The 51,675-nt window shown below is 35.4% G+C and carries 47 protein-coding genes (1 of these 47 running past the window's edge); 39 read left to right on the top strand and 8 right to left on the bottom strand.

What is annotated here, in order from left to right:
• Positions 1–191, top strand: a 191-nt coding sequence (locus F5ESL0260_RS09535) for a hypothetical protein (protein WP_233557717.1), incomplete at its 5' end; no start/stop codon positions are given.
• A 476-nt stretch (positions 192–667) separates the two neighbouring features.
• Here the strand turns inward: F5ESL0260_RS09535 and rpmB are convergent.
• Positions 668–853: a 50S ribosomal protein L28 gene (gene rpmB, locus F5ESL0260_RS05615; RefSeq protein WP_034981532.1), complete on the bottom strand. Its 186-nt coding sequence runs from the start codon at positions 851–853 to the stop codon at positions 668–670.
• A 163-nt stretch (positions 854–1,016) separates the two neighbouring features.
• On the opposite strand from rpmB, the gene F5ESL0260_RS05610 reads away from it, so the two are divergent.
• The 15 genes from F5ESL0260_RS05610 to F5ESL0260_RS05540 all read left to right on the top strand — a co-directional run bounded on the left by F5ESL0260_RS05610 (position 1,017) and on the right by F5ESL0260_RS05540 (position 21,675).
• Positions 1,017–1,379, top strand: coding sequence for an Asp23/Gls24 family envelope stress response protein (locus F5ESL0260_RS05610; protein ID WP_109586431.1), 363 nt, complete (start codon positions 1,017–1,019; stop codon positions 1,377–1,379).
• A 21-nt stretch (positions 1,380–1,400) separates the two neighbouring features.
• On the top strand, positions 1,401–3,059 hold the full coding sequence (locus tag F5ESL0260_RS05605) for a DAK2 domain-containing protein (protein WP_122026190.1): 1,659 nt from the start codon (positions 1,401–1,403) through the stop codon (positions 3,057–3,059).
• Between the two features lie 2 nt (positions 3,060–3,061).
• Positions 3,062–5,098: an ATP-dependent DNA helicase RecG gene (gene recG / locus F5ESL0260_RS05600; protein ID WP_122026189.1), complete on the top strand. Its 2,037-nt coding sequence runs from the start codon at positions 3,062–3,064 to the stop codon at positions 5,096–5,098.
• 17 nt (positions 5,099–5,115) lie between these two features.
• Entirely contained in the window at positions 5,116–6,117 is a 1,002-nt protein-coding gene (gene plsX / locus F5ESL0260_RS05595; protein WP_122026188.1) for a phosphate acyltransferase PlsX, read from the top strand.
• 17 nt (positions 6,118–6,134) lie between these two features.
• Positions 6,135–6,377 carry an acyl carrier protein gene (acpP, locus tag F5ESL0260_RS05590; protein ID WP_046325049.1) on the top strand — a complete coding sequence of 81 codons (243 nt, stop codon included), beginning with the start codon at positions 6,135–6,137 and terminating at the stop codon, positions 6,375–6,377.
• Between the two features lie 120 nt (positions 6,378–6,497).
• Positions 6,498–7,508: an ABC transporter ATP-binding protein gene (locus F5ESL0260_RS05585; RefSeq protein ID WP_122026187.1), complete on the top strand. Its 1,011-nt coding sequence runs from the start codon at positions 6,498–6,500 to the stop codon at positions 7,506–7,508.
• Between the two features lie 3 nt (positions 7,509–7,511).
• A complete protein-coding gene (locus tag F5ESL0260_RS05580) occupies positions 7,512–8,489 on the top strand; it encodes an ATP-binding cassette domain-containing protein (RefSeq protein WP_122026186.1) in 978 nt (325 codons plus the stop codon).
• Between the two features lie 2 nt (positions 8,490–8,491).
• On the top strand, positions 8,492–9,451 hold the full coding sequence (gene opp4B / locus F5ESL0260_RS05575) for an oligopeptide ABC transporter permease (protein WP_110446220.1): 960 nt from the start codon (positions 8,492–8,494) through the stop codon (positions 9,449–9,451).
• Between the two features lie 14 nt (positions 9,452–9,465).
• Positions 9,466–10,386 carry an ABC transporter permease gene (locus F5ESL0260_RS05570; protein WP_110446219.1) on the top strand — a complete coding sequence of 307 codons (921 nt, stop codon included), beginning with the start codon at positions 9,466–9,468 and terminating at the stop codon, positions 10,384–10,386.
• Positions 10,387–10,730: 344 nt separating this feature from the next.
• Complete coding sequence (locus F5ESL0260_RS05565) at positions 10,731–12,506, top strand: oligopeptide ABC transporter substrate-binding protein (RefSeq protein WP_122026185.1); 1,776 nt, start codon at positions 10,731–10,733, stop codon at positions 12,504–12,506.
• A gap of 335 nt (positions 12,507–12,841) precedes the next feature.
• A complete protein-coding gene (locus tag F5ESL0260_RS05560) occupies positions 12,842–14,614 on the top strand; it encodes an oligopeptide ABC transporter substrate-binding protein (RefSeq protein WP_122026184.1) in 1,773 nt (590 codons plus the stop codon).
• A 107-nt stretch (positions 14,615–14,721) separates the two neighbouring features.
• Entirely contained in the window at positions 14,722–15,408 is a 687-nt protein-coding gene (gene rnc, locus F5ESL0260_RS05555; RefSeq protein ID WP_046325042.1) for a ribonuclease III, read from the top strand.
• Between the two features lie 12 nt (positions 15,409–15,420).
• Complete coding sequence (gene smc / locus F5ESL0260_RS05550; protein ID WP_122026183.1) at positions 15,421–18,984, top strand: chromosome segregation protein SMC; 3,564 nt, start codon at positions 15,421–15,423, stop codon at positions 18,982–18,984.
• 2 nt (positions 18,985–18,986) lie between these two features.
• On the top strand, positions 18,987–20,219 hold the full coding sequence (gene ftsY / locus F5ESL0260_RS05545; protein ID WP_122026182.1) for a signal recognition particle-docking protein FtsY: 1,233 nt from the start codon (positions 18,987–18,989) through the stop codon (positions 20,217–20,219).
• A 31-nt stretch (positions 20,220–20,250) separates the two neighbouring features.
• Positions 20,251–21,675, top strand: coding sequence for a C69 family dipeptidase (locus F5ESL0260_RS05540; RefSeq protein WP_122026181.1), 1,425 nt, complete (start codon positions 20,251–20,253; stop codon positions 21,673–21,675).
• Between the two features lie 72 nt (positions 21,676–21,747).
• Here F5ESL0260_RS05540 and F5ESL0260_RS05535 read toward each other — a convergent pair whose 3' ends face one another.
• Complete coding sequence (locus F5ESL0260_RS05535) at positions 21,748–23,181, bottom strand: APC family permease (RefSeq protein ID WP_199700507.1); 1,434 nt, start codon at positions 23,179–23,181, stop codon at positions 21,748–21,750.
• A 364-nt stretch (positions 23,182–23,545) separates the two neighbouring features.
• On the opposite strand from F5ESL0260_RS05535, the gene ylxM reads away from it, so the two are divergent.
• The 7 genes from ylxM to F5ESL0260_RS05500 all read left to right on the top strand — a co-directional run bounded on the left by ylxM (position 23,546) and on the right by F5ESL0260_RS05500 (position 28,310).
• Positions 23,546–23,887, top strand: coding sequence for a YlxM family DNA-binding protein (ylxM, locus tag F5ESL0260_RS05530; RefSeq protein WP_122026180.1), 342 nt, complete (start codon positions 23,546–23,548; stop codon positions 23,885–23,887).
• A 4-nt stretch (positions 23,888–23,891) separates the two neighbouring features.
• The gene (gene ffh, locus F5ESL0260_RS05525; protein ID WP_122026179.1) at positions 23,892–25,319 is read left to right on the top strand and encodes a signal recognition particle protein; all 1,428 of its coding nucleotides are present in this window, start codon (positions 23,892–23,894) and stop codon (positions 25,317–25,319) included.
• An 85-nt stretch (positions 25,320–25,404) separates the two neighbouring features.
• Positions 25,405–25,677 (top strand): 30S ribosomal protein S16, encoded by a 273-nt coding sequence (rpsP, locus tag F5ESL0260_RS05520; RefSeq protein ID WP_038523039.1) that lies wholly within the window; start codon positions 25,405–25,407, stop codon positions 25,675–25,677.
• Positions 25,678–25,749: 72 nt separating this feature from the next.
• Positions 25,750–26,265 (top strand): ribosome maturation factor RimM, encoded by a 516-nt coding sequence (gene rimM / locus F5ESL0260_RS05515; protein WP_122026178.1) that lies wholly within the window; start codon positions 25,750–25,752, stop codon positions 26,263–26,265.
• Positions 26,255–26,980, top strand: coding sequence for a tRNA (guanosine(37)-N1)-methyltransferase TrmD (trmD, locus tag F5ESL0260_RS05510; protein WP_122026177.1), 726 nt, complete (start codon positions 26,255–26,257; stop codon positions 26,978–26,980). The genes rimM and trmD overlap by 11 nt, the downstream gene beginning before the upstream one ends.
• 117 nt (positions 26,981–27,097) lie before the next feature.
• Complete coding sequence (rplS, locus tag F5ESL0260_RS05505; protein ID WP_034981588.1) at positions 27,098–27,445, top strand: 50S ribosomal protein L19; 348 nt, start codon at positions 27,098–27,100, stop codon at positions 27,443–27,445.
• 97 nt (positions 27,446–27,542) lie between these two features.
• The gene (locus F5ESL0260_RS05500; protein WP_122026195.1) at positions 27,543–28,310 is read left to right on the top strand and encodes a nucleoside phosphorylase; all 768 of its coding nucleotides are present in this window, start codon (positions 27,543–27,545) and stop codon (positions 28,308–28,310) included.
• Between the two features lie 225 nt (positions 28,311–28,535).
• On the opposite strand, the gene F5ESL0260_RS05495 is transcribed toward F5ESL0260_RS05500, so the two are convergent.
• On the bottom strand, positions 28,536–28,835 hold the full coding sequence (locus F5ESL0260_RS05495; RefSeq protein WP_122026176.1) for a hypothetical protein: 300 nt from the start codon (positions 28,833–28,835) through the stop codon (positions 28,536–28,538).
• Between the two features lie 59 nt (positions 28,836–28,894).
• Here F5ESL0260_RS05495 and F5ESL0260_RS05490 point away from each other — a divergent pair, with 59 nt between their 5' ends.
• A complete protein-coding gene (locus F5ESL0260_RS05490; RefSeq protein ID WP_110446207.1) occupies positions 28,895–29,269 on the top strand; it encodes a MerR family transcriptional regulator in 375 nt (124 codons plus the stop codon).
• A gap of 37 nt (positions 29,270–29,306) precedes the next feature.
• Here F5ESL0260_RS05490 and lexA read toward each other — a convergent pair whose 3' ends face one another.
• Positions 29,307–29,930: a transcriptional repressor LexA gene (gene lexA, locus F5ESL0260_RS05485; protein ID WP_110446206.1), complete on the bottom strand. Its 624-nt coding sequence runs from the start codon at positions 29,928–29,930 to the stop codon at positions 29,307–29,309.
• A 143-nt stretch (positions 29,931–30,073) separates the two neighbouring features.
• Between lexA and F5ESL0260_RS05480 the strand changes: the two genes are divergently transcribed.
• The 5 genes from F5ESL0260_RS05480 to F5ESL0260_RS05460 all read left to right on the top strand — a co-directional run bounded on the left by F5ESL0260_RS05480 (position 30,074) and on the right by F5ESL0260_RS05460 (position 35,895).
• A complete protein-coding gene (locus F5ESL0260_RS05480) occupies positions 30,074–30,322 on the top strand; it encodes a DUF896 domain-containing protein (protein WP_046325031.1) in 249 nt (82 codons plus the stop codon).
• A 69-nt stretch (positions 30,323–30,391) separates the two neighbouring features.
• Positions 30,392–30,607: a YneF family protein gene (locus F5ESL0260_RS05475; RefSeq protein ID WP_046325029.1), complete on the top strand. Its 216-nt coding sequence runs from the start codon at positions 30,392–30,394 to the stop codon at positions 30,605–30,607.
• A gap of 72 nt (positions 30,608–30,679) precedes the next feature.
• Positions 30,680–32,434 carry an ABC transporter ATP-binding protein gene (locus F5ESL0260_RS05470; RefSeq protein ID WP_122026175.1) on the top strand — a complete coding sequence of 585 codons (1,755 nt, stop codon included), beginning with the start codon at positions 30,680–30,682 and terminating at the stop codon, positions 32,432–32,434.
• A gap of 1 nt (position 32,435) precedes the next feature.
• A complete protein-coding gene (locus tag F5ESL0260_RS05465; protein WP_122026174.1) occupies positions 32,436–34,226 on the top strand; it encodes an ABC transporter ATP-binding protein in 1,791 nt (596 codons plus the stop codon).
• Positions 34,227–34,494: 268 nt separating this feature from the next.
• On the top strand, positions 34,495–35,895 hold the full coding sequence (locus F5ESL0260_RS05460; protein ID WP_122026173.1) for an FAD-binding oxidoreductase: 1,401 nt from the start codon (positions 34,495–34,497) through the stop codon (positions 35,893–35,895).
• Positions 35,896–35,970: 75 nt separating this feature from the next.
• On the opposite strand, the gene F5ESL0260_RS05455 is transcribed toward F5ESL0260_RS05460, so the two are convergent.
• Together F5ESL0260_RS05455 and F5ESL0260_RS05450 are read right to left on the bottom strand one after the other, a co-directional pair.
• The gene (locus tag F5ESL0260_RS05455; protein ID WP_122026172.1) at positions 35,971–37,146 is read right to left on the bottom strand and encodes a cyclopropane-fatty-acyl-phospholipid synthase family protein; all 1,176 of its coding nucleotides are present in this window, start codon (positions 37,144–37,146) and stop codon (positions 35,971–35,973) included.
• 82 nt (positions 37,147–37,228) lie between these two features.
• On the bottom strand, positions 37,229–37,843 hold the full coding sequence (locus tag F5ESL0260_RS05450) for a 1-acyl-sn-glycerol-3-phosphate acyltransferase (protein WP_122026171.1): 615 nt from the start codon (positions 37,841–37,843) through the stop codon (positions 37,229–37,231).
• A gap of 58 nt (positions 37,844–37,901) precedes the next feature.
• On the opposite strand from F5ESL0260_RS05450, the gene F5ESL0260_RS05445 reads away from it, so the two are divergent.
• The 8 genes from F5ESL0260_RS05445 to F5ESL0260_RS05410 all read left to right on the top strand — a co-directional run bounded on the left by F5ESL0260_RS05445 (position 37,902) and on the right by F5ESL0260_RS05410 (position 45,375).
• Positions 37,902–38,933 (top strand): GIY-YIG nuclease family protein, encoded by a 1,032-nt coding sequence (locus F5ESL0260_RS05445; RefSeq protein ID WP_122026170.1) that lies wholly within the window; start codon positions 37,902–37,904, stop codon positions 38,931–38,933.
• 155 nt (positions 38,934–39,088) lie between these two features.
• Positions 39,089–39,892: a 30S ribosomal protein S2 gene (rpsB, locus tag F5ESL0260_RS05440; RefSeq protein ID WP_122026169.1), complete on the top strand. Its 804-nt coding sequence runs from the start codon at positions 39,089–39,091 to the stop codon at positions 39,890–39,892.
• 40 nt (positions 39,893–39,932) lie between these two features.
• Positions 39,933–40,808, top strand: coding sequence for a translation elongation factor Ts (tsf, locus tag F5ESL0260_RS05435; RefSeq protein ID WP_122026168.1), 876 nt, complete (start codon positions 39,933–39,935; stop codon positions 40,806–40,808).
• Between the two features lie 303 nt (positions 40,809–41,111).
• Positions 41,112–41,294 carry a hypothetical protein gene (locus F5ESL0260_RS05430; protein ID WP_122026167.1) on the top strand — a complete coding sequence of 61 codons (183 nt, stop codon included), beginning with the start codon at positions 41,112–41,114 and terminating at the stop codon, positions 41,292–41,294.
• 183 nt (positions 41,295–41,477) lie between these two features.
• Complete coding sequence (locus tag F5ESL0260_RS05425) at positions 41,478–43,502, top strand: FAD-dependent oxidoreductase (protein WP_122026166.1); 2,025 nt, start codon at positions 41,478–41,480, stop codon at positions 43,500–43,502.
• A gap of 90 nt (positions 43,503–43,592) precedes the next feature.
• Positions 43,593–44,438, top strand: coding sequence for a MerR family transcriptional regulator (locus tag F5ESL0260_RS05420; protein ID WP_122026165.1), 846 nt, complete (start codon positions 43,593–43,595; stop codon positions 44,436–44,438).
• Positions 44,439–44,462: 24 nt separating this feature from the next.
• Positions 44,463–44,645 carry a hypothetical protein gene (locus tag F5ESL0260_RS05415; protein WP_122026164.1) on the top strand — a complete coding sequence of 61 codons (183 nt, stop codon included), beginning with the start codon at positions 44,463–44,465 and terminating at the stop codon, positions 44,643–44,645.
• A 103-nt stretch (positions 44,646–44,748) separates the two neighbouring features.
• Entirely contained in the window at positions 44,749–45,375 is a 627-nt protein-coding gene (locus F5ESL0260_RS05410) for a hypothetical protein (RefSeq protein ID WP_122026163.1), read from the top strand.
• A gap of 46 nt (positions 45,376–45,421) precedes the next feature.
• Here the strand turns inward: F5ESL0260_RS05410 and F5ESL0260_RS05405 are convergent, their stop codons facing one another.
• Together F5ESL0260_RS05405 and F5ESL0260_RS05400 are read right to left on the bottom strand one after the other, a co-directional pair.
• Positions 45,422–46,543 carry an acyltransferase family protein gene (locus F5ESL0260_RS05405; RefSeq protein ID WP_122026162.1) on the bottom strand — a complete coding sequence of 374 codons (1,122 nt, stop codon included), beginning with the start codon at positions 46,541–46,543 and terminating at the stop codon, positions 45,422–45,424.
• 157 nt (positions 46,544–46,700) lie between these two features.
• Complete coding sequence (locus F5ESL0260_RS05400; RefSeq protein WP_122026161.1) at positions 46,701–47,795, bottom strand: AraC family transcriptional regulator; 1,095 nt, start codon at positions 47,793–47,795, stop codon at positions 46,701–46,703.
• A gap of 113 nt (positions 47,796–47,908) precedes the next feature.
• Between F5ESL0260_RS05400 and F5ESL0260_RS05395 the strand changes: the two genes are divergently transcribed.
• Both F5ESL0260_RS05395 and F5ESL0260_RS05390 read left to right on the top strand, forming a co-directional pair.
• A complete protein-coding gene (locus F5ESL0260_RS05395; protein ID WP_122026160.1) occupies positions 47,909–50,695 on the top strand; it encodes a family 78 glycoside hydrolase catalytic domain in 2,787 nt (928 codons plus the stop codon).
• A protein-coding gene (locus tag F5ESL0260_RS05390; protein ID WP_110446189.1) for an MFS transporter crosses the window boundary here: on the top strand, positions 50,688–51,675 show its 5' portion. Its footprint extends 200 nt past the window's final position; 988 of the gene's 1,188 nt are visible here — the first part of the coding sequence; its start codon is at positions 50,688–50,690; its stop codon lies beyond the right edge, outside the window. Before F5ESL0260_RS05395 ends, F5ESL0260_RS05390 begins: the two co-directional genes overlap by 8 nt.

Below are 51,675 nucleotides of genomic sequence, written 5' to 3'. Positions count from 1 at the left end.
CTAAAGAGGTTTGGTGGGATAAGTATTTACTGCAAATTTCCATTTTCAAAGTAGTTGAATATTTAGTCATGAAAAAAGTGCTCCTAATAGTCAGATTAATGTCTAACTATTATGGAGCACTTCAATTCCGGGGGTTAACTTCATTCACTGCTGTTTTTTTATATCTCTTGGAACAAGTTGTTATAAGTTAATAAATATTTTTGGTATATCTCCTCAATTATCTTGCTGCTATGATTTCCACTAATAGTGGCAAGCTCCAAAACAAATTATATAATTAAAAAAATTGAAAGATTGGTATGATTTGTATCCTTTTTGATGAGTAAAAAAAGATTTACATTGGTGGAGATACTGCCTTTGTTATGTTTGATAAAACTTAAAATTACCAAATTTTATATAAGTAAATTGTTGCAATGAGAAGTGTATCGGCAACATCATCTTTTATTAATAGCAGAATATATAAAAAATTGAAATGAAAGATTTGCCAATGAGGTTAGCTAAAAACAATACCTTCAAGTAAAACTACAGACTATAACTTGTCTTTTTTTGACTTGAAAATTAATTGAAAGAGCAATAAGAATATCTCTATTTAAACATAAACTTTTAAACAGATTTTGGGAAATAAAAAAGCAGAAGAAAACTTCTGCTTTAAAAACTTTTTTATTTTACGCTAGGCACGGGTAACTTTACCAGATTTTAATGTCTTAGTTGAAACCCATACACGCTTTGGCTTGCCATCGACAAGAATACGAACTTTTTGAAGGTTTGGCTTCCACGCACGACGTGATGAATTCAGTGCGTGTGAACGTGTATTACCAAAAGTGGTCTTTTTGCCAGTGATATAATCTTTTGCCATTTGCTAAACCTCCTTTATTGTGTTTTCATACTAAATTAAGATAGCATAAGTTTAAGAACATTGCAACTGCAAAAGTATTTTTTAAGAAGGGATTTTTGCATTTAAACTTGATTACTATGATAAAATAGATTCATAATATGAGAACAATGATTCGGAGGTAAACATGGCTGTAAAAATCAAAACAAAAAACGGTTTGATTGATGTTTCAAATGGAGTGATTGCAACTGTTGTTGGTAGCGCAGCTACATCTAACTACGGTGTTGTTGGCATGGCTTCAAAAAATGCTATCCGTGATGGTTTCGATGGAATATTGAATCGAGCAAATTATAAGCGCGGTGTTGTTGTTAAGTCTGAGGATAATAAGATTACGGTTGATGTTTATATAATAGTCGGCTATGGTTTAAAAATATCTGAAGTAAGTCGCAACGTACAAGATAGTGTTAAATTCAATTTGAAAAATCAACTTGGAATTGAAACTAAAGCTGTTAATGTCATCGTTCAAAGTGTTAAAGTGCTTGATGAATAACTCAAGCGGAGGGTAGAAATATTGGTTTTAAAGGAAATAGACAGTAAAAAATTTAGAGATATGGTTCGCGTCGCTACGCACAGACTTGGTCGCAACGCAGAGTTTATTAACTCTTTGAACGTTTTCCCTGTTCCTGATGGAGACACTGGAACAAATATGAATTTAACTATTGAAAGTGGTGCAAAGGCTGTTGCTCAAAATAATAGTGACAGCGTGGGAGACTTGACAGAAAGCCTCGCAAAAGGAATGCTAATGGGAGCTCGAGGTAATAGTGGAGTTATTTCTTCTCAGCTATTTAGAGGGGTCTATAAAGCCACTCAGGGCATGAAAACACTTAATGCACAAGAATTAGCCAACGCTTTTTCAAATGGAGTTGCCACTGCATATAAAGGTGTCATGAAACCCGTTGAAGGAACAATTTTGACTGTTGCCCGAATTGGTGCACAGGAAGGTGCTAATAAAGCCAATGAAACCGATGATGTTGCAGAAGTTATGAAAGCGATTGTTGAAGGCGCCAAAAGAGCGTTAAAATCAACTCCTGACTTACTACCGGTTTTGAAACAAGTTGGAGTAGTCGACTCAGGAGGACAAGGACTTTTATTTATTTATGAAGGATTTCTTGAAGGACTTCTAGGCGAAGAATTTGCTGATCGTTACCAGCCTGACGAAGGAGAAATGGATGAAATGATTAATGCAATGCATCATCAATCTGTCCAATCTCAGCTTTCTACTAAAGATATTGCTAATGGTTACTGTACTGAAATTATGGTTGATTTAACTGCTGACGTTCCGGCAAAGAAAACCTTTAATTTAGATGAATTTAGAGAGCATTTGTCTAAACTTGGTGATTCTCTTTTAGCTGTTTCAGATGAAGAAGTAGCAAAGGTTCATATTCATACAGAGCAACCTGGAGCTGTTTTTGCATATGGCAGTCAGTTTGGTCAGTTAGGAAAAATAAAGATTGATAATATGCGAATTCAACATGAAACTATTGTCAATAACAATGAAGAGAATCAGGAAAGCGTTGATTTTGCTGTTATTGCCGTAGCTTCAGGTAATGGTATTCGTAAGCTGTTTGAAAGTGAAGGGGTTAACCGGATAATTTCTGGTGGACAAACTATGAACCCTTCAACGCAAGATATTATTGATTCAATCAAAAAATCTGGTGCCAAAAAAGCAATTGTAATGCCAAATAACGGTAATATTATTATGGCAGCTAAGCAAGCAGCAGAAGTTAGTGATATTCCTGTTGGTATAGTTCCTACTAAAACTATTTCACAAGGTTTAACGGCGATGCTTTCGTTTGATCCGGATGATTCGCTTGCCGATAACGTTGCTAACATGACTGATGCACTTGATACAGTCGTTTCAGGAGAAGTTACTAAAGCTAACCGTGATACAACGATTAACGATATAGCAATTCATCAAGGTGACTTTTTAGGAATAGTTGATGGAGATATTAAAGTAGCGGCTTCTGATCTAATTGTTGCTGCCTCCTCTATGATAGAAAAAATGCTGGATGAAGATTCAGAAATTATCACAGTAATGTATGGACGTGATTCTAATAAAAAAGAAGCCCAAAAGCTTGTTGATGAATTAAAGAAAAAGCATGATGACCTTGAATTTGAGCTTCATGATGGTGGTCAGCCAGTATATAATTTCCTGATTTCTGTTGAGTAATTATGATAGCAAAAGAACTTTTTGCTCCAGTAACCGATTTGAAAGGTGTGGGAACAAAGACTGCTGCTGCTCTTGGAAGTTTGGGAATTTATAGCGTTTATGATTTGTTGTATTATTTTCCATTTCGTTATGATGAACTTCAAACGATTCCTCTTGATCAGATCATGGATGGTCAAAAGGTAATGCTAAAGGGAATTGTTGCAACAGATGCTTTTGTAACCAGGTTTGGAGATAAAAAAAGCCGCCTTAGTTTTAAGTTAAGAATTGACCATGATGTCATCATGGTCAATTTTTTTAATCAACCATGGTTAAAAGAAAAAATTGAAATTGGCAAAGAAGTAGCAATTTACGGTAAGTATAATGCTGCTAGACAAAGTCTGGCTGCCTTTAAGTTCGTTGCAGCAAAAGAAAATGACAGTGGTATGGCACCCATTTATTCAGTAAACCGGCAAATTAAGCAAAAAAAACTAATAGATTTAATCAATCTTGCCTTAGATGATTATTTAGCTGAAGTTGACGATGTTGTCCCTACTAAGATAAGGCAAAAATACCACTTGCTACCTGAAAGTAGTATTGTACAAGAAATGCATCATCCACAAAATGCTACAGAATCTCAGGTTGCTAAAAGAAGTGCCGTTTTTAGAGAGTTTTTTATATTTCAAACTGAACTAGCCCAGTTGACTGAATACAATCCGCGTAATAAGGGGATTGCTAAAAAGTATAACTTAGATGAAATTGCCAAGCTTACTAAGTCACTACCATTTGAACTATCTGCAGATCAAAAACATGTAATTAACGAAATTTTTACGGATTTGCTTTCTCCAGTTCAAATGCAGCGACTGTTGCAAGGGGATGTGGGTTCTGGAAAAACAATAGTGGCCGTATATGCACTTTTTGCAGCAGTGACAGCCGGCTTTCAAGCTGCCCTGATGGTTCCAACGGAAATATTGGCAACCCAACATTTTAAAAAGATTGATGAGTTGCTGAAACCTATGGGAGTTCGCTGTGCTCTTTTAACGGGTTCTACTAAAACACTGGAGCGCAGAGAAATTTATAATGAACTAACTGATGGCACTATTAATGTTGTGATAGGTACTCACGCTTTAATTCAATCTAGTGTGATTTTTAAAAAATTGGGATTAGTTATTATTGATGAACAGCATCGTTTTGGTGTCAATCAAAGACAAGCCCTAGTCAATAAGGGAAATTTGCCTGACGTTTTAGCAATGACAGCCACACCAATTCCGCGAACTTTAGCTTTAACAGTGTATGGCAACATGACTATTTCCGAAATACACCACCTTCCAGCAGGACGAAAAAAGATAGTTTCCTGGTGGAAAACGAGCACTCAAATGGATCAAGTATATCAACTAATGCATGAGCAATTAGAGCAGGGATTCCAAATATATGCTGTCACTCCTTTGATTTCAGAATCGGAAGCCTTGGATTTGAAAAATGCTGAACAGCTCCATGACAAGCTGAGTCATGACTTTCCTAATGAAAAGGTTGCTTTACTTCACGGGCAAATGCCTGGAAATAAAAAAGACGACATTATGACTGCTTTTGCCGCAGGCGAAATAAACATCTTGGTTACTACTAGCGTAATTGAAGTAGGAGTAGATGTTGCTAATGCTAATATGATGGTTATTTATAATGCTGATCGTTTTGGCATTAGTCAACTGCACCAGTTGCGTGGACGAATTGGTCGCGGAAAAACTCAGAGTTACTGTATTTTTTTAGCTGATCCCAATACCCAAGCCGGTAAATCCCGCATGAAAATTGTAGCATCCACTACTGACGGATTTAAGTTAGCTGAAGAAGATTTAAAGATGCGCGGTGAAGGTGATCTTTTTGGTAAGGCACAATCTGGTTTACCTGAATTTCAGGTAGGAGACGTTGTTAACAATTACAATACCATGGTAGTGGCACAAAAAGAGGCCAAAAAGTTAATAAAAGCTGATCCTCTCTTGCAAAAATCAGAAAATAAAACTTTAAAACAAGTGTTAGAATATAAGCAATTACAACAAAAAAGAACTTAGTAAAGGTTGAGGATATGATGAGAACTATTGCTATTGATGCAATGGGCGGAGAAAATGCTCCTGAAGCAATTATTCAAGCAGTATTGCAGGCAAAAAAAGAACTGCCGCAGACAAAATTTATACTTTTTGGCGATCAAGCGAAAATAACGCAGTTATTGGGTGAAGATAAAAGTCAAACAGAAGTTGTTAATACTACTCAGATAATTAATGATGAAGATGAACCAGTTAAGGCAATCAGGTCTAAAAAGGATTCATCACTTGTCGTGGCGGCGCAATTTGTGAAGCAGGGCAAGGCAGATGCACTTTTTTCGCTAGGAAATACGGGTGCTATTCTAGCTTGTGGTATATTTATAATAGGACGAATTAAAGGAGTAACTCGTCCGGGTTTTATGCCGACCTTGCCAGTAAAAAATTCTGATGACGGTTTCAATATGATTGATGTTGGTGCGAATGCCAAAAGCAGACCGGAATATTTGCTGGCTTGGGCTAAAATGGCATCATATTATGCTGAAAAAGTCAGAGGAATAAAAAATCCCCGTGTTGGTCTGCTTAATAACGGGGCTGAAAATGATAAAGGTGATGATGTTCATCAACAAGCCTATCAATTATTGCTGAATAGCAAGCTTAATTTTATAGGTAACATTGAGGGCAACGAATTATTGGACGGTAAAGCTGATGTAATTGCGACTGACGGTTTTACAGGCAATGCAGTTTTAAAAAATATTGAAGGCACTTCTGGTGTTTTAATCCATCTGCTAAAAGATAGTTTGCTCAATAATGGACCTTTTGTTAAATTAGGTGCATTGATGATTAAAAAGGCACTAAAAAGTTTAATTTCAAAATTTGATGTAGCTAAATATGGTGGTGCTGTTTTACTCGGAGTTAGTGCTCCTGTAGTTAAAACACACGGTCGTTCAGATCAGCGTGCTGTATATTTTACAATTAAGCAAATTGATAAAATTTTACAGGAAAAAATAATTGATAATTTTAAAGCAGAATTCGCTAACGAAAGCAAGTAACAACAAGGAGTAGCAACATGAGCAAAGAAGAAATTTTTAATAAAATCAGGGATATTTTAGCAGATAATTTTGAAGTTGATAAAGACAAAATAACTGATGAAACTAATTTCACTAGTGATTTGGACGCTGATTCCATTGACTTAGTGGAATTCATTTTACAATTAGAAGATGAATTCGGCGCCGAGATTTCTGATGAAGATGCAGAAAAAATTAAAACTGTTGGTGATGCTGTAAATTACGTTGCAAATCATCAAAACTAATTTAAAAAAATTCAATTATTAGTTTGCATACAATTTGTTTCACGGTTATAATTAGAAATTAAATAAATTTATTAAATATCTTTAATAAATTCATTGAAGATTTGAGAGGGGAAATGACCTTTGGAAAAACAAAGTGATCTCTTGCTAGATATCCAGCATTTACATACAGCATATCGTTTAAATGGGAAATTTTATGATGCTGCAGATGATATTAATTTAACTTTGAAAAGGAATGAAATTTTATCAATTGTAGGTGAATCTGGTTGTGGTAAGAGTACAATCGCATCTAGTATTATCGGTTTGTACGACCATAAAAACACTAAAGTAACAGGTGATATTCTTTATAATGAATTGAACTTAGTAGGCCTAAATGAGTCACTGTTCGATAAAATTCGTGGGAATAAAATCGGAATGATTTTTCAGGATCCTTTAGCCAGTTTAAATCCACTAATGAGAGTTGGTGATCAAGTAGCAGAAACTTTGTATTACCATACGGATATGGATGAGAAAGAACGTCATGCACGTGTAATTGAGCTTTTTAATCAAGTGGGTATGCCGAAACCTGAAGAAACATATGCCATGTATCCGTTTGAACTATCTGGTGGATTAAGGCAACGTGTTGTTATTGCCATGGCTGTTGCATGTAAACCCGAAATTATAATTGCTGATGAGCCTACAACTGCCCTTGATGTTACTATTCAAGCACAAATTTTGGACTTGCTGGAAGACATCCAAAAGCAGTCTCAATCTGGTATTATTTTAATAACTCATGACTTGGGAGTAGTTGCTGAAACAGCTGACGAAGTTGCTGTTATGTATGGTGGTCAAATAGTTGAAAAAGCTGATGTCAAGACAATTTTTGAACATCCACTTCATCCTTATACCCGATCTTTGTTAAATTCAATGCCTCAATCTGAAGATGAAGAAGAAGATTTACATGTTATTCAAGGAACAGTTCCATCATTGCAAAATATGCCTAGAAAAGGTGACAGGTTTGCTGCTAGAATACCATGGATACCTGCAAGTGCCCATGAGGAAAATCCAGTGATGCATGAAGTTGAACCAGGGCATTGGGTTAGATGTACTTGCTGGAAGACGTTCCACTTTCAAGATGAAGTGAGTGGGGAGTAGTTTATGGCTAAAGAAATTATTGAAGTAAAAAACTTAAAAGTTCATTATCCTATCAGATCTGGTTTTTGGAATCGTATTACCGATTATGTTCGTGCCGTTGATGATATTAGTATTACTATCAATGAAGGAGAAACCTACGGACTTATAGGTGAATCAGGTTCAGGCAAGTCGACTACAGGCAAGGCTATTGTTGGGGTTGAACCTGTTACCAGCGGCAGTATTATGTATAAGGGTGTCGATATTACCAAATCCAAAAATCGCCGCAGACTCAATTACAATAAAGATGTCCAAATGATTTTTCAGGACTCTCTGTCAAGTTTAAATCCGAGAAAACGAATTGAGGATATTATTGCAGAGCCAATACGCAATTTTGAAAATTTAACAACTGATCAAGAGCGTGATCGTGTGCAAGAATTACTTGATATCGTTGGAATGCCTAGTGACTCAATATATAAATATCCGCACGAATTTTCAGGCGGTCAAAGACAAAGAATTGGCGTAGCCAGAGCGGTTGCTACTAATCCACGTCTGGTTGTCGCTGATGAGCCAACCAGTGCCTTAGATTTATCAGTTCAAGCACAGGTGCTGAACTTTATGAAGCATATTCAGCAGCAGTACAATATTGCTTACCTCTTTATTTCTCATGACTTAGGTGTCGTTAAGCATATGTCTGAGAATTTGGCTATTATGCATCGTGGTCGTTTGGTTGAAATTGGTTCAAGAGAAGATATTTATCAGCATCCAATGCACATCTATACGAAAAGGCTGCTTTCCGCTATTCCGCAAGTCGATGTTGAACATCGAGATGAACATAAGAAGCATCGTCAAGAAGTTGAACAAGAATTTCAGAATGATCAAAGTAAGTGGTATGACAAAGATGGCCGTGTTTTTCCACTTAAGCATGTATCAGATAATCATTTAGTTGCTTTACCTGAAAAAGAAATAGTCGAAGAAGAAACAAATGATAAGGAGGGAGCATAATCATGTGGAAAACTGTTTTAAGACGTGTTTTAATTATGATCCCACAATTGATCATTTTAAGCATCTTAGTCTTTTTCTTGGCAAAAATGATGCCGGGAGACCCATTCACGGGACAAATTAATCCTAATACTGACCCTAGGCAACTAGAAGCTCTGAAAAGAGCTGCCGGACTATATGATCCGGCCCCTGTTCAATATGCTCGTTGGGTAGGTAATATTTTTAAAGGCGATTTAGGTACCAGTTATATACAGCACGTTCCGGTGACCTCTTTAATTGCCGATAGAGCTGTAAATACATTTTGGCTTTCGCTGTTAACAACAATAATTAGTTACAGTATTTCAATACCTCTTGGTGTGATTGCTGGTAAACACCAGGATGAATGGCAAGACCAAGCTGTACAAATTTTTAATTATGTTACTTTTGCTATTCCTGCTTTTGTATTTTACATTTTAGGTATATGGCTGTTTGGCTTTCTCCTAGGCTGGTTTCCTATTTCAGGTTCGGTTTCTCCTAATGCTTCTGGTTTCTGGGGTACATTGGGTAGTCAGCTTTACCATATCATTTTTCCAGCTATCTTGAGTGCGTTGATAACAACTACTGGAATCGTACAATATTTAAGAACGGGAATTGTTGATAATAAAGTTGAAGATTATGTTAGAACGGCTCACAGTAAAGGGGTTCCTGAAAAGGTTGTGTTTAATAAACACATTTTGCGTAATTCATTGTTACCAATAGCTTCTTCATTTGGTACAGTTATAACTGGTCTGTTAAGTGGTTCAATGATTATTGAAACTGTCTTCAGTTATCCTGGTATGGGAAAATTGTTCTTAGACTCAATACAACAGCGTGACTATACTACGCTAACTGCATTAATTTTAATCTTTGGTTTTCTTACTCTACTCGGTAATTTATTATCAGATATTATAATGAGTATAGTAGATCCAAGAATTAGGATAAAATAAAGAAGGGGAGACAAATGTTGAAAAAAAATAAAACCACTTCGACTGATAAAGCCAAGAAAGTGCAAGTTTCTCCTCCTGCTTCAAGTTTTAGAGTAGTTGTACGAGAAGTTGTAAAGGACAAGAAAGCTTTAACTGCCTTCATAGTGATAGTCTTAATTTTGTTATTAACTTTTGGCGGTTCATTATTTCTGAATTCTGATAAAGTCACTGAGGCAAACATAATTGAAGCTTATACAGGCTGGTTCACTGATGGTCATATTCTGGGAACGGATGATGGTGGACGAGATGTTCTCAATCTATTAATTATGGGTGGTCGTAATTCTATCCTTATTGGATTAGGGGTTACTGCTGTTTGTGAGACTGTTGGTTTAATTGTCGGTCTCGTTTCAGGATATTATGGTGGCTATATTGATGCAGTCATTATGAGAATAGTGGACTTTGTGCAGGTTTTGCCTGCAACGCCTATAGAAATTGTCTTGGTAACTGTTGTACCGCATTACAGTCCTGTTACTTTAGTTTGGATTATTTCGATTTTTGGCTGGACAGGTACGGCAAGGTACTTTAGAGCATTTGTTCTTTCTCAAAGAGAAAGAGACTATGTTCTGGCATCAAAAACTTCTGGTTCATCAGACTTGAAAATAATGTTTAGAGAAGTTCTACCAAACATTGGCTCTATGCTGATTATCGATGTCGTACTAACAATTGCCGGTAACATCGGTATTGAAACCAGCTTGTCATTTATTGGCTACGGCTTACCGCCTACAGTTCCTTCCTTGGGTACTTTAATTGGTTTTGCCAACGATCCGGTTAACGTTGTCAACAGGCCTTGGCTATGGTTGCCGGCTACAATATTGTTACTAGCTATTTCCTTAAGTATCAATTATGTTGGTCGTGCTTTACAAAGAGCTGGTGACGCCCGGCAAAGGGAAAATTAAAACTGAATTTTTAACAATTATATTTTAAAATCTCTGCTAATAGATAATATCGTGAGTTTGCTATATTATTTATTAGCAGTTTTTTCTCTAATTTCTCTATCACTAATTTTTATAGCAAAATTTTCAACATTAAACTGTTTAATTTTTACCCCATAAAGACTGAAAAAAGTAAGTATTAGGTATTTACGGCAACAATTAATATCAGAAATTGCTCTTTTTGAAATAAATATCTATTAAATAAAAATGAATAAACCGTTGCTTTTTTAATTTTATGTGGTAATATTTAATTATTAACTTGTTTTGAAAATTAAATTTTCCTGATAATAAAAAGGAGTTATGTAGAGATGAAAAAATCTAATTTATATAAATCATTGGGGGTAGTAACAGCAGCTGCTTTAACGCTGGTAGCTTGTGGTAAATCTAATAATACGGCCAATGACAATTCTAATGCTAAAACAGCTAAGAAGTTCCCAGAAGCAGTGCCTAAGAAGGAAGCTAAGCAGGGTGGAACTGTTAAAGTTGCCTTGGAAACTGATACGCCATTCACAGGAATTTTTTCTGATGAGTTAGCTATGAGTGCAATTGACAGTTCAGTTGCTTCTCCTGGTGAAGAATCACTTTTTGATACTGATGACAACTACAAGATTAACGATAAGGGTCCAGCTACCATGAAGTTGGATCATAAAAATAAGACTGTCACAATCACTATCAAGAAAGGTGTTAAGTGGTCAGATGGCAAGCAGGTTACTGCTAAAGACATGGAATATTCCTATGAAATATTCGCTAACAAGGCCACACAATCAGAAAGATATACTAGCCAGTTAGCCACTATTAAAGGTTTACAAGCATATCATGATGGCAAGGCTAAAACAATTTCAGGTATTGAAATGCCTGATGGCCCTAATGGTAGAACAATTGTAATTCACTATCCTGAATTAAAACCAGGTATGAGCAACAGTGGTAACGGTTATTTCTGGGAATCTGCGGCTCCATATCATTACTTAAAGAATGTTCCTTTTAGTAAGCTAAAGGAATCTGATCAGATTAGGAAAAAGCCTTTGTACTTTGGCCCATTTAAGGTTAGCAAACTTGTTCGTGGTCAATCAGTAACGTGGACACCAAATAAATATTACTGGCGTGGTAAGCCAAAACTAGATAAGGTCATTTACCAGGTTATTAATCCTAATTCAGCCAGTCAGGCCATTAAGAGTCACAAATTTGATATCATTGGAGTTATAAATTCACAATGGGATCAAGTTAAAAAGACTAAGAATGTTAATTTTATTGCCAATATTCCTTTGTCATATAGTTATTTAGCATTTAAAGTTGGTAAATGGGATGCCAAAAAGGGCAAAAACGTTATGGATCCAAATGCCAAGATGAATCATAAGCCATTGCGGCAAGCTATTGCATATGCGATGAATATTGCAGAAGTTGATAAGCACTATACTAAAGGACTTTCTTTCCAAGTACCTACCCTGATTCCAGCGCAATTTGGTGATTATTATAATAAGGATCTTAAGGGTTATACCTACAATCTGAAAAAGGCGAACGAGATTTTGGATAAAGCCGGCTATAAGAAGAAGGGTAAATGGCGTACTCAACCAAATGGTAAGCCATTGAAGATTCATTATATGGCAATGTCTGGAAATGCTACGGCTGAGCCTATTGCACAGAATTATTTACAACAATGGCATAAAATTGGTTTAAATGTTTCTTTGGTTGGTGGCCGTCTGACAGAATTCAATTCATTCTATGATAAAGTGCAACACGATGATCCTTCTGTTGATATGTTTACAGCAGGTTGGAACCTTTCAAGTGAACCATCTCCAGCTGACCTTTACAAAGAAGCAACACCATCCAATTACTCACGCTTTGTCACTCCAGAAAACAGTAAATTACTTGATGAAATTGATTCTCAAAAGGCTTTTGATCATAAATACCGTGTTCAAAAGTTCCACGAATGGCAAAAATACATGTTTGATCAAGCTTATGTAGTTCCAACATCAAATGCTTATGGTATCGATGCTGTAAATGATAAGATTACTGGATACTCATTGAAACCATCACAAAATAACAATGGTCACCAGTTATGGTACCAAGTTGGTTATGTTAAATAACAAAATTTAAATGAAAATATCAAACTAGCAAAATAGTTTGATATTTTTTATTTTTACTTTTTAAAATTTTTCCTTAATACTTGTAGTGTCATACTGATATAGATGAATCATTTATATCTTTTAAAATATAAATTTAATTCTTTATGATATTTATTACTCAAAACATTTGAAAGAATTTTTATTATTTGAATAATATGTTTTTTTAATTACTTTACTATTTATAGACAGTATAAATTTCTAGATTTGCCTTGCTTTTTTAATGATTAATGTTAACATTTATCTGTTAGCTTGTTTCCAAAATACTATTAACTTTGCATATAAAGGAGACATGTATGATGAGAACAAGAAAAATTATAGGCTCAGTCGGAGTTGTAACCGCAGCTGCGTTAACTTTGGTAGCTTGTGGCAAGAGCAATAAGACCGCCAGCAATGAGGGAGCTAAGACTGCTAGCAAATTCCCAGTTGAAACCCCAGTTAAGACTGCCAAGAAGGGTGGAACAATTAAAGTAGCTGAAATAACTGATACACCATTCACCGGCGTCTTTAACGAAGAACTGCAAATGGATCAGCCGAGTGCTGATGTCGCAAGTCCTGGTCAAGAATCATTATTTGAAACAGATGATGAATACAAGATAAACGATAAGGGTCCAGCTACTCTTAAACTTGATCGTAAAGCAAAAACTGCAACTATTACAGTTAAAAAGGGTGTTAAATGGTCTGACGGCAAACAGGTTACTGCCAAGGATATAGAATTCGCATATGAGATTATTGCAAACAAAGCAACTAAATCGCAAAGATATGCCAATCAACTCAATATTATCAATGGCTTGAAGGAATATCATGAAGGTAAGGCCAAAACAATTTCAGGAATAGAAATGCCTGACGGTCCAGATGGACGAGTTGTAGTGCTGCACTGCAAAGAATTAAAGCCTGGTATGTATTATAGTGGTAACGGCTATATTTGGGAAGCAGCCGCACCATATCACTATTTAAAAGATGTTCCGTTTGATAAACTAGAATCTTCAGATAAGTTGAGAAAGAATCCTTTGTTCTTTGGTCCTTACAAGCTTGATAAAATTGTACGTGGTCAATCTGTTACTTGGATACCAAATAAGTATTATTGGCGTGGTCAGCCAAAACTAGACAAAATTGTTTACCAAGTTGTTTCTCCAAACTCTGCTTCACAAGCAATTAAAAATCATAAATTTGATATTATCAGGGTTACTAACAGTCAGTGGAAACAAGTTAAGGATACTAAGGATGTCACGTTTGTAGCTAAAATTCCTCTATATTACAGTTATTTAGCTTTTAAGGTTGGTAAATGGGATAGTAAAAAATCAAAGAATGTGATGAATCCGAATGCCAAAATGAATAACAAAGCATTACGCCAAGCTATAGCTTATGCAATGAATACTGATGCTGTTTATAAACATTATACTGACGGCTTAAGCTTCCAAGTTCCAACTTTGATTCCAGCACAATTTGGTGATTATTTTGATAAAAGCGTAAAAGGCTATACTTATAACATTAAGAAGGCCAATCAAATCTTAGACAAAGCTGGCTACAAGAAAAAAGGTAAATGGCGTGTACAACCTAATGGCAAGCCATTAACTATTCACTTCATGGCTATGTCTGGCAATTCCGTTCAACAACCAATCATGCAAAACTTCATTCAACAATGGAATAAGATTGGTTTAAATGTTAAATTAGTTGGTGGCCGCTTGACAGAATTTAATTCATTTTATGATAAAGTTCAACATGATTCACCTGACGTTGACATGTTTATGGCTGCATGGGGTCTTTCGTCTGAACCTTCTCAAGAACAAATGTACAGTGAAGGGACAATGTCCAACTATTCACGTTTTGTCACTCCAGAAAATACGAAACTAATCAAAGAGATGGATTCTCAAAAGGCGTTTAACCATAAGTATCGTGTAGAAAAATTCCATGAATGGCAAAAATACATGTTTGATCAGGCTTATGTTGTTCCACTTTACAATGCATATCAAATTGATGCCGTTAATAGCAAACTTACCGGTTATTCACAAAAACCATCCAAGCAAAATAATGGGCATCCACTTTGGTACAAGGTTGCTTATACAAAATAAAAATTAATATAGAATAAAAATTAGAAGGCTATTGTTTTTTTGAAACAATAGTTTTCTTTTTTATACTTAAAAACTGGTATAATTTAGGTTATTAAGGAGATGATAGAATGGTTAGTACCAAGTTTATTAATCGATTAGATAAGAAATATAAAATTAAATTTAACGATCAGAAGTTATTAGAAGAAGCCTTTACCCACTCTTCATATGCCAATGAGCATCCTGGAGACGGCATTCGTGATTATGAAAAGTTGGAATTTTTGGGGGATGCAGTTTTAGAATTAGCAATATCTGATTACCTTTATCGTAATTTTTCGAGTCTTAATGAGGGTGAATTAACCAGGATGCGTTCTAATATTGTTGATACTGAAGGCTTTGCGGAATTTGCTCAGAAATTTGGCTTTCCGGCTGAAATTAATCTAGGTCATGGTGAGGAAAAAGCTGGTGCGCGTTCTCGTAAGACACTGCTAGAGGATGTTTTTGAAGCATTTAACGGAGCGCTTTTTCTTGATCAGGGCATGGAAGCAGTCGAACATTTTTTGAGTTTAACAGTGTATCCGTTAATTGATGCTGGGAAATTTGATGCTTCACGTGATTATAAGACTGATTTACAAGAATTATTGCAGCAAAATGGACCAGTAAAGATTGAATACGAAGTTTTGAAAGAAGAACAGCTGCCGTCTAGTTTTACTGTACAGTTAGTTGTCAATGGCAAAGTATTGTCTCAAGGGCAAGGTCATAATAAAAAAGCTGCAGAACAAGAGGCTGCGAAAACTGCTTTAAACAAGCTTAATTAGGGAGATGAGTGTGTGCCACTAACTGAACTAATAATTGACGGCTTTAAATCTTTTGCCGAAAAAACAAAAATAGAATTCGATACTGGTATTACTGGCATAGTTGGTCCTAATGGTAGTGGTAAAAGCAATATTACCGAAGCAATAAGATGGGTCATGGGAGAGGCAAGCGCCAAGTCTTTGCGGGGCTCAAACATGAAAGACGTGATATTTGCGGGCAGTGAATTTCGTAAGCCAGCTAATCACGCTGAAGTTTCCCTTATTTTTGACAATAAAAAAGGTGAACTAAATTTTAAAGATGACCAGGTAATTGTAACTCGGCGAATTTTACGGTCGGGAGACAACGAATACTTAATAAATCAAAAAAGTGTTAGACAACGTGATGTCCGAGCCTTATTTCTGGATTCTGGCATTTCACAAGAAAGCTTAGCCATCATTTCACAGGGACGGGTTGATCAAGTATTAAATTCTCGTCCTGAAGAGCGGCGCTCACTATTTGAGGAAGCAGCTGGAGTGTTACATTTTAAAAAGCAAAAAGAAGAAGCAAAAGTTCAATTACAACAGACCACCGATAACTTAGTGCGCATCAATGATTTAGTCAAAGAACTGGAGCAGAGAATTGAGCCACTTCATGAACAAAGTTCTCTCGCAAAGGAATATCAATTTCAGAAAAAAGGTCTGGATCATGAACTAAAAACTTTATTAGCTTTTGAAATTCAAGACTTAGATAAACAAAAACAGGCGGTGCAAGAAAAAGCTGACCAAAATCAAAATCTGTTAGCAAAGTTGGACCAAGAAGTTAAAGCATCTCAGAGAGCGGTAACTGACAAAAGAAAAGAATTTCAAACTTTAAATGCTCAAAAAGATCAAGTCCAAAATGATTTATTTTCGTTGACAAAAAAACTTTCCGAAATAAATACACATTTGCAAGTTTCGGAGCAGAGCAAACAGTATAATGAAGCTACTAAAAAAGAATATCAGTCCAAATTAAGCGACTTAAAAGAGCAGATAGTGAGTACCAGAAAGGAAACAACTAATCTGCTTGAAGAAGAAAGCTATCTAAAAAAAGAACAAGAGGAACTGAATAATAAGAGAATAGGGTTAACGGCACAGCTTAAAGAAAACCCGGAACAACTGAACCAAAATTTAGAGCAGCTGCGATCAAATTATATTCAGTTGTTACAAGATCAAACTTCTAATAATAATGAAATTGTTTATCTTAATTCTGAACTAAAAAAGCTTAGTGATAATACCCAACTGCAAACAGAAAATGTTTCTGACGAACTAAAAACAGAAAAAGCTGAACTTAATAGACTTCAGGTCGAAGGCAAAAGGCTTAAACAAGATTATCAAAATAAGAAACAACAGGTAAAGGAGCTATCTGAAGAGCAAGAACTAACGCAAAATAATTTATTGACTTTGCAAAATTCTCTTTCTACAGAAAGCCAACAATTCAGTCAATTAAGGGCACGCCATGATGCACTGGAAAATATCCGTAAACGTCACGAAGGGTATTTTTATGGTGTTAAAAATGTGCTAAATAATTTAGCAGATTACCATGGTGTTATAGGGGCTGTGGGTGAATTAATTACTTTTCCTGCAAAATATGAAGTTGCCATGGCTACGGCTCTGGGTAATGGAGTTCAAAATTTAGTAACTGCAACAAAACTGGATGCTCGGGATGCCATTAACCAGTTAAAAGAAAATCGTGCTGGACGAGCTACTTTTTTACCCCTTGATAGCTTGCGGGAGTATTCAATCCCTTCCTCGACGATTAATACGATTTCTTCTTTCTCTGGCTTTCAGGGTATTGCAAGTGAAATAGTAAAAAGTTTGCCTGGTCAAAATATTACGCCTGCAATTAACTATTTGCTTGGTAATACCATAATAGTTGATACCATTAACAATGCGCTGAAAATTAGGCAACGCGTTTCTCGCTATCGTATTGTTACGCTTGATGGCGATGTTATTTCACCTGGTGGTTCAATGACAGGAGGAGTGCGTAATCAAAAAAGTAATTCTCCGCTTCAAACTACAGCAGAACTTGGTGAACTAAAGAAAAAAATTGGCAAATTACAGCTGAAAATAAAAAATAGCGAAGCAGATTTAGCTGTTGTCAATAAGAAAAATAATGTTTTGCTAAAAAAAGTAAAAGATGCACAAGCAAAGCTCCAAAATCTGAAACAGAATTTAGGTGAGACAGCACTTTCGTATCAAAATCAGGAAAAAGAAGTTAACAGGTTAAAGGCTGCTAATAGTTTATTTGAACAGCAAAAAGAAGAACGCAATCAGGAAATTGATTCCACTAAGCAAAAGATTATGCAAGCGGAAAAAGAAAAGAAGAGATTTCAAACAGAAATCTCTCAGCAAAAGCAAAAAATTAGTGATCTGCAACTGCGGATTAAAAACTTTACTGAACTAAATCATGCTATTCAGTCCAAGTTGAACGAGCTTGATCCGCAGATTGCTGTTTATGCCAACAAGTTGGAAAATATTACAAAACAAATATCTGAAAAAAGGCGGGATGCAAACCAGCAGCAAAAACAAATTGCCACTTTAGAGCAAAAATTAAATGAACTTAAGCAGAATAATCTTCTTGATCATAAAAAAAAGACAGCTTTTGAGCAGGAAAAAAATGATGGCGCCGTTAAGAAGCAGAAATTACAAAAGCAGCTTAATAGTCTAAGTTCTAAACTGGGCCAGTATGATGCACAAATTAACCAGCTTGATCAGGTGGCAAGCCGAAATTATGATCTGCGTAAAGATGCGGCTGCCGAGCAAAAAGAATATTCTGTCAAAATAGCGCAATTAAATAGCCAGATAGACCAGCGTTTAGATACCCTGAGTTCTGATTACTCGTTAACATATGAAGCAGCTTTGAATCAAGCAGAAAAGGAAAATACCGAAGCAAATCGTGCCCAACTGCAAAAAGATGTGAAATTGCATCGTATGTCTATTGCTGATATCGGGCCAGTTAATCTAAAAGCAATTGAAGAGTATGATAATGTTAAGAAACGGTATGATTTTCTTAATGCTCAACAAAATGACTTGCTAAAAGGGCGAGATAATTTAGAAGAATCAATGTCAGAACTTGATCAAGAAGTTTGTAATCGGTTTAAAACAACTTTCACTGCTGTAGCTAAAAGCTTCAGTGAACTATTCCCAGTTGTTTTTGGGGGCGGTAGTGCCAAGCTAGTCTTAACTGACCCAGATCATTTATTAGCTACCGGTATCGAAATTATAGCTCAACCACCAGGAAAGAAACTGCAAAGACTCAGTTTACTTTCTGGTGGGGAACGGGCATTGACCGCAATCACACTTCTATTTGCCATGCTAAAAGTTAAGCCAGTACCATTTTGCGTGTTGGATGAAGTCGAGGCTGCGTTGGATGACTCTAATGTCACTCGCTTTGCCAATTTTTTAGAAGAATATGACATGCATACTCAGTTTATTGTAATCACACATAGAAGGGGCACAATGGAAAGAGCAGATCAGCTTTATGGGGTTGTAATGCAAGAATCAGGAGTTTCACAAGTATTATCCGTTTCTTTAAAAGAATTAAAAAATGAGGTGAAATAAAATTGGGTTTATTTGATAAAATAAAAAAATCATTGTTTGGTGAAAATGACGAAACCAAAAATAACGAAAATAGTGCTCAACCTAAAAACGAAAGTCCTAAAGAGGATCAAGACGTTTCCGCTGAACAAATAGAAGATGAAAAAACAAAAATTACTAAAGACGGTAGTAACGAGTCAGCTGCAGTAGAAAAAGATTCTGCTGAGACAGATGAATCTGAAAAGCAAAATGAAGATTCTACTACTTCATCGCTGGAGCAGACTCCAAATGAAGAAGCTGAGGACGAAACAGCTAGCGAAGATCAGAATGAAACTGAGTTATATGAAAAAGGCTTGGAGAAAACGAATCAAGGTTTTGGTGCTAGATTAAATCGCTTTTTCGCACAGTTTAGAACAGTTGACGAAGATTTCTTTGACGATTTGGAGGAGCTACTAATTGAGTCTGATGTTGGCTATGAAACAGCCGAAGAACTGACAGACGAACTGCGTGATGAGGCTAAATTGCAAAAAGCCAAATCACGAGATGACCTAAAAAGGGTGATAGTAGAAAAATTAGTTGACCTTTATGATGAAAGTGGTAATTCAGAAAATGAAAAGCTAACTGTTCATAATGACGGTAAACCAAATATCTATCTCTTTGTCGGAGTCAATGGCGCCGGTAAAACCACTACAATTGGCAAATTGGCAAAACGCTTTAAGGACCAAGGTAAGTCTGTTCTTTTAGCTGCAGCTGATACATTTAGAGCTGGTGCAGTTGAACAACTGTCTGAATGGGGAGAAAGAGTTGGTGTTTCTGTTGTAACTGGCAAGGAACAAGCCGATCCGGCTTCTGTTGTTTATGACGCCACGACAAAGGCTCTGCAAGAAAATTATGATTTTTTACTTGTTGATACAGCTGGTAGATTGCAAAATAAAAAGAATTTAATGAACGAGCTGGAAAAGATTGAGAGAACAATAAAAAAGCAAGCTCCAGAGGAACCTACTGAAACTCTTTTAGTACTTGATGGTTCAACGGGGCAAAATGCATTATTGCAGGCCAAAGACTTTGATAAAACTACCAAACTAACAGGTTTGGTGCTCACTAAGTTAGATGGTTCCTCAAAAGGTGGGGTAGTCTTAGCAATTAGAAATGAAATGAAGTTGCCGGTAAAATTAGTTGGTCTAGGTGAAAAGGCAAGTGATTTGGCAGATTTTGATGCTGCAAATTATGCAGTTGGACTATTTCATGATTTAATTTAAGAATAAAATTTGTGCAAAAGGAAGATACTTAATGAAAGAATACAGTGCGTGTACAACAATTTTAGTAGGTAAAAATGCGTCAGTTGATGGTTCAACTATGATTGCTCGGAATGACGATACTTTTCGTCCTATTACGCCGCAAAAGTTCATTATCAGACCTGCAGCTAAAAATGAATCTGGGCGAAAAATTAAGTCTTGGTTGAATAATTTCAAATTAGACCTACCAGAAAACGCCCAGGCAGTCCCTGCTGTACCTAACGTTGACTATAAAAATCGCGGCTATTACGATGAGAGCGGCATTAATCAAAAAAATGTTGCTATGTCTTGTACTGAATCGACATATGGCAATGAACGTGCACTGGCTTTCGATCCCCTGGTAAAGGACGGGCTTGACGAAGATTGTATGCAATCTGTTGTGCTGCCATATATTGATTCTGCTAGAAACGGAGTTGAATATTTAGGAAAACTGATTGCCAAATTCGGTTCGCCAGCAGGTAATTCAGTTCTCTTTAGTGATAAAGATGAAATATGGTACATGGAAATAGTTACGGGCCATCATTGGGTTGCTCAGCGTATTCCAGATGATGCCTATGCGATAGCAGCCAATCGGGTTTCAATTGAACAAGTGGATTTTGATGATTCGGACAACTTTATGTGGAGCGAAGGCATTCAAGAGTTTGTGGCGCAACATCATTTAAACGTTGATCATCAAGGTTGGAATTTCCGTCATATTTTTGGTACCTATAGTCAGCAAGATCGATTTTATAATACTAACCGCGTATGGTACGGCCAAAAATATTTTAACCCTGAAATTGAACAAGAACCCACTGACGGTGATTTACCATTTATTCGGCGTGCGGCGAAGAAAATAACCAGAGAGGATATTGAATTTGTCCTCGGCAGTCATTACCAAAACACACCTTATGATCCATTTGGTAAAGGAACAGAGGAGCAAAAACACCGTTTTCGGCCAATTGGATTAAACAGAACCCAAAATTCTCATATCTTGCAAATTAGAAATGATGTTGATCATGATAAAGCTGCAATTATGTGGTTGTGCATTGGTGGTCCAACTTTCACCCCGTTTGTACCATTTTTTGCTAATATGAAGGACACGGATCCTTCATACAATAATACTTCAATGGAATATAATCTCACTGATGCTTGGTGGTACTATAAATCACTTGCAGCCTTGGTAGAAACCCACTATCCGCAATTTGTGCAATTGGATACAGATTATTTAAATGAATTGAACCAATATTATCGTCGCCGGGTTTATGATGTTATTAAAGCAGCAGGAACTAAAAATGGTAGTGAATTGACTACATATTTAACCAAAGCAAACCAAGAGACAGTTGCTTATACCAGAAAACGGTCTGAAAAATTTTGGGCACAAATGATGATAGACTCAATCAACATGTCAAAATTAACTTTTAATATGGATGAAAAACTGTAACTGCTATTTGGACATTTAAAAAGTCTGGAAAAAACTTTCCAGACTTTTTTGTTAGCTATAAGTTAAATAATTTTAATTCTTTGAGTTTTTGTTCATGGCTGAATGACGAATACCATAAACAAAATAAATGACAATCCCTATTAGTGACCAGATTAGCATGTATTTCTTTGCTTGCAGATCTAATCCCCAAAAAACAGCAAAAGAGCCGAGGAAAGCTAAGAAAGGCAGAACTGGGTACCAGGGCATTTTAAAAGCCGGATCGGCAATATCTCTTCCTTCACGTGGTCTCAAACGGTAAATACCGATTGAAACAAACATGAAAGCTATCAAAGTACCGGCAGAAACTAATTGTGTTAAAAATGAAAAGGGAATAAAAGCTGAAATAATAATCGCAATTATTGCCACAGTCCATAATGAGTTTGCGGGACGGTGATTATTATTTAATTTACCCAGTTTATTAGGAATCATACCATCACGGCCAAATGAATATACCAAGCGAGAACTTGCCATACATAAGCCTATCAAAGCCGTAAACATTCCTAAAATAGCAACCGATTGTACTATGGTGGCTATGTGAGTAAAACCGGTCTTTCTCAAGGCATATCCGACTGGTTCAGCAGAATTTAAATATTGCTGGTAAGGAACCATACCCACTAAAACCAGGCTCACGGCAACAAAAAGCACCACTGCAATTAATAATGAGCCGATAATTCCACGCGGCATAGTCTTTTGGGGATTAACAGCTTCAGCCGAGTTTGAAGCGATTGTATCAAAGCCTAAAAAGGAGATATAAATCATTGAAACTCCGGCATAGATTCCTTGCCAACCTCCAAAAGGGCCGTGACTTGTAGTACGATAATGAGGTATGAAAGGAATAAAATTAGCTTTTTTGATAACTGTTAAGCCAACAACGACAAAAAGTAAAATAGCTAGAACCTTGACAACTACTAGGATATTTTCAACTCTAGAGGCTTTAGAAACGCCAAAGCTAACTAAAAAGGCTGCTAATAAAATAGCTAATAGAGCGACTAAATCTAATAAACCGCCATCGACACCTAATGGATTAGCTAAGCTAGCAGGTAGTTTCCAGCCGAGTGGAGCAATTAGTGCACGCAAATTGGCTGACAAACCGGAGCTGATAAAAGCCATTCCTATCAAATACTCTGCTAGTAAAGCCCAGCCTGAAAACCAGCCCCAAAATTCACCGAAAATGACATTAATCCATGAGTAAACAGAGCCTGCAAAAGGCATAGCAGCAGCCATTTCTGCATAAGCAAACGCTACCAGACCAGCGACAACAGATGCTATCACACATGATATGGCGACGGCTGGACCGGTGTGTAAAGCCGCAACCTCTCCTGGCAAAGTAAAAATTGAAGTAGAAACAATTGTGCCCACACCAAGTGCCAGGAAGTCACGCACCTTGAGCGTTCTAACTAAGTGACCGTCTTTTTCTTGATAAATGCCTGGATCTTCTTTGCGATTCATTAATTGCCATAAATTCACATTAAACTACCCCTTAACTTTAGTTTATAATTTGTTTGAAAATACACTGCGTTTTTAAAAGCACTTGCTAATATTTAAATGCGAACGGGTTAAACAGTTCTTACTAACTTACCTCATTCAGATATTTTGGCAGAGATTCCAAATAAAAAACGGTACGAAATTATATAATAATATGTACCGTTTTTAGAATTTTAAGGGATAATTTATTCAAAATTGACATAGGTATCCCCAAAACCAAATTAAAAATAATGATACAGATTTACATTTCAGAAAGCAAGAATTTATATTTTTCATTTACTTAAATTTTGGCTTTCAAGATCGTCAACTTCTGACATTTTTGCTATACTGGTTCAAGGTGAGAGTAATGGACGAACTTGAAAAAAATGAAATGCTAGGCGATCTATACGCATACTATGGTAGTCTTTTAACCAAGAGTCAACAAGATTATTTTGAAGATTATTATTATAATGACCTATCTTTAGGAGAAATAGCTCTTAACCATCAAGTTTCGCGTCAAGCCGTATACGACAATTTGCGTCGTTGCCGGCGCCTGCTTAAAAAATACGAAGATAAATTGCACATGCAAAGAGATTACAACATGATAGAAGACAAATTGCTTAAAGTTACGACTGCACTTCAGAAAGGGAAGTCAGACCTAGCTTTGCAAATAACTACCGATTTAATAAACCAACTGAGGGGAGAATAATTCTATGGCATTTGAAAATTTAAGTGAGAGAATTCAAAAGGCTTTAAAAAATTTAACCGGTAAAGGGAAAATATCTGAAGAAGATATCAATAGCGCCAGTCGAGAAATCAGACTAGCCTTACTTGAAGCCGACGTTAACTTTAAGGTTGTTAAAGATTTTATCAAAAAGATTAAACAAGAAGCTTTAGGAAAAGAGGTTCAGGAAAGCCTTAATCCCGGTCAGCAGGTTATTAAAATCGTTAATGACGAATTAACCAAAATGATGGGTGAAAGCGCGGTTTCACTAAATAAATCTAAGCACATTCCTACTATTATTATGATGGTAGGATTGCAAGGTACCGGTAAAACTACCACAGTGGGCAAGTTGGCTAGCAGATTAATGCAAAAAGAAAAAGCGCGACCTTTATTAATTGCTGGTGATATTTATCGTCCAGCCGCCATTGACCAGCTTGAGCAAATTGGTGATCAATTAAACGTTCCTGTTTATAGTGAAAGAAATGAAAAAGACGTCGCTCAAATTGTCCAAAATGGGTTAAACCAAGCTGATAAAAATAAAAATGATTATGTCATCATTGATACGGCTGGTCGTTTGGAAATTGATGAACCATTAATGGCAGAACTTGAACGAGTCAAAAACGTTGCTCAGCCAGACAACATCTTGCTGGTAGTGGATGCAATGACAGGTCAAGCAGCAACTGATGTGGCCAAAGGCTTTGACAGTCGCTTAGATATTACGGGAGTGATTTTAACCAAACTTGACGGCGATACCCGTGGTGGTGCCGCACTGTCAATCAGAGCGGTTACTGGCAAACCGATCATTTATACTGGACAGGGTGAAAGATTAACTGACTTAGAGCCGTTTTATCCTGACCGGATGGCATCAAGAATCTTAGGCATGGGCGACATGCTGACTTTAATTGAAAAAGCCCAGCAGGATTATGATGCCAAAAAGGCTGAAGAAGTTGCTGAAAAGATGAAGGAAAATACCTTCGATTTCAACGATTTTGTCGATCAGATTGAACAAGTTGAAAAAATGGGTCCTCTTGATCAATTGATGAAGATGATTCCAGGAATGGCTAACAATCCACAGCTTAAAAATGTTAATTTTGATAAAAAACAAATTGTCTATATTAAAGCGATCATCTCATCTATGACTAAAGAAGAACGAGAAAATCCCGAATTGCTCAATCCAAGTCGCAGAAGGAGAATTGCAGCTGGTTCCGGTCGGCCAATTGTTGAAGTCAATAGAATGATTAAGCAATTTAAACAAGCCCGGGATATGATGAGTAAAATTACCAAGGGTAATTTTAAGGGAATGGATAACCTGCCCGGAATGAATTCACCAATGGGGCGGATGGCTATGCGTCACATGGGGAAAAAATTCAAGAAGAACAAGAAAAAGCGCATGAAAGTGAAAAGATATCATTCTTAATTTTTGCCTGTTAAGTAAAAACACTTTACACCTTTTAAATTACGTGCTATATTATTTAACGTAACTTTTAGGAGGAAATAATTTTATGTCAGTAAAAATTCGTATGCGCCGTATGGGTGCCAAGAGAAAACCATTTTACAGAATTGTTGTCGCTGATTCCAGAATGCCACGTGATGGTCGTTTTATTGAAGAAGTTGGCTACTATAATCCAGTTTCTGTTCCTAAGGAATTGAAATTAGACGAAGATAAAATTTTTGAATGGCTAAAGAAGGGTGCACAACCTTCAGATACTGTACGTTCACTACTTTCAGGTGCAGGCTTAATGAAGAAGCTGCATGATTCAAAGTTCAATAAATAGTGAAATAGTGAATCGTTTATTAAAAGTTTGAAGTCAACTGCTTCAAGCTTTTTTCTTTGAGTAGGAGAAACTATGCAATTTTATGATGTTGCGCGTATATTGTCTACCCATGGACTAAAAGGAGAGGTAAAAGTTGCTCTGATTACTGATTTTCCTGAAGAACGCTTTGCCTCAAACCAAGAACTAGCTTTAAAGGATAATCCGCAAAAAAAGTTAACGGTTAAAAGCGGTAGACCTTTTAAGCAATTTTGGCTAGTGCAATTTAATGAAATAACTGATATTGATAGTGCTGAAAAATTGCTAGGAAAAACGCTAGTTGTCAGCAAGCAAAATCAACATGATCTGCCTGATGGAGCATATTATTACCGCGATATTTTGGGTTGTGCAATCATAGATAATCAGTCAGGCAATGATTTGGGCAAAATAACTGGTATTGAGACCCCCGGTGCAAACGATGTTTGGGAAGTTACCGAACAAAATGGTAATGAATATTTAATTCCCTATATTGATGAAGTAGTTAAGAAAATAGATATTGCACATAAAAAGATTTATGTAGAACTTTTGGAAGGATTACGCAATGAAGATTAATGTATTGACGCTTTTTCCTGACATGTTTACCCCGCTCACGACTTCGATGCTTGGGCGTGGGCTAGATGATGGCAAATGGCAGCTCAATTTAGTCAATTTTCGTGATTTTACCTCTGATATTCACCATCACGTTGATGACAGTCCTTATGGTGGGGGCGCTGGCATGGTTTTGCAAATTATGCCGATCAAAAAAGCACTCGACTCAATTAAGAATAAAGGTAAAGTAATCATTACCGCGCCGCAGGGTAAAACTTTTAATCAAAAAATGGCGCAGGATTGGTCTCAAGCAGAAAACCTGACATTTATTTGCGGTCATTATGAGGGTTTTGATCAACGCGTTTATGATTTGGCTGATGAAATTGTTTCAATCGGTGATTATGTTTTGACAGGTGGTGAACTGCCAACAATGAGTATGATAGACGCTACAGTCAGGTTAATTCCCGGAATTTTAGGTAATGATGCTTCACCAGTGGAAGAAAGCTTTGCTCATGGGTTACTGGAATATCCCCAATACACTAGACCGGAGAATTTTCAAGGAATGAAAGTTCCTGCGGTTTTAACCTCAGGCAATCACCAAAAAATTGCGCAGTGGCGTCATAAAGAAGCATTGCGTGCAACTTATTTACGCAGACCAGATTTACTTGAGCAACATGCTTTAAGTGCAGAAGAAGAAAAAATGCTGGCGGAAATAAAACGTGAAGAAGATCAAACTTGATTTTACCTGGTATTTTTGCTAGTATGATTGAGGTGTAAATTTATTTTGCACTAATAGTTAGGGGTATTCCGCTGACGTAGAAAACGCTAATGAATGCCGCAGAAGGAGAAAATAAAAATGGATCCATTAATTCAAGAATTAACTAAAGAACAATTACGTGATGATATACCTGACTTCCGTGCAGGGGACACAGTTCGTGTTCATGTGCGTGTTGTCGAAGGTTCACATGAACGTATTCAGATGTTTGAAGGCGTAGTTATCAAGCGTAAGGGCACTGGCATTGGTGCCAGTTACACAGTGCGTAAAATGGCATCTGGTGTCGGCGTAGAACGTACTTTTCCTGTAAACGATCCCCGTGTTGCTAAAGTTGAAGTATTGCGTCACGGTCGTGTACGTCGTGCTAAACTTTATTACTTACGTGATCGTCACGGCAAGTCTGCTAGAATTGCAGAAAAGCGTCGCTAATTCACGCTTAAGTGAAAGAGAATCATTTCCAAAAGGGATGATTCTCTTTTTTGTTTATGTTAAAATCTTTAACAATATATTTTTATTGTGGAGGAGAATTATGAAAGAACCATTTTTATTAAATTTTGATCCTGAAAAGCAGGCTGTTCTAGAACCAGATCACGAACAAGAAATTAATAACTTTCATTTTCAGCCCAAGCTGCTGTTTGCATTCTTAACTCCTGCTGTAATCAGTGATTTTTTGGCTCGTTATCCTCATAAAAAGCTTGGATTCTTTGACTGCTTCGAAGGAGAAACTCCAATTTATGAGGTTGATTTAGACGGACAAAAAATTACTTTTTGTCAGGCAAAGATAGGTGCTCCAGCTGCTGTAGAGCTATTAGATTGGTTAATAAGCTATGGTGTTAAACAAATTTTAGCAATCGGATCAGCAGGCTGCTTAGTTGATTTACCAGAGAACTATTTTCTAGTGCCTACAAAAGCTATTAGAGACGAGGGCACATCCTTTCATTATATGAAACCAGGAACGTATATTGACTTAAAGTCAGAGTTTTTAACTAAGACCAAAAAATTGCTGAAAGAAGAAGGTCTTAAGGTTGAAGAAGTAACTACCTGGACAACTGATGGCTTCTTTAGGGAAACTGTCAAGAAAGTAAAGCAGGCCAAAGAGTTGGGAGCCTCTTGTGTAGAGATGGAATGTGCAGCAATGGCTGCTTGTGCACAATTTAGAGAGGCAGATTTTGCACAAATATTATTTACGGCAGATTCTCTTAAAGACATAGAAAAGCATGATGACAGAGGCTGGGGCAGGGATGCTCATGAGACAGCCATTAATTTGGCAGCAAATATTATTAAGGAAATTTAACCAACTTTGTGAAAAAATACTGCTGTGGAACCAAAGTGAAACAGCCGCAAAATTCACAAGCAAATAACATAAAAGCTTTAGAAACAACATTTTGAAGTATATTTTCAATATAAAGTTTGTGAATAGATTTAAAGCATTAGTTGTGGAAAGTCAATTTCTTGCCATCATGACAGTATTTTGAGAAGTTACGCTTGACTATTAACAGGAATTTTGCTAGATAAATATCTAAAAATACTTAAAGTTCAAGCAAATCAAAAGAATAGTCAAAATAAGTCTGATAAACCAGTGAGACCAAGTGATTTGTCCGTAAAGAAAAATTCCATTTGCTAGAGCGGTAAGTAAAACTGCTACTAGAAATATAGTAGTTAAAAGTGGTTTTTTTAGAAAACTTCCGGCAATAATGCCTAATGCGGACAAAATGTTGATCATGATTAGCCAAATTGGCAAACTAGTAAAAGATAAAAAGCTGGCGCTAATCATGATAACACCATATATAATATTAAATAAGATTGTAAGATATGACATTTTAATACCTCCACCAAAATTTAACCATCTGGGGTCGACCCAACGTCAAGGAAATAATTATGTATTTAAAAGAATTTGTTCAAAAGGAAAATACTACACCTGATACCGTTAGACATTATATCTATTTAAAATTATTAAATCCTGGTCGTAAGGGGAAAAACTATTGGTTTACTGAAAACGAAACTGATACTTTTGAAGCAATTAAAGAGTTCCAAGGCTTAGGCTTTTCACTTCAAGAAATAAAGGACATAAAAAAACTACACGATGAGTCGTGTAGTACTGAAAAGCAGCGTAAACAAAACTTAAAGTTAATTAAGGATAAAATCGCTGTTATAAATGCAAAAATAAACAAATTAAAGATGCAGAAAAAAGTGCTAGAAAAAGTAGGAGAAATTTTGCAAAAAAAAAGCATTATTGAAACTCGTAAAAAATAATTTTTATTTATCCCAATAATGCTATAAAGTTCCTTTGTTAAATAATAGTATTACGGTATAGACCAACTACCTTACCTAAAATGTGGACGCTTGACAAAATAATCGGTGCCATAGTATCATTTTCCGGTTGCAGGCGATAATGACCTTTTTCCTTGTAAAATCGCTTGACTGTAGCTTCATTTTCATCGGTCATAGCAACTACAATTTCTCCGTTGATTGCTGAAGACTGCTTACGGACAATGACATTGTCTCCGTTTAAGATACCAGCGTTGATCATACTTTCACCATGAACTCTCAACATGAAAAGATCTCCGGCATCGTTTGCCAGATCTGGAGGTAAGGGAAAGTAATCTTCTATATCTTCAACAGCCAAAATCGGTTGACCAGCTGTGACATCACCAACTACGGGAATTTCTTTCGGCTGGACGCCAATTGCTTTTTTACCTGCATCGGTTATTTCCAGAGCTCTTGGTTTGGTGGCATCCTTGATCAGTAGACCTTTATTTTCTAGCCTAGATAAATGGCCGTGTACAGTTGAAGTTGAAGATAAATCTACAGCATGACAAATTTCGCGTACAGTTGGAGGGAATCCCCTGTCCTCAACTGTTTCATATATATAGCGTAGAATTTGCAACTGCTTAGTATTTTGTTTAGTTGTCATAATTATCTCCAGTATTATAAACGTTTTCTTATATATTTAATTTTAGCAAAATATTTCGTATAATGCAAACAAACGTTCTAAAAAATTTATACTTTTTTTCGTTGCCAAAATAAGGTAGAATTTTTTAATTGAGAGGTGCAAAGATGAGTGAAGATCCCGAAAAAAAATTAATCAATCGTATTAATGAGCTTTATCACAAAAAGAAATCCGTAGGCTTAACTGAAGCTGAAGAGAAAGAACGTAAGGAATTACACCAGGAATTTATCAAAAATTTTAGAGCTGGCTTCAAGCAAGATGTTGAAAATTTAGTCATAATTGACAAGAATGGTAAGGAAATTACGTCTGAGAAAGCAAAGCGAGCTCAAAGAAAAAAAGGTTTAAGAAAAGATTAACTTTGATCTTTAATTTTCCTTATTTTTTAGGTAAGATATAACTATTGGACAAATTGAGGTGATTTTTTTATGAATTTAGGATTAGCGATTTTTCTGATTGTGATTGCACTATTATTGGGCCTTGTAGGGGGCTTCTATGGTGCTAGATCATATATGAAAAAATATTTTAAAGATAATCCGCCAATCAGTGAAGATATGATTGTTGCTATGATGTCTCAAATGGGCCAAAAGCCTTCGGCTAAGAAGGTCAACCAAGTGATGAACATGATGAAGCACCAAAAATAACAATTTTACTAGATTGAATTAGTGCGGCGGAGAATAATTTCTCCGCTTTTTTACTGAATTTTAAGGTGAATAATGGGAATATTTTTTAAATTAGGATGGTTCTTTAAAAAAGAAAAAAAGCGTTACCTCATCGGTATTACATTTTTAGCACTTACATCTGTTGTTAACTTAGTACCACCGAGAATTTTAGGCTTAATGGCAGATCAATTGGATAAAGGTCACATTAGCTGGCAAGAATATAGTCTGTTAATTTTAGCTATTATTTTCTCCGCCCTTTTGCTTTATGGCTTTCGCTATTTTTGGCGTAGACAAATATGGGGTGGAGCTGCTGAACTTGAATTGCAATTGAGATCGAAATTATTTGATCACTTTATGGCGATGGATCGTACTTTTTATCAACGTCACAGAACCGGGGACTTAATGGCTCATGCCACAAATGATGTTTCAGCTGTCCAGGAAGTTGCGGGTGAAGGCGTTTTAACTTTGGTGGATTCTCTTATCATGAGTGTATCGACTATGGTTGCAATGATTGCATTTGTTGATTGGCGCCTGACGATTGTTGCTCTTTTGCCATTACCATTTCTAGCTTGGGGAGCTTGGAAATTAGGTGACAGGCTTCACGATGCATTTGACAAATCCCAAGCGGCTTTTTCAAGGCTGAATAATAAAACGCAGGAATCAGTTTCAGGTATTAAAGTTTTAAAAACATTTGGTCAGGGTCAAGAAGATACTGCCGCTTTTGATCAGATGGTTGAAGACACCATTAAAATTAATAAACAAGTTTTTAAATGGGATTCACTGTTTGATCCTTTAGGAACATTGCTTATTGGTTTAACCTATACTATTACCATTATTTATGGTGGTCTTTTGGTTTTCAATAAAGCTCTTACCATTGGTCAACTGGTTTCTTTTATTGCATATATTGGCAATATGGTTTGGCCAATGTTTGCGATTGGTTATCTTTTTAACATCTTAGAGCGTGGTAGTGCCAGTTACGACCGTATAGAAAAGTTGCTGGAAGAAAAATCAGAAATTACTGATAAATTTGCAGATCAAAAGATTTCGGCTAAGGACATAGCAGGGGATCTTGATTATCACGTTAAATTTTTCGCATATCCGGATGAACCAAATGTTCAAGTGCTGAATAATATTAATTTTACTCTAAAAACGGGACAAACTTTGGGACTTGTTGGTAAAGTTGGAGCCGGTAAAACAACTATAATTCAGCTTTTGCTGAGAGAATTTGACAAGTATGATGGCCAGATAACTCTAAATGGGTATGATATTAGAGAAATTCCACTTAATGTTTTATTGCGGCAAATTTCTTATGTACCTCAGGATAATTATTTATTTTCTACTAGTATTCAAAAGAACATTGCATTTTCAAATGCAGACAGTGATAAGGATGCAATTATCACTGCCGCAAAAAAGAGTGATTTACACAATGACATTTTAGAAATGCCGGGTGGCTACAACACCCTGGTTGGTGAAAATGGTGTTTCACTTTCTGGTGGGCAAAAGCAAAGGATGTCGATTGCGAGAGCTTTACTTAAGCACAGTCAAATATTAGTTTTAGATGATGCTCTCTCTGCTGTTGATGCCAGAACAGAAATGGCCATTTTGCATTCTTTAAAGAAAGAAAGAAAAGGCAAGACAACTTTAATTGCTACACACAGACTTACTTCTGTCATGAACGCCGATTTAATTCTAGTATTAAAAGACGGTCGTATTGTTGAAAGAGGTACTCACGATCAGTTACTCGAACTAAATGGCTGGTATGCCGATATGTGGCAAAGACAGGAATTAGAAGATAAGGTGGGTGAATAAGATGGATAATGAAAACTCATTTCAATCAGTTTGGTCTCAAGAAATACCGGTAAAAGAACAGCTCAGTATTTTTAAACGCCTTTTGCGTTTCGTAATGCATTTTAAGAACGAAATGATTATTGCTGGAGTTGGAGCACTTTTAGTAAGTATTATTAATGTTCTGCTGCCTTATGGTTTACAGTATTTTTTAGATAACTTTTTGGTAAAAGCAGATGTAACCACTCAAATAATATTATTTGCTGGTTTTCTCTATGCTTTTGGTTCAGTTGTCAAAGGAATTTTGCAATTCACTTATGAGTACTTCTTTGCTTTAGGTTCTGAAAAATCGCTTGAAGGCTTGCGTGCGGAATTATATCAAAAATTACATACTCTGGGTATGCGCTACTTTGATCAAACTCCGGCTGGATCGATAGTTTCAAGAGTAACTAATGATACTATGACATTGAGTAACTTTCTTACCGTTTTATCCAGTGTTGTAATGTCGTTTTTCTCAATTATTTCAGCCATGGTGGCAATGTTTTCTACAAATGTGATGGCTGGATTGATTGTGTTGGCTTTTCTGCCCTTACTCTTGGTAATAATATGGCAATATTCTAAAAGAAGTTCCAAACTTTACCGCAGTTATCGTGAAAGATTAAGTCGCATTAATACCAACCTGAATGAATCAATCGAAGGGGTTTCATTAATTCAGCAATTTAAGCAGGAAAAGCGTATGACTAATCATTTTGAGGATGAAAATACAGCCTTAATGAAAACAAGATTCAATATGATTAATCTTAATTCACTTTTACTTTCCCCTTTGACTAGTCTACTGTATTCGCTCGCCCTCGCTTTAACTTTAATGTACTTTGGTTTTCCATTAAGGGAAACTTTTGTGCCAGCTGGTGTTGTTTATGCATTTTCACAGTACATCTCACAGTTTTTCAATCCAATCGCTAATATGATGGATCAAATGACTTTCTTTCAGGACGGTATTGTTGCGGGTAAGAGAATTTTCCGGATTTTAGATAATACTGACTATGAACCTAAACAAAATGCTGAAGCAGCCCTGACAATAAATCGAGGAAAAATTGAATTTAAGCATGTCAGTTTTTCTTACGATGGTAAAAACGAAATTTTACATGATATTTCTTTTACGGTTAATCCCGGTGAGACTCTCGGTATTGTAGGTCATACTGGCTCAGGTAAAAGTTCTATTATAAACGTGATGATGCGTTTTTATGAATTCTATCAGGGTGAAGTCTTAATTGACGGAGTTGATATCAAAAAGTATCCAAAAGCTGAGTTACGTAAAAAACTAGGCCTGGTCCTGCAAGAACCGTTCATGTTTTATGGGGATATAAACTCAAATATCCGTCTTTATAATAAAGATATTACGGATGAACAAATAAAAAAGGCTGCTGAAACTGTTCAGGCGGATGGTTTTATTGAAAATCTTCCTGGTAAATACCATGCAGAAGTGGGTGAAGGAGGAAGTGAATTTAGCCAAGGACAAAGACAACTTATTTCATTTGCTCGTACATTAGTTACTGACCCCAAAATTTTAGTTTTAGATGAAGCTACGGCAAACGTTGATACTGAAACTGAAACGCTTATTCAACAGGGGTTGAAACGGCTTCGTAAGGGTCGTACTACTCTTGCTATTGCTCACAGACTTTCAACTATTGTGGATGCAGATCAAATTATTGTATTAAATGATGGTAAAATCGTTGAAAGGGGCAATCACGAAGAGCTTCTTTCACAAAAAGGTTATTATTATAACTTGTATACTTTACAGAACAGTCAAAAGTAAAAACGGTACTCGATTAAAAGCTTTGATAAAACCTCCAAATTATCTCAATTTGGAGGTTTTATTGTGTCTATTTTTAATAAAAGAAACCAAATTAAAAGCTTTTATTTTCTAGGATTAAAGAAGTCTAATTGAAACTTTTAATGGACTTTTAACTTGGAAAATATTTATATACGTTATAAATATATACACTATTGACAGCGTTTGCAGTATAGAGTAAATTAATTTATAAGCATAGGATACTATGCTTTTTAGTAAGAAGGGAATTATAATGGAATATCATAAAATCAATGAAACTGATTTGGAAAATTTAAGAAAATTTATCTCAGATCCAGAAAGATTTATTACTAAACCCACAAAGCACTGGGATCATGACCAATTTCGGACTGTAAAAGCAATGCCGGATTTGGTAATTCAACCAACAACTAATGAAGAAGTTATGAATGTTGTTAAATATGCAAGTGACAACTCAATACCTATTGTTCCAAGGGGTAATTCAACCGGTTTGATGGGAGCTAACTTAACAGTTGATGGCGGAATTTCACTTGATATGATCAAGATGAATAAGATCTTAGAATACGATCCTGAAAACTTAACAATGACAGTTCAAGCTGGGATCAGGTTGAAAGATTTGGATGAGTTTTGTGCTGATAAGCCATTTGTATATATGCCAGCACCAGCTATGCATTGGGCAACAATAGGAGGCAATGTTTCAACAAACGCCGGTGGTCTTAAGGCTATTAAGTACGGTGTAACTAGAGAGCATATTCGTGAAATCAAAGCTGTTTTGACAAATGGCAAATTATATAAATTTGGCTCAAAAGCAGTTAAATCATCGTCAGGTTATTCGCTGAAAGATTTATTTATTGGTGCTGAAGGTACTCTTGGGGTTATAACGGAAGTTACAATCCGGTTATATCCAAAACCTCACAAGTCAATAAATGCTATTATTCCATTTCCAACTTTGAATGATGCAATTAAATCCGTTCCGGCTATTTTAAGATCAGGTGTTGTGCCAACAACTGTTGAATTTATGGGACGCAAAGTAATTAAATTGTGGGAATCATATGCTAAAGATGAATTTCCACTTAAACAAGGTGATGGCTTCATCATGATTGGTATCGATGCCTTTACTGAAGATGAGTGGAAAGCGGAACTGAAGGAAACTTTGGAAGTAGTAAAGCCGTTTAAAGCTGAAAAAGCTGTCGTCCTGGGTGCTGATTCTGAAGAAGCCAAGAAAATATGGCAATGTCGTGAAGAATTGCTTTTAGCTATTCAAAAGTCCACTCCAAAAATGGACGAAATTGATGTTTGTGTACCAATAAATCACATTCCTGTAGTTTTGGATCGTATTGAAGAACTTGAACAGGAACTAAATATTCGTATTCCAAACTTTGGCCATGCTGGTGATGGTAACCTGCATATCTATCTTTGCTCTGACAATATGACAGATGAAGAATATGTCAAGACTAGCAATAAGGTTATTTCTGAGCTATATAAGACTGCTAAATCTCTTGATGGTAATATGTCAGGTGAACACGGAATTGGTTATGCCAGAGCAAATTACTTTGAAGACTTTTACGGCAAAGAATATACTGATTTGTTACGTAAAGTTAAAAAGCTATTTGACCCTAACTATGTCATCAACCCAGGAAAAATTTTTGAGCCTTAAAAATTTTTTCTGTTTTTTACAAATAAAAAAGCTGATAAATTTCGTTTTATCAGCTTTTTTGTATATGATAATTTTTTACTTGTTTAACATATATTTCCTCGTCATAGGTAAATTTTTACCAGATGGTCCTTTGGTGATGAGATATTGCACAACATCAATATTTCCCGATTCAAAGGAAGCAGCACAAGCCTGTAGGTATAGATCCCACATTCGGGTAAAACGTTCGCCCATATTCTTTTGAATTTGATCTCGTTTGCTGTTGAAATTATGATCCCAAATTTCCAAAGTTTTTTGATAATGCCTTCTTAGCATTTCGATGTCTGCAATTTGCATATTATTTGCAATAATATGGTCAATATTTTCTGCTAAGCCAGGAATATAACCACCCGGGAAAATGTACTTATTAAGCCAAGCATTTTTAGCACCACCTTGCTGGCGAGTAATGCCGTGAATTAAAGCGACTCCGTCTTTTTTTAAGTATTTCGCAACATCTCCGAAATATTGGCCTAAGTTTTCTTTACCAACATGTTCAAACATGCCGACAGAAGTTACATAGTCCCACTGCTGATTGCCTAATTCGCGATAGTCCTCTAACCTAACTTCAGCAACATCTTGTAAGTTTTGGTCATAAATTTTCTTTTGCACTAACTTATATTGTTCTTCACTCAGGGTTACACCAGTCACTTTCAGGCCGTATTCTTTTGCAGCTAACAGCATGAGTGTTCCCCAACCACAACCAATATCAAGCAGAGTTTTCCCTTTTTCCGGATTTAATTTGTTGAGAATATGATGTATTTTTGCCAACTGTGCAGTTTCAAGGTCATCATTTTCATTTTCAAAATAAGCACAGGAATAAGTTAAAGTAGGGTCGAGCCATAATTGATAAAAATCATTACCAATATCATAATGACGTTGAACATCTTTTTCGCTTTGTTCTTCCGTATGCTTTTCTTTTGGTAAAAATTTCCGGAATTTGCTGGAGCGCAAAAAGCTTCCAGCACTTTCATAAGCTCCGCAAATTAATTTTTGCAAACTACCTTTAATTTCAATTTTTTTATCCATATATGCTTCTCCCAGAGCTAAAGAAGCATTTTTAGAAATAGCGCTGGTTGGGATTTTCTCGTTAAAAATAATCTCAATACTCGGAGTACCGTTTCCATATATTTCGCTTTTACCGTCCCAATAGGTCACTTTAACCGGGAACGGGAAAGACTTACTTAACATTGTTCTATAAAAAGTTTTTTCTAACAATTTTCAAAATCCTCCGTCTGACATTTTTACACTAATATTCTAACACTGGGATAAAATAATTTTTATGTAAAACTATCTCTTTTTATTGAGGATGGTAATGAAAACTTGGGTTCTGCTCATAATCAATTATATCCCAGGCTTTTTTCAATTTGTTATCTATGAGTGCCTCATTTTCATGCGTAAGCTTAGTTTTACGATCAACCATGAATGGTTCGCCAAAACAAACTTCCAAAGGTTGCCGCTTTAACAATCCGGTAAATGTGAGGGGCCCTTGATAAACGACGGGGACTATAGGCTTATTTGACAGCTTGGCAATGGCAATAGTGCCACCCTTCATTTCAGCTGAATGTCTGGTACCAGATGGAAATATGATTAAAGAAAAGTTGCCGTTTTTCAAACCCTTAATTGGTGTTTTTAAAGCTGAAGGTCCAGGATGCTTCCGATCGACGGGAAAGGCATGAGCGTGTTTTAAGATAAAGCGCAATATGGGATTTTTGAATAATTCTATCTTAGCCATAAACATAAATTCTTTGGGGCTAGCGGCAAGTGCAAACAATATTGGCTCCCACCATGTTCTGTGCGGTGCTGCTAAAATATAATTGCCTTCTGGTATTCTTTCTTTATGATTAACGTGTAGATGTCCGTTTAATAGCCAAACTATAAAGCGAGCTACGGGACGAATAAAATGATAAAACATAATTTCCTCCAATTGATGTAGAATATTATAACAAAGCTGAGGAAGAGGACAAATTTTTATGGCAAAATTATTGAAAAATGAACGCATTGATTATATGTATAGTGACGATTTACGAATTATTCAAAATAAGACCTCTTTTAGTTTCTCTTTAGATACGCTGTTATTAGCGGCAACCGCAAAAAATGCTATCAAAGACAGTTCTAAAGTAGCTGATTTATGTGCCGGTAATTGTGCAGCTACAATGTACATGGCCTATTTTAATCGTGCTAAATATGATGCAATTGAAATTCAAAAAGAAGTGGCATCACAGGCCAGACGATCTATTGCATTAAACAATATGGAAAACAGGATTCAAGTTTTTCAAGAAAATGTTAAGGATGCTCCGAAATTTTTAAGAAAAGATTCTTATGATGTTATTGTCGTAAATCCACCATATTTTAAAGTGGCACCAAACCATAAAGTCAATCCTGATCCAGCAAAAGCCATTGCTAGGCACGAAATATTAATTAATCTTGAAGAAATAATTACCGTAGCAAGCGGTCTGCTTAAGATGAAGGGAAAAATGTTTATGGTTCATAGACCTGAGCGGTTAAACGAAATTGCTTATTTTTGCCTTCAGCATGATTTGAGTATTAAAGTGATCCAACCATACGTTTCTCACCGCGGAGAAGACTGCAATTTGATAATTATTGAAGCAGTTAAGCATACAGGTAGCGCCGGTTTAGTGTTAAGGGATGCAATTGAGGTACACGATCAACAAGGCAATTATCTTCCTGCTATTCAGTGTATCATTCGTGAGACTGAACAAGATAAGGCCAAAAGAAAAAACATAAAAAAATACTTTTTTTATGTTTTATTGTGTAGCGATGGCAGCTTTTATGGGGGTTTTACAGATGATTTACAAAAAAGATTAGAGGCACATAACAACGGTAAGGGTGCTAAATATACTAAATCACGCAGGCCAGTAAAATTAATTTATCATGAAGAATTTCCAGATAAAAATTTGGCACTTAAAAGAGAATATTGGTTTAAGCATCATAACAGAATATGGAAAGAAAAGTTTTTAAAAGAGCATAAAGTTGACTTTTAGTCTTGCATCTTCAGCAATAATCTAGTATTATTTTAACGTATGCGTTTTAGCATATATGTAGAAAACATCAAGAGCGATCAGTATTTTGGTGCCACACAATGGTGAAATACTGAAATGACCGCTTGAGAGGATTAAAACCGTAGGAGGAATATAATATGTCAGTAGTTTCAATGAAACAATTGCTTGAAGCTGGTGTCCACTTTGGTCACCAAACCAGAAGATGGGATCCTAAGATGGCTCCTTATATCTTCACCCAAAGAAATGGTATTTACATCATTGATTTGCAAAAAACCATCAAAATGTTGGATGATGCTTATGCCTTTGTTAGAGCCGTTGCTCAAAATGGTGGCGTTATTCTTTTTGTTGGTACTAAGAAGCAAGCACAAGATTCAATCGCTGAGGAAGCTACTCGTGCTGGCCAATACTACGTTAACCAACGCTGGTTAGGTGGTACTTTGACCAATTGGAAGACTATCCAAAGCCGAGTACAAAGATTGAAAGATTTAAAGAAAATGTCAGAAGACGGCACATTTGATGTGTTGCCTAAGAAGGAAGCTTCTCTTTTAACTAAAGAAAAGGATAAATTGGAAAGATTCCTAGGTGGTATTGAAGATATGCCTAGAATTCCTGATGTTTTATTCGTAGTTGATCCTAAGAAAGAAAAGATTGCTGTTCACGAAGCTAACATTCTTGGTATTCCTGTTGTTGCTATGGTTGACACTAACACTGATCCAGATCCAGTTGACGTAGTCATTCCTGCAAATGATGACGCTATCCGTGCAATTCGTTTAATTACTGGTGCCATGGCTGACGCTGTTATTGAAGGTAAACAAGGTCAAGATGACGATGATGCCGAGGCTGAAATGGCTAAGGGTGCAGAAGAAAAGCATGCTGATACTGAAAATGATGCAGAAAAAGCAGTAGAAGCTGAAGAAACTTCTGACTCAGATGAAGACTAGTTTTTAATTATTAATAAGTTTTTATTTGGAAGGAAAAATAATGGCAAATATTACTGCTAAACAAGTAAAAGAACTACGTGACCGCACCGGTGCCGGCATGATGGATTCCAAGAAGGCTTTGGTTAAAGCTAATGGTGATATTGAAAAAGCAATTGACATTTTAAGAGAAAATGGCGTTGCTAAAGCTGCTAAGAAGAGTGGTCGTATCGCAGCTGAAGGCCTGGCTGAATATGCTTTTGATGGCAACGATGCAGTTGTGGTTGAAGTCAACTCAGAAACTGACTTTGTTTCATCTAATGACAAATTCATTAAGTTGGTAGATGATGTTACCAAAGCTATTTTGGCAGCGAAACCAGCAAATGTTGACGAAGCATTGAAAGCTCCGCTGGGTGATTCAACAATTGGTGATGCAATCACAAATCTAACAGCAGTTATTGGTGAAAAAATCACTTTAAGAAGATTTGATTTAATTACTAAAAATGATGATGAAGTCTTTGGTGCCTACAAGCATAATGGTGGTGCAATTGTTGCTGTTGTTACCTTAAAAGGAAACAGTGAAGAAGCAGCTAAGAACATTGCCATGCACGTTGCTGCAATTAATCCAGAATACTTGAATAAAGATTCTGTACCAAAAGCTGACTTTGATCGTCAAAAGGAAGTTTTCACTAAGGAAACTGAAAATGAAGGCAAGCCTGCTAAGATTATTCCTAAGATTGTTGAAGGTAGAGTAAACAAGTATCTTAGTGAAATTTGTTTAGTAGACCAACCTTATGTTAAAGATGGCGACATGACTGTAGCAGAATATGCTAAATCAGAAGGCTGCGAAGTTGTTGGCTACAAGCGTTACGAAGTTGGCGAAGGTATTGAGAAGAAGCAAGAAGACTTTGCTGCTGAAGTAAAAGAACAAATGAAATAGATACATATTTTTTATATATTCAATTGAAAGCTCTTATATATATGGATGAGAGCTTTTTGTATCTAATTGAACGCTCATTTTAAGGTAACAAAAACACCAGTCAAGACTAAATGATAAGAAACATAATGTAATGTATCAATTGGAACGGTTATCTAAACATAAAAACTTAAATTTTGTATTATTTTTAAGAAGGATATACATTTATTGCTAAATTTCTGTTAGAATTCAAACAATAAAATGCAGTATTTAATAAAAGATAAAATTTTACTTTTTACTAGATTTACTTAAAACGAGGAGATATTTATGGGTTTTTGGGTTATGGTTTTAGGTCTTGCTTTTGGAGCAATATTAGTATATCTTGGTTTTGCTGGTCGGTTTTCTAAAACAACAAAATATATTGCTTTTTTGGTCGGTTTCTTGTTAATAGCTGGAGCTATTTTCTTGTCTACTCCAGACGGAGCCGAATTTGTAATGAAAATCACATAGGAAAGTGAAATGTATTTAAGTGCTAGAGCTTTTATAAAAATTTGCACTGTATCTTGTTGCACTGGCAGCAAGATATTTTTGTTTATAAAAAATTGTGACTTTTATCACTTATCATCTTGACGATGAACTTACTTCATCAATTAAAATAAATTTGTAAAAAATATTTGATAAGGAGAAATAAAAATGACTAAGAAATCATTTGTAGGTAAAGGTCAGGGTTTTAAGAGTCAAATAGTTTTAAAAGGAGAATTTGCTGACAATAAATTAAGTGAAATAGAGTTAGTTTCAAGTGATGAAACCAAAGAAGTCGGTGAAAAAGCCCTACCAAAACTTGTAGATGCTGCAAATAAAAGTAAAAAATTTCAAGTTGATGTGATTTCTGGAGCATCAAGAACTTCTAAGGGCTTTAACGAAGCTCTAAAAGATATTGAGAATCGGTTAAATGGTGTAGAAGTCGGAACAGAAACTACTGTAAAAGATGGTAATTATACAGTTGAAGTAAAGTCTTTTAAAGAAAACCAGGGACTGCCTGGTACTGGCAGGGCATCGATCAATGTCACATTTAAAGATAATAGAATTACAAATATTGTTGTACCAGAATATACTGATACACCAGTAATTGGCGGAATGGCATTTGATCTATTAAAGAATAAAATAATAAAGAATCAGTCTACTGCTGTTGATGTGATTACTAGTGCAACAGTTTCTTCAAATGCATACCTTTCTGGTGTTGCAAAAGCAATTTCAAAAGCGGGTGGTAACCCTGAGTCTTTTGCAAATCGCAAAATTCACAAACCTGTTGCTAAACATGGAGAAATACATACTGATGTTATAGCTATTGGAGCAGGTTTAACTGGATTTAGTGCTGCAATTGAAGCAGCAGATGAAGGTGCTAGAGTAGTCCTTCTTGAAGCGGGACAAACTTATAGCAGCTCTACTACCCGTGCTCAAGGATTTGTCATGGGTGCTGAGACGGATGAACAAAAGAGAAGGGGAATTAAGGACTCAGCAGATGACTTTTATCATGATTTAATGACTGTCTATGGTGATGAGCCAAATATAGAACCAAAATTGTTACGCAAGCTAGCTAATGAGTCTGCAGATTATATTTCATTTTTAGAAAATCAGGGAATAAAATGGGATAAAGTGGTTAATATAGCTCCTAAAAAGCCAAGATTAACAAAACGCGCTCACACTATTAAAGGTATGGGAACCACTTTAATTCATGCTCTGGTTGATTCAGCCAAAGCAAAAGGTGTAGATCTGCGATTGGGAATAAAAGTAGATGAGCTAATCGTGGAAGATGGAAAAGTTAAAGGTGTTAAAGCAACTACTGTAGATGGTGATAAACTGTCGATCTATGCGTCAGCGGTAATAGTTGGAACAGGTTCTTATACCGCAAATATGGCAAAAATTAAGGAACTTAATCCTAAAATGACCAATATAGAGGTAATAGTTGGCAATGGCGATGGATCAGCTTTGAACTTTTTCAAGCAGGTTAATGCCAAAATAATAAATGTTCCTTATTTGCAATTTATGTATTACTTTTACGGTGTCTCTTTTGGCGATAAATTCCCAGAGGCAATTCCTGAATCTCCTACTTTACCAAACTATGATGTCTTATGTGTTGATGGTGGCGGTCACAGACTGGTTTCTGAAGATGATTTCACATTTGAGTTTACTAAAAGATGCTGGCGTAATGGTTATGATGAAGGCTATGCCGTTTATGGGCAGAAGACGGCAGAAAAGTATCCAGTTATGACGGAATTGGGCCTAACCAAAAAGACAATTCATGGTAAAAACTTTGGTTATAAAGAAGATAGTCTTGAAAAATTGGCAAAGGATGTTGGAATTAATCCTGATAACCTCAAAGAAACAGTTTCGCGGTACAATATACTCTGTGAAGAGGGAGAAGATGAGGACTTCCACAAAAGCAGTAAAAATATGATCAAAATAACTGCGCCATTTTACATTTTAAGAATGCCACAAATTTGTACTGATGGTTATACTGGAGCAAAAATTAATGAAAACGGGCAGGTTCTTGACATTACTGAAAAGCCCGTTCCAGGATTATACGCAGCCGGTTCATGTGCTGACAGTGGAGTAATGGGAATCGATTACTTTGGAGATGGTATGTCATTACTAAATTGTGGAGTATTTGGACGCGCTGCAGCTAAAGATGCCGTTTCTAAATTGAATGAAAACTAGTTAAAAAAATTTAAAAAGATTTTGACAAAATATGTTAAAGTCTTTTTTTCTGCTTTAATATAGCTATAAGCATACAAAGGAAGTAGAAAAATGATAGATCATAAAGCGTATCCATATGTCTATACTTCTTCACAGCTGGGTAAGTATTTTGGGATTTCCATTAAGGGTATAGAATATTATGAAAGAAAAAAATTAATCAACCCTAAAAGAGTTGGCAATAATAATCAGAGACAATTTAATCTAAATGATACATATCGAATTTTCATGGCTAGGTATCTTAGTCAGTCGGGTTTAACTCTTAATGACACACTGGATGTCTTAAACGCTTCAAATGAACAAATTGCTTTAAAGTTTTTAGTAAAAAATTTGCATGATTCTGAAAAAGAATTTAAACGTATCAACGCTTCTATAGAAGTAATGACTCACAACATAAAGCTTTTACAAAAAGTTTTGAACTATCACAGTTTTTTTGAAATAACAAAATCACCAACATTAAAAACATTGTTTTTACGAGAGATGGACGGCCCTCATAAAAGTAATCAAGAACAAACAGATGAATATCGCACTTGGAATGAGTTAATGCCAATAACCAATGGCTCAATCCGTTACAGAAAAAAGGATATTTTGAATAAAACATCAAAAATTGAACCAGAAATTGAAATGATTATCAGCGAAAAATATTTTAAAGCTTTTGGTTTAAAAAATAGTAATCGTGTTAATACTATCCCTTCCAAAACTTGCTTGCATACAGTTGTAGTGGGTAATGCTCAAAATATTGATAATAAGGGGTGGTTAAATTCTATAAGATCTTATTTAAAAGAAAATAATTATCTTTTAAATGGTGATATCATAACTTCCTTACTTTTAGTCTTAGATAATTCGCAAAAGCATATCAGATATGATGAGGCCTGGATACCAATAAAAAGTAAGTGGTGAAAATAGTAACATAGGAGGAAATTTATGAAGTTTTGGATTATGGTTTTAGGTCTTGCCTTTGGAGCAATATTAATTTATCTTGGTTTTGCTGGTCGGTTTTCTAAAACAACAAAATATATTGCTTTTTTGGTCGGTTTCTTATTAATAGCTGGAGCTATTTTCTTGTCTACTCCAGACGGAGCCGAATTAGTAATGAAAATCACCTGATTTATTATGAAATCGCTTGCAAAATATTAGCATTCCGTGTATACTTTAAAACTGCACTGTTAATTTACAGCGCAGTATTTTAGTTTTTAATGGAGGCGTGAAAATGGAATTTACTGAGCAAGATTTTGAAAATCGTAAAAATTTTGTCAAAGGTATGTTTTCTTTGGGCGGATTAAGTGAATGTGGCAAATCAGCTGCTGGAATCTATTTTGACAGCATTGGTATCAAACGAATGAAGATTATTGCAATAGAAAAAGAAATGATGATAGAACGTAATTATCAGTTCACTGGACATCCATCAGAACAAGATTTTACCAATCTTTATGCCAAAGACACTGAAAAAGTGTTTAAAGAGTTTTTATATCGTTTAATAGGTAAAATGCAAGAAGAAAATATTCATTATGTATCAATAGAAAGCTTATACCGTTCAGAATTAGGTGTCTACCTTAAAAAGAAACTAGGTCCTAAAATGATGAACATTTACATTGAAGCGCCTCTTGAGGTTCGCGCACAAAGAGAATACAAAAAGCAAACAATTGATAATGGTAAAAATTTTACCTTTGCTCAAATAGTTGAACGAACCAAAAAGAAGGATCAGTTCAAAATCAAGCATGGAGCGCTAAAAGTAAAGGATATAGCAGATATTATTGTTAACAATGACTCTTTTGTGGAAAATGAAAAACAATACTTAAATATTATGGCAGGTATTGCTTCTATAGTAAAAAAGTAAAAAAATAAAGCACTTTGATTTTAATCATTGTCAAAGTGTTTTTTTGTTATTTTAAACTAAGGCTGCTTAAGAACCTTTTGGTTTTTGACCACCAAATATGAATAAAATATGCTGAAGTGAAGGACAATGTCCAAGTCAGTATCCACATGCCAAAAAATGTTAGAAATGGGTGATAAACGGCATGATAACTCATATTCAGTCCACGCCAAAGCAGTTGATCCCAGAATACATTTGATAAATATGCTCTATAGGCATAGGTTGCTAGAAAGTGAAAAGCTTTTAAACATTTCTCTGATTTATGCCTAACATTAAATAGACATAGTGCAGCTATCAAAGCAATTACAGCCAAGCAGTAAAATGTCATGGACGGTTTATAATAAGGCGCATTTGTGAAAAGAACCGGATGGCCAAAGCCATGCAATTCAAAATTAGTCCAGAAAAAGCATGCAGCAAAAACAACTAAAATTAGCCACCAAAACTTATATAGAAACGTGTTAACGTAATCCCTAAATTGCCACGCCAATACACCAAAAACACCGTAAATCACAAACGAAATGAAAATACGATCTAGCAGATACCAACTTTTTTCGTGTGGCCCATGAAAAACGTAAAAGTCATAAAACCACAGCCAGAAAAAATACAAAACAAACGTAATACCGGCAACTGATAAACCCCGTTTTACGTTGTTAGCAACATAACGACTGATTCCCCAGAAAATTGGCATCAAAATTATAAATTGTAACATCATGGTGTTATACCATAGATGAGGAGCAGCGTTACCGTTGACAAATTGCCAGCAAAATGTACCAAAATTATTGAACTTTCTTATTTGCTGAAGCCAGGGCATTCCCAACAAGTAGATCAAAGTCCACCAGATTGTAGGAACAAACAAATTTGACCAGTTTGCTCGTAAATGTTTTTGATATGAAAAATTGCCTGCAATATCGTTAGTACGAATAGTTGTATACAAAATGCCAAAGATAAATGCTGGAGCAGTGTACTTAACCAAATTATACATAACGCCAAAAATATCTTGCGTATTATATGGTTGTCCCACTCCCATAATTAAGGACATTATTGGTTGAGACATAACGGCGCTGCAAGCAAAAACCTTCAGGTAATCACCTATGTCAGCTAATTTACATGATTCTGATGAATGCGTTTTCATTTTCTGATTTAAAAATTCCTTTTCTTTTAGGATAAATTGCTAAAATCATCATAGAGATTGTAATAATTTTTATTATAAAGTTCAAAAATATAATGGCAAATTACCTGATAAATTAACGAAAATTGCAATTTTCGAAAATAAAATTTTCATCCTTCGGCTATTTAAACTTTTTGCGATATTTTAAAGGCGATAGACCCTTAAAACGTTTAAAGGTAGTCGAAAACAAGCTTGTACTGCTAAACCCAGCATCATACGCGATTTCTTCTACTTTTTTATTAGTAAAAATCAGTTCGTGAACAGCCAAATTTACCTTTTCTTGGTTCATATAAGTTACTAAGGAAGAGTTTTTTTCTTTTTTAAAAAGATGTTGTAAATATGAGGTACTGACATTTAGTTCTGCGGCAATTTCACTGATATTTTTGATAGAAGTTAAGTTAGAAAAAATGTATTCTTGTGCACGATAAACTATGGAAGTTATGTTATTCCTCTTTACTCTGTTAACTCGAGCTACAAAGATTTCACCAATTGCTCTTGAGTATTCATAGTAGTTAGATATAACGGTATCTTTTTCAATTTGTTTTATTATTTCGTCGCTGAGCCCAAATGCTTCAGATACGGGAACCCCACCTTTAACTGCTGCTCTAGTACATAAGGTAGTTGCAGCAATTGCCATATCCTTGGAATTTCTGAGCTTGTTGTCTCCAAATGTGCCTAAATTACCATACTTAACGAATTTTTTGAAGTTATCATTATATTCATCTAAGTTACCTTTACTAACTGATTTCATTAATTCAGTTTCTATAAGATATCCTTTGTAAGAAGCTTTTTTCTTATTATCCAGTGAAATATTTTCTCCTAGGGGAAAAGTCTCACTGGATTTTGTAATTATTGGCCAATTATTAAAGATCATGAAATAAAGACATTTCATGGTTTGTGAAAATTTATTCCACCCTAATAGTGGAGCTAGGCGATCATAATTTTTGTTATTAGCAATTGTAAAATTTAAGTTTAAGCCAATAATTTTTAAATCTTTTATGTTAAAAAAGCCCATGGCGCATTGATTATTAAACAATATTAAATTTAATTTATTGCTTGTATTATCTGATTCTTTTAATAAACTCAGTGGAAAGTTTGGAGCTAAAGGAGATGTGTACTTTCTTATTTGATCATATTGATTTTTAAAAACATATAAGTTCAAGTCTGTAGCGCGATGAAAGTTATTTAAAATTTCCTCAAGATATTTATCTATCATAAAATATTTCCTTTTGCAGCAGAAAACATAAAAAATAAACAGAAAACATAAAAAAAGTTATTAAAATTATACCATAATTTGTTTGTAAGCGATATCAGAAAGGGGAGATATTTATGAAGCTTACAACTATAGAAGTAAATCATATGATTAAACCATTAGGTTTTGATTTTAATAACTCTTTGCATATAGTTGGCTTTTTAGATCAAGGTACTGACCAAAAATTAGAAAGGAAATTGGTGATTAAAAATAATGGTAAAACGATTTATCAAACCAACTGGGAGGCGGCTAACGACTTAATATATGATATTTCGTTGAGTTTAAAGCCAAGGACCAAATATTATGTAATTATGTCCGTTAGAAATAAAAATGAAATAGTAGATAAAGTAACTTGGTTTGAAACGGCTCTTATTAATGAAAATTTAAAAGGAAACTGGATTGGGACGAGCTTTCATAAATTTCATTCAGTGATATTTAGCAAAAAGTTTTCAGTAGAGAAAGCAAATAAAGCTAGACTTTACATTTCTGCTTTGGGACTATACGAGGTATATATAGACAATAAAAAAGTAGGTGATGAATATTTAACTCCCGGTTTTACAAATTATTTTCGTAATATTCAAATTCAAACGTATGATGTAACTAATTTTTTAAGTAACGGCGACCATGTTATCTCAATTTTAGTTGGTGACGGTTGGTATAAAGGTAAACTGGGCTTAAAAAACCATGGAGGCCAACCTAACAATTATGGTCGAGATCTTTTTGCTATTGCTGATTTGATAATTACTAATAAAAATGGTGAACAAATAGTTACCACAGATGAAAGTTGGAAAGTAATTAAATCACCTGTTACTGATTCGGGAATATATTATGGTGAAGATTACGATGATACTATTTCACCAAAAATTTTAGAGTCTGCGCACTTAAGCCAAAAAACTAAAGGCGTCTTAAATGACAGGTTAAGTTTACCAGTCAAAAAGCATGAAGTATTCAAAGTTAAAAAAATTATTCATACACCTAATAATTCTACAGTTTTAGATTTTGGTCAAAACATTGCTGGTTGGGTTGAATTTAAAAATAATTTACCTCAAGGACAAAAAGTAACGTTAGAATATGGTGAAATTTTGCAAGATGAAGAATTCTATAGAGATAATCTTCGCTCAGCTAGGGCAAAATTCACCTACAAAAGTAATGGTAAATCAAAGTGGGTCAGGCCACACTTTACTTATTTTGGTTTTAGATATGTAAAATTGGATAATTTTGCTAAAGAAATTAATCCTGACGATTTTAAAGCTTTTGCCTTGTATTCTAACATGGAGGAAACAGGCAATATAAAAACTGATAATAAAAAAGTAAATAGACTTTTTGAAAATATTAAATGGGGGCAAAAATCAAATTTTATAGATATACCAACTGATTGCCCTCAGCGTGATGAGCGCTTGGGATGGACAGGAGATGCTGCTATTTTTGCCGAAACAGCTAGTTATAATATGGAAACTTACGCATTTTTTAAAAAATTTGCTAAAGATATAGCGATTGAACAAGATGAACAGGAGGGAAAAGTTCCACTTTATGTGCCAAGAGTTGATACAGATGACGGCGGCAAAGCTGTATGGAGTGATGCAGCGACTATCATCCCCTGGATTTCATATCAACGAAGTCAAGACAAATCAATCTTAAAACAAAACTTTTCGCAAATGAAATCCTGGGTAGACTGGATTCACAAGAGGGCCAAAAAAGCTGGTAATGAGTTCTTGTGGTTAGGCGACGATCAACTAGGCGATTGGCTAGCATTAGACACAGAAGATATTCTGAAACTCAAGGGTAAAACTGCAGATGATTTGATTGCCTGTGCTTTTTATTACTATTCTTCTTTCATTGTAAAAAATGCAGCTATAGTGCTTAATTTTAAAAAAGAAGAAAAGAAATATAGTCAACTAGCAAATTCAATCAAGACGGCCTTTATAAAACATTTTTATACAGCAGATGGACTAACAGTTGCGGATACACAAACGGGTTTAGCTCTTTGCTTAAAATTTCATTTGTATCCCAAAAATGCCAAACAGAAGGTCATTGATCTATTGGTTGAGAAAATAGAAAAAAAGCAAAATCATTTAGATACTGGATTTGTGGGGACACCAATTTTATTGCCAGCCTTATCTGAAAACAATCAGAAAAATCTGGCTTTAAGAATATTTTTGCAAACAGATTACCCAAGTTGGTTATTTGAAGTTGATCATGGAGCTACAACAATTTGGGAACGATGGAATTCTCTCGATGATCAAGGGAAAATAGCTGAAAATGGTATGAATTCATTAAATCACTATTCTAATGGTTCAGTAATGGCGTGGGCATATGAATACTTACTTGGATTAAAACAATCTGGAAACAATGTTGAGTTTGATCCAGCAATATCAACAAAATTCCATACAGTATCTGGTCAGATAAAATTGCCAACTGGATTAGTAAAAGTAAATTGGGAAATTAAAGATGCATTTCATGTTGCTTTTAACGTTCATATTCCCTACGGCAGTGAAATGATGCTGAAATTCTCAAATGTTAGAGAGCTTATAGTAAATGACAACCATGCTCAATATACTTTGCCATCTGGAGAATATCATATCTATTTAACTGTTAAGGAACCTATTGTTGAGTTTTTTGATATACATACCCCTATTGGTGAATTTTTAGAAAATAAGAACTTAACTAGCAAAATAAGTAAATTGGTACCATTTTGGGATTTCTTGACATTACCAGGAAATATGAAAAACTTTGCGAAATATTCCCTTTATCAATTAAGTAAAGAGATGAAGGGTATTGGGTTTAGACCATTTAATGAACAAGAAGTTGAAAAAATCAATGACTTATTTAAACAGACAGCGATCTTAGGAGTCAAAAATGAATAAAAAGAATTTCGGTTTAAAATTAGCAATCTTATTGTTAAATATTTTTGTTGTTTCATCGGGTGCAACTGCTGCAACTATACCCTTAATGATTAAATCTTTCTCAAATGTTAATCCAACTCTTATTGAATTAACCATGACGGTTTCATCACTTGGAATAATTGTTTTCACACCTATCAGTAATATTTTAGCTGACAAAATTGGAATTAAGAGCACAATAATTTTAGGCTTATTTATAATTTTTCTTAGTGGCATAGTACCTGCACTTAGTAATAATTTTGGGTTAATTTTTACGTCAAGAATTGGAATCGGAATTGGAACAGGACTATTAGCATCGTATTCTCAATCTTTAATCATTTCTCTTTTCAGCGGCAAAGAGCAACAGCAACTTCTTGGTTGGTCAAGTGTAGTTCAAGGATTAGGGATGTTTTTAATGACTTTTTTGGCAGGGGTGCTGCTAAATTATGGTTGGCACATGGCCTATTGGGTTAATGCAGTTGCTTTGCCAGTCTTACTCATGTTTTTTGCTTATATACCTAAGAACTTAAGAATTGATCAAGAGAACAATAAATCTGAAAAACCTGAAAATAATAGTCGAAAAATAAATGGGAAAATTTGGCTTTTAGCACTCTTCATATTCTTATTTAATTCTATCTTTGCTTTTGTTTCAATTAAGTTTGCAACTCTGGTAATTGAAAAAGGATATGGCACAGCTCAAGATGCAAGTACATTATTGGGAATAATGTCTTTTGCAATGGCAGCAGGTGGATTTATCTACATGGCTTTACCGCAAACTATTAAAAACTTTTCTTTGTCTATCTCCATCGGATGCGGTCTATTAGCATTTTTTATATTTAGTGTTTCTAATTCCTTATTGGTTAGTAGTATAGGTGTCATACTGGTAGGGATTTCAGTTTCGATGACAATGGTTTCGACAATGTCAAGCGTAGGTGCTTTTACTTCACCTGCTCAAGTACCATTTT

This window comes from Lactobacillus sp. ESL0260, from assembly GCF_003692935.1.
Lineage (GTDB): Bacteria > Bacillota > Bacilli > Lactobacillales > Lactobacillaceae > Lactobacillus > Lactobacillus melliventris.
This window is presented reverse-complemented; position numbering and strand designations above follow the sequence as displayed.

Excerpts from the sequence above, each read along its gene's own strand:
- rpmB (WP_034981532.1), bottom strand. The coding sequence starts at position 853 with ATGGCAAAAGATTATATCACTGGCAAAAAGACCACTTTTGGTAATACA.
- F5ESL0260_RS05610 (WP_109586431.1), top strand. The coding sequence starts at position 1,017 with ATGGCTGTAAAAATCAAAACAAAAAACGGTTTGATTGATGTTTCAAAT.
- recG (WP_122026189.1), top strand. The coding sequence starts at position 3,062 with ATGATAGCAAAAGAACTTTTTGCTCCAGTAACCGATTTGAAAGGTGTG.
- plsX (WP_122026188.1), top strand. The coding sequence starts at position 5,116 with ATGAGAACTATTGCTATTGATGCAATGGGCGGAGAAAATGCTCCTGAA.
- acpP (WP_046325049.1), top strand. The coding sequence starts at position 6,135 with ATGAGCAAAGAAGAAATTTTTAATAAAATCAGGGATATTTTAGCAGAT.
- F5ESL0260_RS05580 (WP_122026186.1), top strand. The coding sequence starts at position 7,512 with ATGGCTAAAGAAATTATTGAAGTAAAAAACTTAAAAGTTCATTATCCT.
- opp4B (WP_110446220.1), top strand. The coding sequence starts at position 8,492 with ATGTGGAAAACTGTTTTAAGACGTGTTTTAATTATGATCCCACAATTG.
- F5ESL0260_RS05570 (WP_110446219.1), top strand. The coding sequence starts at position 9,466 with ATGTTGAAAAAAAATAAAACCACTTCGACTGATAAAGCCAAGAAAGTG.
- F5ESL0260_RS05565 (WP_122026185.1), top strand. The coding sequence starts at position 10,731 with ATGAAAAAATCTAATTTATATAAATCATTGGGGGTAGTAACAGCAGCT.
- F5ESL0260_RS05560 (WP_122026184.1), top strand. The coding sequence starts at position 12,842 with ATGAGAACAAGAAAAATTATAGGCTCAGTCGGAGTTGTAACCGCAGCT.
- rnc (WP_046325042.1), top strand. The coding sequence starts at position 14,722 with ATGGTTAGTACCAAGTTTATTAATCGATTAGATAAGAAATATAAAATT.
- F5ESL0260_RS05540 (WP_122026181.1), top strand. The coding sequence starts at position 20,251 with ATGAAAGAATACAGTGCGTGTACAACAATTTTAGTAGGTAAAAATGCG.
- ylxM (WP_122026180.1), top strand. The coding sequence starts at position 23,546 with ATGGACGAACTTGAAAAAAATGAAATGCTAGGCGATCTATACGCATAC.
- ffh (WP_122026179.1), top strand. The coding sequence starts at position 23,892 with ATGGCATTTGAAAATTTAAGTGAGAGAATTCAAAAGGCTTTAAAAAAT.
- rpsP (WP_038523039.1), top strand. The coding sequence starts at position 25,405 with ATGTCAGTAAAAATTCGTATGCGCCGTATGGGTGCCAAGAGAAAACCA.
- rimM (WP_122026178.1), top strand. The coding sequence starts at position 25,750 with ATGCAATTTTATGATGTTGCGCGTATATTGTCTACCCATGGACTAAAA.
- trmD (WP_122026177.1), top strand. The coding sequence starts at position 26,255 with ATGAAGATTAATGTATTGACGCTTTTTCCTGACATGTTTACCCCGCTC.
- rplS (WP_034981588.1), top strand. The coding sequence starts at position 27,098 with ATGGATCCATTAATTCAAGAATTAACTAAAGAACAATTACGTGATGAT.
- F5ESL0260_RS05495 (WP_122026176.1), bottom strand. The coding sequence starts at position 28,835 with ATGTCATATCTTACAATCTTATTTAATATTATATATGGTGTTATCATG.
- F5ESL0260_RS05490 (WP_110446207.1), top strand. The coding sequence starts at position 28,895 with ATGTATTTAAAAGAATTTGTTCAAAAGGAAAATACTACACCTGATACC.
- lexA (WP_110446206.1), bottom strand. The coding sequence starts at position 29,930 with ATGACAACTAAACAAAATACTAAGCAGTTGCAAATTCTACGCTATATA.
- F5ESL0260_RS05480 (WP_046325031.1), top strand. The coding sequence starts at position 30,074 with ATGAGTGAAGATCCCGAAAAAAAATTAATCAATCGTATTAATGAGCTT.
- F5ESL0260_RS05475 (WP_046325029.1), top strand. The coding sequence starts at position 30,392 with ATGAATTTAGGATTAGCGATTTTTCTGATTGTGATTGCACTATTATTG.
- F5ESL0260_RS05470 (WP_122026175.1), top strand. The coding sequence starts at position 30,680 with ATGGGAATATTTTTTAAATTAGGATGGTTCTTTAAAAAAGAAAAAAAG.
- F5ESL0260_RS05465 (WP_122026174.1), top strand. The coding sequence starts at position 32,436 with ATGGATAATGAAAACTCATTTCAATCAGTTTGGTCTCAAGAAATACCG.
- F5ESL0260_RS05460 (WP_122026173.1), top strand. The coding sequence starts at position 34,495 with ATGGAATATCATAAAATCAATGAAACTGATTTGGAAAATTTAAGAAAA.
- F5ESL0260_RS05450 (WP_122026171.1), bottom strand. The coding sequence starts at position 37,843 with ATGTTTTATCATTTTATTCGTCCCGTAGCTCGCTTTATAGTTTGGCTA.
- F5ESL0260_RS05445 (WP_122026170.1), top strand. The coding sequence starts at position 37,902 with ATGGCAAAATTATTGAAAAATGAACGCATTGATTATATGTATAGTGAC.
- rpsB (WP_122026169.1), top strand. The coding sequence starts at position 39,089 with ATGTCAGTAGTTTCAATGAAACAATTGCTTGAAGCTGGTGTCCACTTT.
- tsf (WP_122026168.1), top strand. The coding sequence starts at position 39,933 with ATGGCAAATATTACTGCTAAACAAGTAAAAGAACTACGTGACCGCACC.
- F5ESL0260_RS05430 (WP_122026167.1), top strand. The coding sequence starts at position 41,112 with ATGGGTTTTTGGGTTATGGTTTTAGGTCTTGCTTTTGGAGCAATATTA.
- F5ESL0260_RS05425 (WP_122026166.1), top strand. The coding sequence starts at position 41,478 with ATGACTAAGAAATCATTTGTAGGTAAAGGTCAGGGTTTTAAGAGTCAA.
- F5ESL0260_RS05420 (WP_122026165.1), top strand. The coding sequence starts at position 43,593 with ATGATAGATCATAAAGCGTATCCATATGTCTATACTTCTTCACAGCTG.
- F5ESL0260_RS05415 (WP_122026164.1), top strand. The coding sequence starts at position 44,463 with ATGAAGTTTTGGATTATGGTTTTAGGTCTTGCCTTTGGAGCAATATTA.
- F5ESL0260_RS05410 (WP_122026163.1), top strand. The coding sequence starts at position 44,749 with ATGGAATTTACTGAGCAAGATTTTGAAAATCGTAAAAATTTTGTCAAA.
- F5ESL0260_RS05405 (WP_122026162.1), bottom strand. The coding sequence starts at position 46,543 with ATGAAAACGCATTCATCAGAATCATGTAAATTAGCTGACATAGGTGAT.
- F5ESL0260_RS05400 (WP_122026161.1), bottom strand. The coding sequence starts at position 47,795 with ATGATAGATAAATATCTTGAGGAAATTTTAAATAACTTTCATCGCGCT.
- F5ESL0260_RS05395 (WP_122026160.1), top strand. The coding sequence starts at position 47,909 with ATGAAGCTTACAACTATAGAAGTAAATCATATGATTAAACCATTAGGT.